General features: G+C 72.8%; 44 protein-coding genes (1 of these 44 running past the window's edge). 13 read left to right on the top strand and 31 right to left on the bottom strand.

The features are described from left to right. Positions 1-2,090: GNAT family N-acetyltransferase (locus E1265_RS00510; RefSeq protein ID WP_132928183.1), on the bottom strand; the 2,090-nt coding region annotated here is incomplete at its 3' end. Positions 2,091-2,177: 87 nt separating this feature from the next. Here E1265_RS00510 and E1265_RS00515 point away from each other — a divergent pair. After that, complete coding sequence (locus tag E1265_RS00515) at positions 2,178-2,477, top strand: HPr family phosphocarrier protein (protein WP_132928184.1); 300 nt, start codon at positions 2,178-2,180, stop codon at positions 2,475-2,477. 106 nt (positions 2,478-2,583) lie between these two features. Here the strand turns inward: E1265_RS00515 and E1265_RS00520 are convergent, their stop codons facing one another. From E1265_RS00520 to E1265_RS00530, 3 genes are all read right to left on the bottom strand, one after another. Next, positions 2,584-3,261, bottom strand: a complete 678-nt coding sequence (locus E1265_RS00520; RefSeq protein ID WP_132928185.1) for a GntR family transcriptional regulator — start codon at positions 3,259-3,261, stop codon at positions 2,584-2,586. 194 nt (positions 3,262-3,455) lie between these two features. Then, the gene (locus E1265_RS00525; RefSeq protein ID WP_243740437.1) at positions 3,456-4,844 is read right to left on the bottom strand and encodes a pitrilysin family protein; all 1,389 of its coding nucleotides are present in this window, start codon (positions 4,842-4,844) and stop codon (positions 3,456-3,458) included. Then, positions 4,841-6,190, bottom strand: coding sequence for a pitrilysin family protein (locus E1265_RS00530; protein ID WP_132928186.1), 1,350 nt, complete (start codon positions 6,188-6,190; stop codon positions 4,841-4,843). Before E1265_RS00530 ends, E1265_RS00525 begins: the two co-directional genes overlap by 4 nt. Before the next feature lie 172 nt (positions 6,191-6,362). Here E1265_RS00530 and E1265_RS00535 point away from each other — a divergent pair, with 172 nt between their 5' ends. After that, positions 6,363-8,810, top strand: coding sequence for a DNA topoisomerase IV subunit A (locus tag E1265_RS00535; protein ID WP_132928187.1), 2,448 nt, complete (start codon positions 6,363-6,365; stop codon positions 8,808-8,810). A 33-nt stretch (positions 8,811-8,843) separates the two neighbouring features. Here the strand turns inward: E1265_RS00535 and E1265_RS00540 are convergent, their stop codons facing one another. Continuing rightward, entirely contained in the window at positions 8,844-9,914 is a 1,071-nt protein-coding gene (locus E1265_RS00540) for a GTP-binding protein (RefSeq protein ID WP_132928188.1), read from the bottom strand. A 141-nt stretch (positions 9,915-10,055) separates the two neighbouring features. On the opposite strand from E1265_RS00540, the gene E1265_RS00545 reads away from it, so the two are divergent. After that, on the top strand, positions 10,056-10,982 hold the full coding sequence (locus E1265_RS00545) for a sucrase ferredoxin (protein ID WP_132928189.1): 927 nt from the start codon (positions 10,056-10,058) through the stop codon (positions 10,980-10,982). 108 nt (positions 10,983-11,090) lie between these two features. On the opposite strand, the gene E1265_RS00550 is transcribed toward E1265_RS00545, so the two are convergent. Then, entirely contained in the window at positions 11,091-13,208 is a 2,118-nt protein-coding gene (locus E1265_RS00550) for a DNA topoisomerase IV subunit B (RefSeq protein ID WP_132928190.1), read from the bottom strand. A 435-nt stretch (positions 13,209-13,643) separates the two neighbouring features. Here E1265_RS00550 and E1265_RS00555 point away from each other — a divergent pair, with 435 nt between their 5' ends. Continuing rightward, entirely contained in the window at positions 13,644-13,874 is a 231-nt protein-coding gene (locus E1265_RS00555) for a hypothetical protein (RefSeq protein WP_132928191.1), read from the top strand. Between the two features lie 321 nt (positions 13,875-14,195). On the opposite strand, the gene E1265_RS00560 is transcribed toward E1265_RS00555, so the two are convergent. From E1265_RS00560 to E1265_RS00580, 5 genes are all read right to left on the bottom strand, one after another. Further along, positions 14,196-15,824, bottom strand: a complete 1,629-nt coding sequence (locus E1265_RS00560) for an RNA polymerase sigma factor (protein WP_132928192.1) — start codon at positions 15,822-15,824, stop codon at positions 14,196-14,198. A gap of 290 nt (positions 15,825-16,114) precedes the next feature. Beyond that, positions 16,115-17,080: a FadR/GntR family transcriptional regulator gene (locus tag E1265_RS00565; RefSeq protein ID WP_132928193.1), complete on the bottom strand. Its 966-nt coding sequence runs from the start codon at positions 17,078-17,080 to the stop codon at positions 16,115-16,117. A 98-nt stretch (positions 17,081-17,178) separates the two neighbouring features. Further along, complete coding sequence (locus E1265_RS00570; protein WP_132928194.1) at positions 17,179-18,954, bottom strand: ABC transporter ATP-binding protein; 1,776 nt, start codon at positions 18,952-18,954, stop codon at positions 17,179-17,181. A gap of 114 nt (positions 18,955-19,068) precedes the next feature. After that, on the bottom strand, positions 19,069-19,809 hold the full coding sequence (locus E1265_RS00575) for an NUDIX domain-containing protein (RefSeq protein WP_132928195.1): 741 nt from the start codon (positions 19,807-19,809) through the stop codon (positions 19,069-19,071). Positions 19,810-19,839: 30 nt separating this feature from the next. After that, entirely contained in the window at positions 19,840-20,991 is a 1,152-nt protein-coding gene (locus E1265_RS00580; RefSeq protein ID WP_132928196.1) for a DUF4192 domain-containing protein, read from the bottom strand. Between the two features lie 141 nt (positions 20,992-21,132). Between E1265_RS00580 and E1265_RS00585 the strand changes: the two genes are divergently transcribed. Further along, positions 21,133-23,364, top strand: a complete 2,232-nt coding sequence (locus tag E1265_RS00585; RefSeq protein WP_132928197.1) for a RecQ family ATP-dependent DNA helicase — start codon at positions 21,133-21,135, stop codon at positions 23,362-23,364. Positions 23,365-23,369: 5 nt separating this feature from the next. On the opposite strand, the gene E1265_RS00590 is transcribed toward E1265_RS00585, so the two are convergent. From E1265_RS00590 to nrdR, 6 genes are all read right to left on the bottom strand, one after another. Then, positions 23,370-24,074, bottom strand: coding sequence for a ribonuclease HII (locus E1265_RS00590; RefSeq protein ID WP_132928198.1), 705 nt, complete (start codon positions 24,072-24,074; stop codon positions 23,370-23,372). A gap of 13 nt (positions 24,075-24,087) precedes the next feature. Then, on the bottom strand, positions 24,088-24,753 hold the full coding sequence (locus E1265_RS00595) for a histidine phosphatase family protein (protein ID WP_132928199.1): 666 nt from the start codon (positions 24,751-24,753) through the stop codon (positions 24,088-24,090). Positions 24,754-24,797: 44 nt separating this feature from the next. Further along, the gene (locus E1265_RS00600; protein ID WP_132928200.1) at positions 24,798-25,406 is read right to left on the bottom strand and encodes a YdbC family protein; all 609 of its coding nucleotides are present in this window, start codon (positions 25,404-25,406) and stop codon (positions 24,798-24,800) included. Between the two features lie 87 nt (positions 25,407-25,493). Continuing rightward, positions 25,494-26,258, bottom strand: a complete 765-nt coding sequence (locus E1265_RS00605) for an NAD(P)H-binding protein (RefSeq protein ID WP_132928201.1) — start codon at positions 26,256-26,258, stop codon at positions 25,494-25,496. Positions 26,259-26,386: 128 nt separating this feature from the next. Continuing rightward, positions 26,387-29,284 carry a vitamin B12-dependent ribonucleotide reductase gene (locus E1265_RS00610; protein WP_132928202.1) on the bottom strand — a complete coding sequence of 966 codons (2,898 nt, stop codon included), beginning with the start codon at positions 29,282-29,284 and terminating at the stop codon, positions 26,387-26,389. Between the two features lie 171 nt (positions 29,285-29,455). Continuing rightward, complete coding sequence (gene nrdR, locus E1265_RS00615) at positions 29,456-29,971, bottom strand: transcriptional regulator NrdR (RefSeq protein WP_132928203.1); 516 nt, start codon at positions 29,969-29,971, stop codon at positions 29,456-29,458. A gap of 496 nt (positions 29,972-30,467) precedes the next feature. Between nrdR and lexA the strand changes: the two genes are divergently transcribed. Beyond that, positions 30,468-31,211, top strand: a complete 744-nt coding sequence (gene lexA / locus E1265_RS00620) for a transcriptional repressor LexA (RefSeq protein WP_132928204.1) — start codon at positions 30,468-30,470, stop codon at positions 31,209-31,211. Positions 31,212-31,255: 44 nt separating this feature from the next. Here lexA and E1265_RS00625 read toward each other — a convergent pair whose 3' ends face one another. The 4 genes from E1265_RS00625 to E1265_RS00640 all read right to left on the bottom strand — a co-directional run bounded on the left by E1265_RS00625 (position 31,256) and on the right by E1265_RS00640 (position 37,737). Continuing rightward, complete coding sequence (locus E1265_RS00625) at positions 31,256-33,262, bottom strand: ATP-dependent DNA helicase (RefSeq protein WP_132928205.1); 2,007 nt, start codon at positions 33,260-33,262, stop codon at positions 31,256-31,258. 43 nt (positions 33,263-33,305) lie between these two features. Then, positions 33,306-35,075, bottom strand: coding sequence for an IucA/IucC family siderophore biosynthesis protein (locus E1265_RS00630; protein WP_243740439.1), 1,770 nt, complete (start codon positions 35,073-35,075; stop codon positions 33,306-33,308). Between the two features lie 75 nt (positions 35,076-35,150). Then, entirely contained in the window at positions 35,151-35,792 is a 642-nt protein-coding gene (locus tag E1265_RS00635; RefSeq protein WP_132928206.1) for a GNAT family N-acetyltransferase, read from the bottom strand. 10 nt (positions 35,793-35,802) lie between these two features. Next, positions 35,803-37,737: an IucA/IucC family protein gene (locus E1265_RS00640; protein WP_132928207.1), complete on the bottom strand. Its 1,935-nt coding sequence runs from the start codon at positions 37,735-37,737 to the stop codon at positions 35,803-35,805. A 276-nt stretch (positions 37,738-38,013) separates the two neighbouring features. On the opposite strand from E1265_RS00640, the gene E1265_RS00645 reads away from it, so the two are divergent. Then, a complete protein-coding gene (locus tag E1265_RS00645) occupies positions 38,014-39,240 on the top strand; it encodes a hypothetical protein (protein WP_132928208.1) in 1,227 nt (408 codons plus the stop codon). A 64-nt stretch (positions 39,241-39,304) separates the two neighbouring features. On the opposite strand, the gene panD is transcribed toward E1265_RS00645, so the two are convergent. The 6 genes from panD to miaA all read right to left on the bottom strand — a co-directional run bounded on the left by panD (position 39,305) and on the right by miaA (position 46,403). After that, complete coding sequence (panD, locus tag E1265_RS00650; RefSeq protein ID WP_132928209.1) at positions 39,305-39,730, bottom strand: aspartate 1-decarboxylase; 426 nt, start codon at positions 39,728-39,730, stop codon at positions 39,305-39,307. Between the two features lie 96 nt (positions 39,731-39,826). Then, positions 39,827-41,320 carry a GTPase HflX gene (hflX, locus tag E1265_RS00655; protein ID WP_207930900.1) on the bottom strand — a complete coding sequence of 498 codons (1,494 nt, stop codon included), beginning with the start codon at positions 41,318-41,320 and terminating at the stop codon, positions 39,827-39,829. A 166-nt stretch (positions 41,321-41,486) separates the two neighbouring features. Continuing rightward, entirely contained in the window at positions 41,487-43,637 is a 2,151-nt protein-coding gene (locus E1265_RS00660; protein WP_132928210.1) for an HD domain-containing protein, read from the bottom strand. A gap of 280 nt (positions 43,638-43,917) precedes the next feature. Then, on the bottom strand, positions 43,918-44,817 hold the full coding sequence (dapF, locus tag E1265_RS00665) for a diaminopimelate epimerase (protein ID WP_132928211.1): 900 nt from the start codon (positions 44,815-44,817) through the stop codon (positions 43,918-43,920). Positions 44,818-44,837: 20 nt separating this feature from the next. After that, positions 44,838-45,338 (bottom strand): hypothetical protein, encoded by a 501-nt coding sequence (locus E1265_RS00670; protein ID WP_132928239.1) that lies wholly within the window; start codon positions 45,336-45,338, stop codon positions 44,838-44,840. Between the two features lie 117 nt (positions 45,339-45,455). After that, positions 45,456-46,403 (bottom strand): tRNA (adenosine(37)-N6)-dimethylallyltransferase MiaA, encoded by a 948-nt coding sequence (miaA, locus tag E1265_RS00675; protein ID WP_132928212.1) that lies wholly within the window; start codon positions 46,401-46,403, stop codon positions 45,456-45,458. Between the two features lie 141 nt (positions 46,404-46,544). Here miaA and E1265_RS00680 point away from each other — a divergent pair, with 141 nt between their 5' ends. Beyond that, positions 46,545-46,715, top strand: a complete 171-nt coding sequence (locus E1265_RS00680) for a gliding motility protein (protein WP_132928213.1) — start codon at positions 46,545-46,547, stop codon at positions 46,713-46,715. A 42-nt stretch (positions 46,716-46,757) separates the two neighbouring features. On the opposite strand, the gene E1265_RS00685 is transcribed toward E1265_RS00680, so the two are convergent. Both E1265_RS00685 and miaB read right to left on the bottom strand, forming a co-directional pair. Next, entirely contained in the window at positions 46,758-47,486 is a 729-nt protein-coding gene (locus E1265_RS00685; RefSeq protein WP_132928214.1) for a hypothetical protein, read from the bottom strand. A gap of 44 nt (positions 47,487-47,530) precedes the next feature. Continuing rightward, positions 47,531-49,027: a tRNA (N6-isopentenyl adenosine(37)-C2)-methylthiotransferase MiaB gene (miaB, locus tag E1265_RS00690; protein WP_132928215.1), complete on the bottom strand. Its 1,497-nt coding sequence runs from the start codon at positions 49,025-49,027 to the stop codon at positions 47,531-47,533. Positions 49,028-49,105: 78 nt separating this feature from the next. Between miaB and E1265_RS00695 the strand changes: the two genes are divergently transcribed. After that, positions 49,106-50,131 carry a TAXI family TRAP transporter solute-binding subunit gene (locus E1265_RS00695; protein WP_243740440.1) on the top strand — a complete coding sequence of 342 codons (1,026 nt, stop codon included), beginning with the start codon at positions 49,106-49,108 and terminating at the stop codon, positions 50,129-50,131. Positions 50,132-50,203: 72 nt separating this feature from the next. After that, complete coding sequence (locus tag E1265_RS00700) at positions 50,204-53,272, top strand: glycoside hydrolase family 38 C-terminal domain-containing protein (protein ID WP_132928216.1); 3,069 nt, start codon at positions 50,204-50,206, stop codon at positions 53,270-53,272. Here the strand turns inward: E1265_RS00700 and E1265_RS00705 are convergent. Together E1265_RS00705 and E1265_RS00710 are read right to left on the bottom strand one after the other, a co-directional pair. Beyond that, on the bottom strand, positions 53,238-54,683 hold the full coding sequence (locus E1265_RS00705; protein ID WP_132928217.1) for a HAMP domain-containing sensor histidine kinase: 1,446 nt from the start codon (positions 54,681-54,683) through the stop codon (positions 53,238-53,240). The genes E1265_RS00700 and E1265_RS00705 overlap by 35 nt on opposite strands. A gap of 17 nt (positions 54,684-54,700) precedes the next feature. Beyond that, complete coding sequence (locus tag E1265_RS00710) at positions 54,701-55,393, bottom strand: response regulator transcription factor (RefSeq protein ID WP_132928218.1); 693 nt, start codon at positions 55,391-55,393, stop codon at positions 54,701-54,703. A 250-nt stretch (positions 55,394-55,643) separates the two neighbouring features. Here E1265_RS00710 and E1265_RS00715 point away from each other — a divergent pair, with 250 nt between their 5' ends. The 3 genes from E1265_RS00715 to E1265_RS00725 form a co-directional block, all read left to right on the top strand. Continuing rightward, complete coding sequence (locus E1265_RS00715) at positions 55,644-56,432, top strand: amino acid ABC transporter ATP-binding protein (protein WP_132928219.1); 789 nt, start codon at positions 55,644-55,646, stop codon at positions 56,430-56,432. Between the two features lie 79 nt (positions 56,433-56,511). Then, entirely contained in the window at positions 56,512-57,357 is an 846-nt protein-coding gene (locus E1265_RS00720) for a glutamate ABC transporter substrate-binding protein (RefSeq protein WP_132928220.1), read from the top strand. A gap of 84 nt (positions 57,358-57,441) precedes the next feature. Beyond that, positions 57,442-57,671, top strand: the start of a protein-coding gene (locus E1265_RS00725; protein ID WP_132928221.1) for an amino acid ABC transporter permease. Its footprint extends 442 nt past the window's final position; 230 of the gene's 672 nt are visible here — the first part of the coding sequence; the start codon lies at positions 57,442-57,444; its stop codon lies off the right edge, out of view.

A 57,671-nucleotide genomic window follows, 5' to 3' on the forward strand; every position in this document is an offset into this window, starting at 1 on the left:
GGCAGCAGCGGGATGCCGTAGGCGGTGAGCACCCGGTGGGTGGCGACGTGGTTGAGGGTGACGGTGCGGCGCGGGTCGAGGGCGGTGACCACGTGCTCGGCCGCGGCGTCCTCGTCGATGTCGGCGAAGGCGGGCTGCTCTCCCGGGTGGGCGGCTGTGGCCCGCCACTCGGCGTGTCGGACGGCTTTGGCGAGGGCGCGGACGGCGCGCTCGGCCGAGGGGTAGACGGGGATGCCGCGGGCGGTGAGCGCGGTGGCGAGGTCGTCCAGGGCGAGTTGCGCGACGACCACGGGCTTGCCGGTGGCGGCGTCGGTGAGCGCGGTGTGCAGCGCGGGCGCGAGGTCGGCGAGCAGCCGGGCGGTGTGGTCGCCGGCCGCGCCCGCGGGATCGCTGACGGTGGGGACGACGGCGACGACGGCCGCGTCCACGCCGGGGTCGGCGAGGGCGGTGGCCAGGGCGGCGCCGAAGTCGGCGGGCCTGGCGTGCGAGCCGAGCCCTGCGGGATCGAGGGGGCGCAGGCGGTGGGCGCGGCAGGCGTCGTGGGTGACGAGGCCGAGGGCCTCGGCGTTGCTGACGACGGCGACGCGGGGGCCCTGGGGCAGCGGTTGGTGGGCCAGCAGCAGCCCGATGTCGAGCAGTTCGGTCGCGGTGTCGGCCTCGATCACGCCGGCCTGGCCGAGCAGCGCCGAGACGGTCGGCTCGGGGGCGTGCCCGGCGGGGACGGCGTGGCCGTGCGGCGGGGCGCCGCCGCTGTGCCGGCCGCCGCGCACCACCACGACGGGGGTGCCGGCGGCCGCGGTGCGCCGGGCGATGCGGGTGAACTTGCGGGGGTTGCCGACCGATTCGAGGTACATCAGGGCGACCCCGGTGGCCGGGTCGTCGTCCCAGTACTGGAGCAGGTCGTTGCCCGAGAGGTCGGCGCGGTTGCCTGCGGAGACGAAGGTGGAGAGGCCGGCGCCGCGGCGGGCGAGCTCGTCGAGGACGGCGATGCCGATGGCCGCCGACTGGGTGAACAGGCCGATCCGTCCCGCGGCCGGCAGCCGGGGCGCGGGGCTGGCGTTGAGCCGGACTTCGGGGTCGGTGTTGATCAGGCCGAAGGCGTTGGGGCCCACGATGCGCATGCCGTGGGAGCGGGCGAGGTGGACGAGCTCGCGCTGCTCGTCCCTGTCGTGGCCGGCGGCGAGCACCACGAGGCCCGCGACGCCGGCGCTGGCGCAGTCGGCGACGGCGGCGGCGACCCGGGGCGCGGGGACGGCGAGCACGGCGAGGTCGACGGGCGCGCCGATGTCGGTGACCCGGCGGTGGGCGGGGGCGCCGCCGAGCTCGGTCGTGCCCTCGGGCAGCTCGGCGTTGACGGCGTACACGGGCCCGGTGAAGCCGCCGGCGAGCAGGCCGGCGAGCACGGCGCGGCCGGCGCCTCCTGGGCGGCGTCCGGCGCCCACGACGGCGACGGCGGCGGGGGCGAGGAGGCGGCGCACGGAGCCGGCCTCCGCGCGCTGCTCGCGGGCGCGCATCACGGCGAGGGAGCGGGCGGTGGGCTCCAGGTCGAGGGTGAGGTGGAGGGAGCCGTCGGCGAAGCTGCGCCGCTGGGAGTAGCCGGCGTCGGTGAAGACCTTGGCCATCCGGGTGTTGGCGGGCAGCAGTTCGGCCTCGAAGCGGCGGATGCCGCGCTCCCTGGCGACTGCGGCCAGGTGTTCGAGCAGCACGGAGGCCAGGCCGCGGCCCTGGTGGGCGTCCTGGACGAGGAAGGCCACCTCGGCGCGGTCGGCGGGAGCGGTGGCGGCGCGGCCGTGCTCGTCGATCCGGTCGTACCGCACGACGGCGATGAACTCGCCGCCCACGGTGGCGGCGAGTCCGACGCGGTCCACGTAGTCGTGGTGGGTGAACCGGTGCACGTCGCGGTCGGACAGCCGTGGGTAGGGGGCGAAGAAGCGGTAGTACTTCGACTCGTCGGAGACCCGCTCGTAGAAGGCGACCAACCGGTCGGCATCGGCCGGGGTGATGGGCCGCAGCCGGGCCGTGCCGCCGTCGCGCAGCACGACGTCGGCCTCCCAGTGGGCGGGGTAGGGCGGCTGGGCGGTCGTCCGCATGGCATCAGCGTACGGTTGGGTCAGCCGGGACGGCGGCCCGGCGTACAGCACAACCGTTCCACCCTGTTCGAACCGAAGGGCACCATCATGGTTGAGCGACGCGTCACCATCGGCTGGGCGGAGGGGCTGCACGCCCGGCCCGCCTCGATCTTCGTCCGGGCCGCGACGGCCACCGGCGTGCCGATGACCATCGCCAGGAAGGGCGGCACTCCGGTGAACGCCGCGTCGATGCTCGCGGTGCTGAGCCTGGGCGCCGAGGGCGGCGAGGAGGTGGTGCTCGCCTCGAGCGGCGCGACCGCCGAGGACGAGGCCGCCGCCGAGGCGGCGGTCGACCGGCTCGCACGGCTGGTTTCCGAGGGGCTCGAGGAGCTGCCGGAAACGGTCTGAGAAATCCGCCGGGCCAGGGGGCCTGAATTTCGGGCAACAGAATTACGGGGGCGCGATTCCGGCGATGGAATTCGCAACCCTTTCGCACATGTGTATACGGCCGCTGTTAAATCTGGCCGCGCACCGTGTTTACAGCAGGTTTCGGGCTTCTCACGGCGCCGGTCCTGGTCTGCTTGCGGGCCGGGGTCGACCGTTCGAGCTGGGCGGCCGACAGGGCCCGCGCCCGCTCCGCGTCGCCCCGGGCGATGGCGTCCACCAGGGCGCCGCGCTCCTGCCACAGCACCACGGCGCGGGAGACGGGCTCGCCCGCGTACAGCCAGGTGATCTTGCGCCGCAACTGCACCAGCATGGTGGTCAGGCCCGGGCTGCAGGTGGCCTGGGCCACCGTCTCGTGGAACCAGTCGCCGAGCGACCGCAGGTCCGATTCCTGCCCCTGGCCTGCGCGCTGGCGCCCAAGGCGCACGAGCCCGCGCAGGACCTTGAGGTGCGCCTCCGTGCGCCGCTGCGCCGCGCGGGCCGCGCCAAGCGGCTCCAACAGCGCCCGCACGTCGAGCAGATCGGCCGCCTCGCGCTCCCCCGGCTGGGCCACGCAGGCCCCGGCGTGGCGCCGCGAGGTGACGAACCCCTCGGACTCCAGGGTGCGCAGCGCCTCGCGGACCGGCACCCGGGACACCCCGTAGCGCTGGGCCAGCTGCTCCTCGGCGAGCCGTGCGCCCGGGGGCAGGACGCCGCTCACAATGTCGTCACGGATCGCCGTGCATACCGCGTGCGCGGAGATACGCATGACAAACCCCCACAGAATAGCCGGCGTCAGCCCTGTTACATTTCTACCGGGTCACTCAACCGAACTGTATGGCAAAAACCCGGGAATGCCGATAGCGCCCCTGGAAAACCCGGTGCCTTTCGGACGTTTACGCGGAACGCCGGCGGCTCCGGGTCCCGAAGGGCCCGGAGCCGCCGGCGGCTGACGGCTCGGTCTCAGCCGTCGATCACCGTCACCTCGCCGATGCCGAGCGCCCGCACCGGCTCCGCGATCTGCTCGGCGTCGCCGACCAGCACGGTCACCAGGCGGTCGGTCGGGAAGGCGCGCGCCACCGCCGCCGAGGCCTCGACGGTGCCGGTCTCCGCCAGTCGGACGTACAACCGCGCCTGGTAGTCGTCCGGCAGTTCCTCCTCGACCTGGTCGGCCAGGGTGCCGGCGACGGCCGCCGCCGTCTCGAAGCTCAACGGCGCCACGCCCACCAGGAACTGGACCGCCGCGTCCCGCTCCTCGTCGGTCAGCCCCTCGGCCGCCAGCGTGCGCAGCACCTGGAAGAGGTCGGCCAGCGCCGGCCCCGTCACGTCGGTGGCCACCGAGCCACGGATGCCGAGCAGCGAGAGCCCGGTGCCGTCGGCCCGGGACCGCAGCACCTGGGCGAAGGCCCGGATGCCGTAGGTGTAGCCCTTCTCCTCGCGCAGCACCCGGTCGAGGCGGGAGGTGATGGTGCCGCCGAGGCAGTAGACGCCGAGCCGCTGCGCGGCCCACACCGGGTCGTGCCGGTCGGGCCCGGTGCGGGCGATCAGCAGCTGGGTCTGGACGGAGCCGGGCCGGTTCACGATGACGACGCGGCCGGTGTCGTCGGGGACGGACGGCTCCCACGCGACGGTGGCCGGCGGCTGGCCGGTCCAGGCGCCCAGGGTGTCCTTGAGCACCGCGTCCAGGTCAATGCCGCTGAGGTCGCCGACGATGACCACGGCGGCGGAGGCCGGCCGCACGTGCGCCTCGTAGAAGGCGCGGACGGCCTTGGCGTCGATCCGCTCGACGCTGGCCGCCGTGCCCTGCCGGGGCTTGGACATGCGGGAGTCGGTCGGGAACAGCGTGTCGTAGAGCGCCATCGCCGCACGCCGGCCCGGGTTGCCGAGCTCGTGCGGGATCTCGTCGAGGCGGTTGCGCACCAGCCGCTCGATCTCGTGCTCGGGGAAGGCCGGGGCCCGCAGCGCGTCCGCCAGGAGCAGCAGCGCCCGGTCGAAGCGGGAGGCCGGGACCTCGAGGGAGACCCGGACACCGGGGTGGTCGGCGTGGGTGTCAAGGGTGGCGCCGCAGCGCTCGAGCTCGGCGGCGAACTCCTCGGCGGTGTGCCGGTCGGTGCCCTCGGACAGCGCCCGGGCCGTGATCGTGGCGACGCCCTCGAGGCCGGCCGGCTCGGCGGCCAGCGGCGCGGTCAGGTTGAGCTCGACGGCGATGACCTGCTGTCCCGGGCGGTGACTGCGCAGCACCGTCAGGCCGTTGGGCAGGGCGGTGCGCTCCGGCGCCGGGAACGCCCAGGGCCTGGGCTCCCCCGCGGTCGGCCGCGGGTGGAGCTGCATGCTCGCGGTGACGTCGCTCACTGGTGGTCGGCCCCTTCGGTCTCGTCGGCTTCGGTCTCGTCCTCCTGGGGACCAGTGGGCTCGTACACCAGCACCGCGCGGTTGTCGGCGCGGAGCCGCGCGGCGGCCACCGCGCGCACCTCGTCCGACGTGATCTCCAGGATGCGGCGCACGGCGGTCAGCGCCAGCTGCGGGTCGCCGAACAGCACCGCGTACCTGCACAGCTCGTCGGCCCGGCCGCCGACCGTGGCGAGCCGGTCGAGCCACTCGCGCTCCAACTGGGCCTGGGCCCGCTCCAACTCCTCGGTGGTCGGCCCCTCCTGGGCGAACCTCTCGAGCTCCTCGTCGACCGCGGCCTCGATGTCCTCGACCCGCGCCTCGCCCGAGGTCTTGACGTCCAACCAGCCCATCGAGGGCGCACCGGCGAGCCGCAGCATCCCGAAGCCGGCGGACACCGCCGTGCGGTCGTGCCTGACGAGACGGTTGTGCAGCCGGGACGACTCGCCGCCGCCGAGCACGGTGAGCGCCAGGTCGGCGGCGTCGGCCGCGCGGGTGCCGTCCTGCGGCAGCCGGTAGGCGGCCATCAGGGCGCGCGAGGGGACGTCCTCCTCGATCAGCTCGCGCAGCTCCTCGCCGATGACCTCGGGCAGGGCGCCGTCGCGCGGCGGGCGCTTGCCGTCGTGCGACGGGATGGAGCCGAAGTACTTCTCGACCCAGGCCAGCGTCTGCTCCGGGTCGATGTCGCCGACGACCGCGAGCACCGCGTTGTTGGGGGCGTAGTAGGTGCGGAAGAACTCCCTGGCGTCCTCCAGGGAGGCGGCGTCCAGGTCGGCCATGGAGCCGATGGGGGTGTGGTGGTACGGGTGGCCCTCGGGGAAGACCATGGCGGTGAGCTTCTCGAAGGCCGTGCCGTAGGGCACGTTGTCGTAACGCTGGCGGCGCTCGTTCTTCACCACGTCGCGCTGGTTCTCCATGGACTCCTCGTCCAGCGCGGCCAGCAGTGTGCCCATCCGGTCGGCCTCGAGCCACAGCGCGAGCTCCAACTGGTGGGCGGGCATGGTCTCGAAGTAATTGGTCCGCTCGAAGCTCGTGGTGCCGTTGAGCGAGCCCCCGGCGGCCTGGACGAGCTCGAAGTGACCGTTGCCCTGGACCTGTCGCGATCCCTGGAACATCAGGTGCTCGAAGAGGTGAGCGAGCCCGGTGCGACCCGCCACCTCGTGCCGGGAGCCCACGTCGTACCAGAGGCAGACGGCGGCCACGGGAGTGAGATGGTCCTGGGACAGCACCACGCGAAGCCCGTTGGGCAGCCTGTGTTCGGTCGCGGTGAGCCCGCCGGCGGTATCCTGCGGGGTGGCCGTGTGGCCCATGGGCGTGAGGTCCCTTCGCTCGGACGGTCCGGTTGTCTGTCGGATGTCCTGTCACCTTATGCAAGGTGAGCCGGGGTGTGCGATGCGATCGACGTTGGTACCCGGCTGTCGGTGGCGCGGTCCACAATGGTCGCCAGCAGACCGTCAAGACGTACGAAGGAGTCCCCGCGCGATGCCCCGCCGCAGTACGCCGACCCCGCCTCCGGAGGATTTCGAGGAGCGCATCCTCGACATCGACGTCGTCGATGAGATGCGGGGCTCCTTCCTCGAGTACGCCTACTCGGTGATCTACTCCCGGGCGTTGCCGGACGCGAGGGACGGGATGAAGCCGGTGCAGCGCCGGATCCTGTACCAGATGCACGACATGGGGCTGCGCCCCGATCGCGGCCACGTCAAGTGCGCCCGCGTGGTGGGCGAGGTGATGGGCAAGCTGCACCCGCACGGCGACTCGGCCATCTACGACGCCCTGGTGCGCATGGCCCAGCCCTTCTCGATGCGGCTGCCCCTGGTGGACGGCCACGGGAACTTCGGCTCCCTGGGCAACGACGACCCGCCGGCCGCCATGCGATACACCGAGTGTCGGTCGTCGGCGGTGGCCGGCCTGATGGTCGCCGGCATCGACGAGGACACCGTCGACTTCGCGCCCAACTACGACGGCAGCGAGCGGGAGCCGGTCGCGCTGCCCGCGGCCTACCCCAACCTCCTGGTGAACGGCTCGAGCGGCATCGCCGTCGGCATGGCCACCAACATGCCGCCGCACAACCTGGGCGAGGTCATCGCCGCGGCCCGCCACCTGATCCGCCACCCCAACGCGGACCTGGCCACCCTGATGCGCCACGTGCCGGGGCCCGACCTGCCGACCGGCGGCCAGATCGTGGGGCTCGACGGCATCAGGGACGCGTACGAGACGGGGCGCGGCACCTTCCGGATCCGGGCCACGGTGGCGGTGGAGAAGGTGACGGCCAGGCGCATGGGCCTGGTGGTCACCGAGCTGCCGTTCATGGTCGGCCCCGAGAAGGTGGTCGGCAAGATCAAGGACCTGGTCAACGCGAAGAAGCTGCAGGGCATCGCGGACGTCAAGGATCTGACGGACCGCGAGCACGGGCTGCGCCTGGTGATCGAGGTGAAGAACGGCTTCAACCCCGAGGCGGTGCTGGCCCAGCTCTACAAGCTGACGCCGATGGAGGAGACCTTCGGCATCAACAACGTGGCCTTGGTGGACGGTCAGCCGCTGACCATGGGCCTGAAGGAGCTGCTCGAGGTCTATGTGGACCACCGGTTCGAGGTGGTCAGGCGGCGCAGCGAGTTCCGGCGCGGCAAGCGGCGGGACCGGTTGCACCTGGTCGAGGGCCTGCTGGTGGCGCTCGTCGACATCGACGAGGTGATCCGGATCATCCGGTCGAGCGAGAACGCGGCGGAGGCCAAGGACGCGCTGATGGCCCGCTTCTCCCTCTCCGAGACGCAGACCCAGTACATCCTCGACACCCCACTGCGCCGGCTGACCAGGTTCGACCGGATCGAGCTGGAGTCGGAGCGCGACCGGCTGACCGCGGAGATCGAGGAGCTGACCCGGATCCTGGACTCGGACGCGGAGCTGCGCAAGCTGGTCTCGGCCGAGCTGGCCGAAGTGGCCAAGAAGTTCGGCACCCCGCGCCGCACCGTGCTCGCCGAGGCGGAGGGCGCGCCGCTCGAGGTGATGCCGCTCGAGGTGGCGGACGATCCGTGCCGAGTGCTGCTGTCCTCCACCGGGCTGCTGGCGCGCACCGCCGACGAGCAGCCGGTGTTCGACACGAACGCGCGCCGGGTGAAGCACGACGTGGTGGTCTCGGCGGTGCCGTCCACCACCCGGGGCGAGATCGGGGTGGTCACCTCCGAGGGCCGCCTGCTGCGACTCAACGTGGTGGACCTGCCGATGCTGCCGCACAGCGCCGCCTCGCCCAACCTGTCGGGCGGCGCGCAGGTGTCGGAGTTCCTCACGCTGCGCCCCGACGAGCGGGTGGTGTGCCTGACCACGCTCGACGAGTCCTCGCCCGGGCTCGCGATCGGCACCGAGCAGGGCGTGGTGAAGCGGGTGGTGCCGGACTATCCGGCGAACAAGGACGAGTTGGAGGTCATCGCGCTCAAGGAGGGCGATGTGGTCGTCGGCGCGGCCGAGTTGCGCACCGGCGACGAGGACCTGGTCTTCATCACGGACGACGCGCAGCTGCTGCGCTACCCGGCCGCCCAGGTGCGGCCGCAGGGCCGGCCGGCGGCCGGCATGGCCGGCGTCAAGCTGGCCACCGGGGCCAGGGTGATCTCGTTCACGGCCGTCGATCCGGCGGGCGAGGCGGCGGTCTTCACGGTGGCGGGCGGCAGCGGCACGCTTGACGACTCGCTCGGCACGGCCAAGCTCACGCCGTTCGACCAGTACCCGCGGAAGGGGCGGGCCACCGGCGGGGTGCGCTGCCAGCGGTTCCTGAAGGGCGAGGAGCGGTTGACGTTCGCCTGGGCCGGCGCCATGCCGGCGCGCGCCGCCACCGCGACGGGCGCGCCCGTCGACCTGCCGGAGGCCGACCCGCGCAGGGACGGCTCGGGCATGCCGCTCGGCCGCCCGGTCGCGGTGGTCGCGGGCCCGGTGTAGGCCCGGTTCGCCGGTTGCCGGCTGGTCAACCGGTCAGGTGACGGGCTGCGGCTCGGGCTCGGTGACGTCCTCCGGGTCGTCGACGTACCGCAGCACCTCCCACATGCCGTTGCGCGCGGGGTCGGCCTCAGCCGACCCCGTTGCCACGCAGCCGGCGAGCTCCGCGCGCAGCGCCTCGGCGTCGATGCCGGCGCCGATCAGCACCAGCTGCGTGGCGGCGGTCTCGTCGTCGGGGGCCGGGTAGAAGCGGAGGAAGCGGCCGACCGCGTGCAGCACGTAGCGCTCGGGGCGCGGCCCCGCGGCGAGGGTGACGAAGCCCTTGGCGCGGTAGAGCCCGGCCGGCCTGGTGTCGAGGAAGCTCATCAGGGCGCGAGGGCTCAGCGGACGCCGGCTGGTGAAGGCCACGCTCTGGTAGCCGGTGTGCGGATGCTCGTGCCCGTCTGCGTGCCCGCCCCCGTGCTCCGCTTCGAGCTCTAGGTCGGCGAAGGACAGTTGTCTGGGCCCTGTGGTCCCGGCGCCGCCGGCGCGCGCGTTCTCCCGGTCGAAGAAGAGACCGGGGTCGATCCGGCCCCTGGCGGCCGGCACCATGGGCGCGCCGCCGCCGAGCTCGCGCAGCGCGGCGAGCTGCGCGCGCCAGTCGGCCTCGGGCACCAGGTCGGTCTTGTTGAGGACCACCAGGTCGGCGGCGCCCGGGTGCCGCGTCCTGCCCGGCTCGGCGGCGTCGACCACCTGCACCAGGCCGCCGTAGACGATGCGCCGGTCGCCGCTGGCCAGGATCATCCGCACCAGGCTGGGCGGCTCGGCGAGCCCGCTGGCCTCGACCACGATCAGGTCGATCCTGGCCGCCGGGTCGGCGAGCCGGTCGAGGGCCGCGTCCAGGTCCTCGCTGTCCACGGCGCAGCACAGGCAGCCGTTGTCGAACGAGGCCATGGCGTCGACCTGCCCCGCGACCAGCATGGCGTCGATCGGGATGCTGCCGAAGTCGTTGACGACGGCGCCGATCCGGACGCCGTCGCGGTTTCTGAGCAGGTGGTTGAGGAGCGTGGTCTTCCCCGCGCCGAGGAAGCCCGCCAGCACGACGACCGGGATTCGGCTGGTGGTCATGGCCGCCACGATAGCCGTGGCGGCCGATCCGTTCGTCACTGGCGGCAGACCTCGCCGGGCAGGTTGCGCACGGGGTTCGCTTCACCCCTGTGGGGGGAGACGGCTGAGCCGCCTGGGTCAGGAGAGGCTAGCCTTACCTGGGTGAGCACGTGCACGACCCTCTCCCGGGCCCTAGCCGAGCCGCTGGCCGGCACCGCGAGCACCGCGAGGACCTGGCTGCTGATCGAGCAGCCGGGCCCCTGGGGCCCGGACGCCCTGGTCGACAGCCACCTCGACCCCGCCGTGGGCCGCGCCCTCGCGACGGCCACCACCGGCACCGGCGTGCGGGTGGCGCTGATCCGCCGCCCCGGCCGGCACGCCGACCGGCCGGGGGCCGCCACGGCCCGCCGCGCCTACCTGGCCCACACCCTGCCGGGGAACTCCTGGGTCCGCACCACCGCGGCGGTGGCCCCCGAGGACCTGCTCGACCTGGACTTCCTCCGGCTCGGCGCCGGGGTCCACGACGAGCTGTGGGAGCCGCACCGCGGCGCCCCGTTGACCCTGGTGTGCACCAACGGCCGGCGAGACCGCTGCTGCGCGCTGCTCGGCCGGCCACTGGCCGCCGAGCTGGTGGCCAGCGGCGGCTCGGAGGTGTGGGAGATCACCCATCTCGGCGGCCACCGCTTCTCCCCCACGCTGCTCGTGCTGCCGCACGGCTACGCATACGGGCGGATCACCGCCGTGGGCGTCAAGGGGGCCCTGGAGGCTCTGCACGACGGCCAGCTGGTCACGGAGAACTGCCGGGGCCGGTCCGCCTGGGACCGGCCAGGACAGGCCGCCGAGCTGGCCGTGCGGGAGGCGACCGGGGAGCGCGGCCTCGACGCCCTCGCCGTCCTCGCCGACCGGGCCGCCGGCGGCACGCGGGAGGTCACCGTGGGTCACGCGGACGGCCGCCGCTGGCGGGTGACGGTGGCGGCACTCACCGACGGCGAGCCGGCGCCCGCGAGCTGCGGGGCACGCCTCGAGACCCAGCGCCGGATGGCCGCCACCGACGTCACCGCCCTGGCCTCCGCCGGGGCACTCGGCTGAGAACGCCGTCGGCGCTTCCCCGCGCCGCGTGGGGCGACGCCAGGGACGAACGCCGAGCGGCGCCCGTCCCCCGACGCCGAGCGGTCGTGGCTCGGGCAGGCGCGGCGCTCACGTGTCGATGCGGGACCGGTCGAGCATGGCCGCCGAGCTGGCGATGAACTCGCGGCGCGGGGCCACCTCGTTCCCCATCAGCAGGCTGAAGGCCTCCTCGGCGGCCTCCAGGTCGTTGATGTTGATCCGCCGCAGGGTGCGCCGGCGCGGGTCCATCGTGGTCTCGGCCAGCTGGTCCGCGTCCATCTCACCCAGGCCCTTGTAGCGCTGGATCGACTCCTTGTAGCGGATCTTGCGGCGGTCCAGGTCGAGCAGCGTCGAACGGAGCTCCGCGTCCGAGTAGGTGTACAGGTACTTGTCCTGGCCCTTCTTCGGGTTGCTCAGCTCGATCCGGTGCAGCGGCGGGACGGCGGAGAAGACCCGGCCCTCCTCGACCATCGGTCTCATGTAGCGCTGGAAGAGGGTCAGCAGCAGACACCGGATGTGCGCGCCGTCCACGTCGGCGTCGGCGAGGAAGATCACCCGGCCGTAGCGCGCCTGGTCGATGTCGAAGGTCCGCCCCGACCCGGCTCCTATCACCTGGATGATGGCGCCGCACTCGGCGTTCTTCAGCATGTCGGAGACCGACGACTTCTGGACGTTGAGGATCTTGCCGCGGATGGGCAGCAGGGCCTGGAACTCGGAGTTGCGCGCCAGCTTGGCGGTGCCGAGCGCGCTGTCGCCCTCGACGATGAACAGCTCGCTGCGGTCCACGTCGTCGCTGCGGCAGTCGGCGAGCTTGGCCGGCAGGGCCGAGGACTCGAGGGCCGTCTTCCGGCGCTGCGCCTCCTTGTGCTGGCGGGCGGCGATCCGGGTGCGGGCGGCCGCGACGACCTTCTCCAGCACGGCGCGGGCCTGCTGCTTGTCGTCGCGCCTGGTCGAGGTGAGGAAGCCCTTGAGCTCCTTGGCGACCACCTGGGCGACGATCCGGGAGGCGGCCGAGGTGCCGAGCACCTCCTTGGTCTGCCCCTCGAACTGGGGCTCGGCGAGCCGGACCGTGACCACCGCGGTCATGCCCTCCAGGGCGTCGTCCTTGACCACGTCGTCCTCGGCGACCCGCAGCAGCTTGGTGGCGCGCAGCACGTCGTTGACCGTGCGGGTGACCGCGCGCTCGAAGCCGGTGACGTGAGTACCGCCCTTGGGGGTGGCGATGATGTTGACGAACGAGCGCACGGTCGTCTCGTAGCCGGTGCCCCAGCGCAGCGCGATGTCCACGTCCAGGTCGCGCTTGACCTCGGTGGGGATCATGTGGCCGCGCTCGTCCAGGACGGGCACGGTCTCCTTGAAGGTGCCCTGGCCGGTGAGCCGCAGCACGTCGCAGACCGGCTTGTCGGCGGCCAGGAACTCGCAGAACTCGCTGATCCCGCCGTCGTAGTGGAAGACCTCCTCGGACGGCTCGGCACCCTCGACGCCCCGCTCGTCACGGACCGTGATGGTCAGCCCGGGGACCAGGAAGGCCGTCTGGCGGGCCCGGGAGTGCAGGGTGTCGAGGGAGAGCTTGGCGTCCTTGAGGAAGATCTGCCGGTCCGCCCAGTAGCGCACCCGGGTGCCGGTGCGGGTCTTGGGGATCTTCTTGGCCTTGCGCAGGCCGCTGGCCGGGTCGAACGGGGCGTCGGGCCCGGACTCGGTGAAGACGCCGGGGGTGCCGCGCCGGAAGCTGATGGCGTGCGTGCTGCCGCCCCTGTCGACCTCCACGTCGAGCCGGGCCGACAGTGCGTTCACCACGGAGGCGCCGACGCCGTGCAGGCCGCCGGAGGCCGCGTAGGAGCCGCCGCCGAACTTGCCTCCGGCGTGCAGCTTGGTCATCACGACCTCGACGCCGGAGAGCCCGGTCTTGGGCTCGATGTCGACGGGGATGCCTCGCCCGTTGTCACGGACCTCGACGGAGCCGTCTGCGCGCAGCAGCACGTCGATGCGGTCACAGTGGCCGCCGAGCGACTCGTCGACGGCGTTGTCGATGATCTCCCAGAGGCAGTGCATCAGGCCGCGACTGTCCGTGGAGCCGATGTACATGCCCGGGCGCTTGCGGACCGCCTCGAGACCTTCCAGGACGAGCAGGTGCCGCGCGGTGTAGTTGCCTGCCGGGTCGGCCCCGGTCAACAGTGCGGTGGACGGCACGGACGTGTCGGCGGTCACGCAGTTCGCTCCTCGCTGAATTCTGATCTGGCGCTGATGTGGTGGCGGTCGCCGCTCAGAGGGTACCGAGGCCCTGTAGAGCGGTTGTGCGGCTCCCCGGGAAGTATCCAGGGTAGCCGAGCATCGCTCACGCGTTCGATAACTCGTCTGGGTGACGTGTACATCACGTTCCCTTCGAGGCATGAACCATTTAGGCTCCGGGCACGTCCTCCTGAACAAGGCAGGGCCCCCGGATACACCGAGGTAGCCGGAACAACACAACTAGACGACGCATTACACCAAGCAACCGCAATACGGCTCATTCGCCGCCACCGGGCAGCGTTCGGCCATCTCGGGAGAAATTTTTCCATCGAGAAAGCCGCGGGCGGGAACGTTCTCGGCCTGGTTGGATGTTGTCCCTGGTACGACAGCTCGTCGAGCTAGAGAAGAGGCGACGTGACTACTGTTCTGACCCCCGCGACCCCGCTGACGGCCGGGGACCGCTGCGACCGCTGTGGTGCCCAGGCGTATCTCCGCGTGGTCCTCATCAGCGGCGGAGAGCTGCTGTTCTGCGCCCACCACGGCCGCAAGTTCGAGCCGGAGCTCAAGAAGATCGCCGCGGAGATACAGGACGAGACGGAGAAGCTCACCGCGACTCCCGCATCCGCGCGCGACGACGAACGCTGATCCGAGCGCAGATCCGATCTGACGTATCGCGTTTCCTGACGACGGGCTCCGTCCGGCCGGCGTCCCGGCCGGACAGCGGGCGGTCAACCGCGTACGCGCGGTGACCGCCCGTTTCCGTACCCGTGTGTCACCTGGGCCATCGGCCCCGCAGTCCGAGGTCTCCGTGCTCCGTGCTCTCCTGAGCACCCCAGGCGCCGCCGTGCGCCCGCTTCGTGCTGCCCGCGTGGACGCGCACACCCAGAACGGCCGGTGGCCCCCTGGTGGGGGCCACCGGCCGTTCTCGTGTGTCTCGGGGCGCCTCGGCCGCTCGGCCGAGGTCGCTCAGTCGAGGTAGTCGCGCAGCACCTGGGAGCGCGACGGGTGCCGCAGCTTGGACATCGTCTTCGACTCGATCTGCCGGATCCGCTCGCGCGTGACCCCGTAGACCTTGCCGATCTCGTCCAGCGTCTTGGGCTGGCCGTCGGTGAGGCCGAAGCGCATCGAGACGACGCCGGCCTCGCGCTCGCTCAGCGTGTCGAGCACGGAGTGCAGCTGCTCCTGCAGCAGCGTGAAGCTCACCGCGTCGGCCGGCACCACGGCCTCGGAGTCCTCGATGAGGTCACCGAACTCGCTGTCGCCGTCCTCGCCGAGCGGGGTGTGCAGGGAGATCGGCTCCCGGCCGTACTTCTGGACCTCGACGACCTTCTCCGGGGTCATGTCGAGCTCCTTGGCCAGCTCCTCCGGGGTGGGCTCCCGGCCCAGGTCCTGGAGCATCTGCCGCTGGACACGGGCGAGCTTGTTGATCACCTCGACCATGTGCACCGGGATCCGAATGGTGCGGGCCTGGTCGGCCATGGCGCGGGTGATGGCCTGACGGATCCACCAGGTCGCGTAGGTGGAGAACTTGTAACCCTTGGTGTAGTCGAACTTCTCCACCGCGCGGATCAGGCCCAGGTTGCCCTCCTGGATCAGGTCCAGGAAGAGCATGCCGCGGCCGGTGTACCGCTTGGCCAGCGAGACCACCAGGCGGAGGTTGGCCTCCAGCAGGTGGTTCTTGGCGCGGCGGCCGTCCTCGGAGATGATCTCCAGCTCGCGCCGCAGCTTGGGGGCGATCTTGTCGGAGCTGGCCAGCTTGTCCTCGGCGAACAGACCCGCCTCGATGCGCTTGGCGAGCTCCACCTCCTGCTCCGCGTTGAGCAGGGGGACCTTGCCGATCTGCTTCAGGTAGTCCTTGACGGGGTCGGCCGTGGCGCCGGCGGCCGCGACCTGCTGGGCCGGGGCGTCGTCCTCGTCCTCGTCGGAGAGCACGAAGCCCTCGTTCTCCGGCTTGCCGTCGGGGCCCTCGCCCGGGGCCGCCGCCCGCACGGCGCGGTCGGTGGGCTCCTCCAAGCCCTCCTCGTCGCCGTCCAGGAACTCGTCGGCAAGCTCCTTCTTGGGCTCGTCCTTCTTGCCCGCGGTCTTCTTGGTGGCCACCGGCCCCTTCTTGGCGGCCGGGGCCTTCTTGGCCGGCGCCTTCTTCGCGGGGGCTTTCTTGGCGACCGCCTTCTTCGCCGCGGCCTTCTTAGCCGCCGGCCTGCTCACGGAGCCGCCCGCCGCCTCGCCGTGCTCGGCCTCACCCGCCGGGTCCTCCGGGCGGGCCATGGCCGTGGCCTGCTTGGCCGGAGCCGCCTTCGCCGCCACGGTCTTGGTCGCGGTGCGCTTGGCCGTCGTCTTCGCGGCGACACTCTTCCGGGTGCGCTTGGGCGCCTCGGCGGCACTCACCATCAGCGTCACGCCCTCCTCGTCGAGGATCTGGTTGAGGCTGCGCAGAACGTTCTTCCACTGGGCTTTCGGGATCTGGTCAGCCTCGATGGCCCGGCGCAGATCATCGCCGGCGATCTGCCCCTCAGCCTTTCCCCGTTCGATCAGCGCCATCACAGAATTGGACTCGGCGATCTCGGCAGGGAGAGTACGGGAAGTGCTGGCCGACACGAACAACCTCTCGGAAACTCTTGGGAACGGCTAGGGCCCGCCCGAAGCAAGCGGAACCGTGACCGACGGCGGGGTGAGCCGACGGCGGTGGTGCGGATGGCTCGGACCACCGGTCCGGCCACTGCGGCCACCTCTTCAATCATCGCGCTGCTTCCCGAAGCGTTACGCGGCTCGCACGTGGCGCGAGTCACATCACGAGTGCACGCGTAACGGGCCGACCCCGAGGCGCCGCCGGAGCCCTGCCGGGCCCGGATCCGACGGCGCCGGGTCCTGTGTCCTTCCGCCGCCGGTCAGTGCTCGCGCGGAGCGGGAACCACATGGTCCGAGCCCGCCGCGGCCGCGGCGCCGTCCGAGGGGATGGTGAGCAGGTGGCGCATCGCGGTCTCGGCGGCGGCCGGCTCGCCCGAGGAGATGGCGTCCACGATGCGCTGGTGCAGGGCGACAGAGCCCTCCGTGGGGTGCTCACAGCCGGAGGCCGCGCCACCGGAGACCTGGAGCGCCGAGGCGACGATGCCGGAGAGGTGCTCCAGCATGCGGTTGCCGGCGGCCTGGAGGAGCAGGGCGTGGAACTCGGCGTCGGCGCGGGAGAAGGTGAGCGCGTCTCCCTGGGCCAGGGCGTGGGTCATGATGTCGACCATGTCACCGAGGCGCTGGCGGACCTCCTCCCGGGTGTCGCCCGCGGCGAGCCTGGCGGCCAGCGGTTCGATAGTCAGGCGCAGCTCGCACAGCTCGCGGCGCTGGTCCTCGCGCTGCGGACCGAAGGCCCGCCACTCGATGATGTCGGGATCGAGCAGGTTCCAGTCGCCGACGGGGCGGACCCGGGTGCCGACGTTGGGGCGGGCGCTCACCAGCCCCTTGGCCTCGAGGACCCGCAGGGACTCGCGGACCACGGTGCGGGAGACCTCGAAACGCTGACCGATCTCCTCGGGAACCAGCGGCCGGTCGGCGCCGAGGTCACCGGAGACGATCATCTGGCCCAGCTGCTGGACGAGTTGGCCGTGGAGCCCGCGGCCCCGGCTGCCGGCGGCCCGACGGCCGACCCGCCCCATGTCGGGGTCGGGGCCGTCCCAGGCGGGGGCGTTGGTGGTGCGGGCCGCTCCCGTCGACTCGGCGTAGGAGTAGCGGTCGAGCTCACCCGGGCCGCTGGGGCCGGAGTCGGCGGAACGGGTGGCGGTCATCATGGAGTGCGCAAGGGTAGTCACGCCTCCTTTGTCGGCGGCCCTCGTTGACACCTTGAGGTCTTTGGTGAAAAGCACACGAAAGGGTGATCGGCGGCTCCCGCATAATTGACGCCTAACCGGAAGGAAAGGGACTCCGCCCACCAGCCGGTGGGCCGGACCGGCCGACTCACCGCTCAGCGTGGGCTGTTGCGCAGGCTGACCAGGGCGTAGCCACACGTCAGGACGGCGAGGGAGAGAGCCAGCGCCCAGCCGATGGGCTGGGTCGCGAGCTCCGCGGGCGCGAACAGCAGGCGGTCCACCCCGGAGGGGAGCGGAAGCGTGGTCAACGCGTGGAGCCTGCCCGGCAGTCCGTCGAGGGAGCGCTCGGCGCCACCGCCGAGCGCCGCGCGCAGAGCGGGGGCGAGCGCGAGCGGCACCGCGCCGACGGCGGCCAGCCCGACCAGAGTGGAGCGGAAGATGCCGGCCGCCAGCAGCCCGGCCCAGGCGCAGCCGACGGCCAGCAGCACGGTGCCGGCGAGCGTGACGTCCCAGGCACCGGAGATCCGCCGGCCGTCGGCGAACAGCGCCGTGAGGACGGCCGAGTTGATCGTGAGCGTGCCGACGCACAGCGTCAGGGCGGCCGCCGCGGACACTGCCAGCTTGCCGGCGAGCAGCGACAGCCGCCTGGGCACCGTGACCCGCGCCGGGGCCAGCGCCGGATACCGGAACTCGTGCCCGAACGAAAGCGCTCCCAGCAGGCCGGCGGCCAACGCGACCGGGGGCAGCGGCAGCGGCTCGGCCCACCCGGCCAGCACGCGCTCGGCGGGCCGCGCTCCGGTGGCGGCGAGGGCGAGCGCGGCCACCAGCCCGGCGAACAGCGCCGCGGCCATCACCCACCAGCCGGTGGGCACCCCGACCCAGCGGCGCACCTCGTAGCGCAGGGGCCAACTCGGGCCAGAGGGCGGCAGGACGGGGAGCGCGGGGCGCACCGCCGAGCCGCGCGGCCGCGGGGCATCGGGCGCCCCGACGCCCGCGGGCGCCCGACCGTCGGCCCGCGCCAGCGGGCCCAGTGCCGAGCGGTCGTTCGACTCCCCGACCTCGTCCGCGAGTTGGTGCACCAGCACCCGGTGCCTGAAGGCGACCTCCCCGACCACGGAACAACTGCTGCCGTACACCGAGAGCCGGTTGCCCGACTCCCTGACGACCTCCACCGACGGCTCGCCTTCGGCGACGACGGACGAGCGGAACTCGCCGGCCAGGGCGGCGGCCAGGCGCTCCGCGTGCGGGGTGCGCACGGCCACCCTCGGCCGCAGCCGTGTGCGGGCGAAGTCCTCGCCGGTCTGGTCGGCCACCAGCCGGCCGGCGCTCAGGCTGACCACCCGGTCGGCCAGGCCCGCCGCCTCCTCGGCGTCCCGCGCGGTCACCAGGACGGTCCCGCCCCGCCCCGCGTAGCCGCGCAACAGTTCGAGCAGCCAGGCGGTCTCGCGCGCCCCGAGGCCGAGGGACGGCTCGTCGAGCACCAGCGTGTGCGGGTCCCCGAGGAGCGCCACGGCCAGCCCGAGCCTGCGCTCCATGCCTCGCGACAGCGTCCCGAGCCGCTGGTCGGCGAGCCCGCTGAGGCCGACCTCCTCCAGCATCTCCTCGGCGCGCTCCACCGGGACCCCGGCGGCGGCCGAGAGCATCCTCAGGTGGCCGAGCGCGGTGCGCCGTGGGTGGCCCGGCACGTCCCCGAGCAGGGTGCCGACCTCCCTCGCCGGATGGGGCACCCTGGCCATCGGCCGCCCGCGGAAGAGGGCGACGCCCTGCCCCGGGGACAGCTGGAGCATCAGCCGCAGCGCGGCCGACTTGCCGGAGCCCGGGGCCCCGAGCAGCACGGTGACGTGGCCAGGGCGCGCCTCGAAGCTGAGGTCGTCGACGGCCGGGGGTCGGCCACGGCGGGACGCGCTGGTGAGTCCGATGGCCTGGATCATCGATATCTCCCGTTGAGCGTGCACTCCTCCGGCACCATAACGGGATATATCTCATTTTCCGGGCGACGCGCGGGGTCGTGTGGCCTGGCCTCGGCGCCGCGCCGGCGGGGTCCGCTACACCTCGGGACGCAGCATCGGGGGGTTGAGGGCGGTGGCCTCACCGGCCCTGAAGAGCTGAGCCGGTCGACCGCCCTGCCGGGTCGTCGTGCCCCCGACCGGCACCAGGAATCCCGGGGTCCCGGTGACCTTGCGGTGGAAGTTGCGCGGATCGAGGGCGACTCCCCAGACCGCCTCGTACACCCGGCGCAGCTCGCCCACGGTGAACTCGGCCGGACAGAAGGCGGCGGCGAGCGACGAGTACTCGATCTTGGATCGGGCCCGCTCGACCCCGTCGGCGAGGATTCGCGCGTGGTCGAAGGCGAGCCGCTCGGCCGGGGCGCCGCCCTCGCCCGCGAGCAACCCAGCCACCGGCGTCCACTGGGCGCCGCCGGCGTCGCCGCCCGGGGTCGGCGCCGGGAGGTCGGGGGCGAGCACCAGGTGAGCCACGCTGACCACCCGCATCCGGGGGTCGCGCCCCGGGTCGCCGTAGGTGGCGAGCTGTTCCAGGTGGGCCGCCGCGTGTCGGCTGCCCGAGTCCTGGGTACGCAGCCCCGTCTCCTCGGCGAGCTCGCGAGCCGCCGCGGAGGCCAGATCCTCGTCCACCCGAACGAAGCCACCGGGGAGCGCCCACCGCCCCTGGAAGGGCTCCTCACCCCGACGGACCGTGAGCGCGCACAGCGCGTGGCGCCGGACGGTGAGCACGACCAGATCGACGGTGACGGCGAACGGCGGGAAGTCCGACGGGTCGTAGGGCATGCCGTGATCATAGGGGCCTCCGACACCCCCTCAGTGCTCGCGTGCGGCCCGCTGCTGACGCATGCAGCGGCGCAACGGTTCGGGATCGAGGCCCTCGTTGCACGCCTGGTGGAGCAGCCTGGCGAAGACGTACTCGGGCTCGATCTCCAGCGCCTTGCCCAACGCCACCCGGGCACCGAGCTCGTCGCCCGTGGACCAGGAGACCCAGCCGGCCAGGGTGAGCGGCGCGGCCGCGTGGGCCTCGTAGGCCGCCACGCAGCGCCGGGCGAGAGCGCGCCAGAGGCGGAGGGCCACCTCGGCCTCGGCCCCCTCCATCCACTCGGCCGCCCGGTCACGGGTCAGCCGGTCCTGGAGGCCCAGCACGAGGCGGGCGGCCTCCTCGCAGGTGAGCAGGGCGTCGTCGGAGGTGTCGGTCGAGGCGTCGTCCCGTCCGCCGGAGAGGGCCGCGCGGCGGAAGCGGGTCAGCAGCCGCTCGGCGAGCTCCATGGTCTCACCACGCACGGTCAGGGCGTCCGTGCCACCGAGCATCCTCGGCACCAGCGCGACGGCGGCCGCGTCAAAGGCACGCGCCTGACGGGCGGCCTCCGGCTGACCGAGCGGCGCGAACCTGCGCTCCAACTCCCGGAGGGAGCCCCGCACCCGGATGCCGGCATAGGTGGCGGCGGCCGCCATCGCGGAGGTGCCGGCCCTGGGCAGCTCGTCGCCTTCGCCCGAGCAACAGCCGGTGCCGGGGCAGCAGTAGGACCAGTAGCGGTCCTTGGACAGGAAGAGCGCCTCGTACACCGGGACGTCGAGCGCCCCGCAGGCCGTGCGAAGGCGCTGGGCCAGCGGGCGCAGGCGCTCCATGGCCTCCTTGTCGGACTCGCCCTCGGCCGCCCCCTGGCAGAGGTAGACGACGGCCGCGTCCGGCTTGACGCCAGCTCTGCCCCCGCTCTCCGCGAGGCAGGCGGCCAACTGCCTCGCGGTCTCCTCCCAGCTCTCGGGGTCGCCTGGGATGCCGGTGCGGATGCGGCCGCCCACCCGGCCACGCGGCCCGTGCAGGGCGACCAGCACGATGGAGTCGTCCGGTTCGAAGCCGAGCAGATAGGGCAGGGCGTCGGCGAGGTCGGCCGGGCCGCGGAGCGTGACCCGGGTGTCGGAGGCGAGGGCGACTTCACGAACGGAATCGGTGTGGTGAGTCATGCCAGGAGAGTGCCTGGCCCCCGGCGGTGGACGCGGAGAGTTATCCACAGGACGACGCCGCGGTCAAAGTAGTCGTAAGAATGACCGGTTTATCCACAGGCTCGTTGGCGGAGCGTCCCCGGTATCCGCTTGCATGGGGGCATGCAGCACACATCCACGGAAGCACTCCCGCACTCCGACCCCGGCGGATCCGCCCAGACCGGGCCGGATCCCTCGGCCGGGTCGGCGCTGCGCGCGGCCGCCGACGCCGTGCTGGCCCGCCTGGTCGGGGACGCCACGGGCCGGGCCTCGCTCCGCCCCGACCAGTGGCGGGCCATCGAGGCGCTGGTCGCCGAGCGTCGCCGAGCGCTCGTCGTCCAGCGCACGGGATGGGGCAAGTCCGCGGTGTACTTCGTGGCCACCGCACTGCTGCGCGAGCGCGGCAGCGGTCCGACCGTCATCATCTCACCGCTGCTCGCCCTCATGCGCAACCAGATCGAGGCGGCCGCCAGGGCGGGCATCCGCGCCCGCACCATCAACTCGTCCAACAGCGAGGAGTGGGAGACCGTGCGCGCCGAGGTGACCGCCGGCCAGGTGGACGTGCTGCTGGTGAGCCCGGAGCGGCTCAACAATCCCGGGTTCCGCGACACGGTGCTGCCCGAGCTCGCGGCGAGCACCGGGCTGCTTGTGGTGGACGAGGCCCACTGCATCTCCGACTGGGGGCACGACTTCCGTCCCGACTACCGTCGGCTGCGCACCATGCTCGCCGAGCTCCCCGCCGGGGTGCCCGTGCTCGCCACCACGGCCACGGCCAACTCCCGCGTCACCGCGGACGTCGCGGAGCAGCTCGGCACGGCCGGCGACAGCGCGGAGGCCCTGGTCCTCAGGGGCCCGCTCGACCGGGAGAGCCTGCGGCTCTCGGTGCTGAGGCTGCACGACGCGGCGCACCGACTGGCCTGGCTCGACGGGAACCTGGAGCGGCTCCCCGGCTCGGGCATCATCTACACGCTCACCGTGGCGGCGGCCGAGGAGGTGACGGCCTATCTCACGGCGTGCGGGCACCGCGTCGCCGCCTACACCGGCCGCACGGAGAACGCGGACCGGATCGCCGCCGAGGACGACCTGCTGGCCAACCGTGTCAAGGCGCTGGTCGCCACCTCCGCGCTGGGCATGGGATTCGACAAGCCCGACCTGGGATTCGTCATCCACCTGGGCTCGCCCTCCTCCCCCATCGCCTACTACCAGCAGGTCGGCCGCGCCGGACGCGGTGTGGAGCAGGCCGAGGTGCTACTGCTGCCAGGACCTGAGGACGAGGCGATCTGGCGGTACTTCGCCTCGCTCGCCTTCCCCCCGGAGTCGCAGGTGCGGCACACCCTCCAGGTGCTCGAGGCCGCCGGCCGGCCGATGTCGCTGCCGGCCCTGGAGCCCCAGGTGGAGCTGCGCAGGTCGCGCCTGGAGATGATGCTCAAGGTCCTCGACGTGGACGGCGCCGTCCGCAGGGAGCCCGGCGGCTGGTCGGCCACCGGCAAGCCCTGGGAGTACGACGCCGAGCGGTACGCGTGGGTGGCGCGCCAGCGGTCCGCCGAGCAGCAGGCCATGCGCGAGTACGCCACGACCACGGAATGCCGGATGGAGTTCCTGAGGCGCCAGCTCGACGACCCGGAGGCCGCGCCCTGCGGCCGGTGCGACAACTGCGCGGGGGGCAGGTTCGGAACCGGCGTGACCCAGGCAGCGGTCGAGGCCGCGCGCGGCGAGCTGACCAGGCCGGGGATAACGCTCGAGCCGCGGCGGATGTGGCCCACGGGGCTGCCCGCGATCGGGCTCGAGCTCAAGGGCCGCATCCCGCCGGGCGAGCAAGCCGAGCCGGGTCGGGCCCTCGGGCGGCTCTCGGACATCGGCTGGGGGAACCGGCTGCGCCCGCTCCTCGCTCACGGAGCGGAGGACGGCCCGGTGCCCAAGGACGTGTTGGACGCGGTGGTGGCGGTGCTCGCCGACTGGGCCCGAGGGCCGGGCGGCTGGGTGGTCGGTGGCCCCGACGCCCTGGAGCGGCCGGTGGGCGTGGTCCGCGTCGCCTCCCGCGCCCGGCCGAGGCTGGTCACGTCGCTGGCCGAGGGCATCGCCGCCGCCGGTCGGATGCCACTCCTCGGCACGGTCCGGCACGCCGAGTCCGCGCCCTGGGCCCAGCGCAGCAACAGCGGCCGCAGGGTGCTGGAGCTGCACGGCTCTCTGGAGCTGGCCCAGGGCACGGCGGAGGCGATCAGGCAGACCCTGGGGCCGCTGCTGCTGGTCGACGACTTCGCCGAGTCGGGCTGGACACTGGCGCTCGCCGCACGGCTGCTGCGCGCCGAGGGCGCGGGCCAGGTGCTGCCCCTCGTCCTGGCGGTGCAGGGATGACCGACTCAGAAGATGCCGAGCTGGCCGGCCTCCTCCAGGGTCTGGTCAGCCGCCGCCTCCCCGTGGGAGGGAAGCTTGAGGTGGCGCCAGCGCGGCAGCGCGTCCATGTAGGCCCAGGAGAGCCGGTGGTGGGGCGTGGGGCCCAGCTCCTCCAGGGCCGCGCGGTGCACAGGCGAGGGGTAGCCGGCATTGCTGTCGAAGCCGAACTCCGGGTGTTCGGCCCCCAGTTCGACCAGCAACGCGTCCCGCCGCACTTTGGCGATCACCGAGGCCGCGGCCACCGCCACGCAGGACTGGTCGCCCTTGATGACCGTGCGCACCTGCCAGGGGGCGCCGAGATAGTCGTGCTTGCCGTCCAGGATCACGGCGTCGGGACGCTCGGGCAGGCCCTCGAGCGCCCGCACGGCGGCCAGTCGCAGGGCGGCCGTCATGCCCAGCGCGTCGATCTCCCGCGGCGAGGCGTGCCCGAGGGCGTAGGAGGTCACCCAGTCCGTCAGCACCTCGGCGAGCGCGGTGCGGCGCAGCGGGGTGAGCAGCTTGGAGTCCGTCAGCCCCTCGGGCGGGCGCCGCAGTCCGGTGACGGCCGCGCACACCGTGACCGGGCCGGCCCAGGCGCCGCGGCCCACCTCGTCGACGCCGGCGACCAGCCGGGCGCCGGTGAGGGCCCGGATGGACCGCTCAACACGATGGGTGGGAGGTTCGTACGGCATGTCGCGCCCCACCCTACGCACACCAGCCCTGGAAGGGCCGCTCGGGTGTGTGCCAGTGCTCGAAGGGCCGGTCGAGGTGGTAGCGGCGGTCCCGCCCGAGCAGCAGCTCGCGCGTCTCACCGTTCCCTGGGTTGGACAGCGACTCGAACTCGGCGACCGTCCAGTGCAGCCAGCGCATGCAGAACAGCCGCATGGTCAGACCATGCGTGACCAGCAGCACGTTCGGCGGATGGTCGGGCTCCTCGAAGCTGCGCCACAGGCTTTCGAGGAAGGCCCCCACCCGGTCGTAGACGTCGGCCCCCGACTCCCCCTGGGCGAAGCGGTAGAAGAAGTGTCCGTAGGCGTCCCTGGCCCGCTTCTGGCGCAGCACGTCCTGCCGGTCCTGCCAGTTGCCCCAGTCCTGTTCGCGCAGCCGCGGTTCCTCGCGCACCCGCACCCTGGTCGGGTCGAGGCCGAGCAGTTGGAACGTCTGGTGGGTGCGGCGGTAGGGCGACACATAGGCCGAGACCCGCTCCGCGCCGAAGATCTCCCGCAGGTGCTCGCCGGCGGTCTTCGCCTGCAGCCGGCCCTTGGCCGTCAGCTCCAGAGCGTGATCGGGGATGTGCTCGTACACGGAATCGTCATAGTTCCCCTGTGACTCTCCGTGCCGGAGGAGCACGATACGCCGCGGCTGTGCCATGGTGCCACCCTATGCGACGGTCCTCGGCCGCCCGGTCGGCAGCATCAGACCGTCCAGGCCGGCTCCATGTCGATGACGTCCCCGGCGATCGCGGCGACATCCGCCCCGATCTGGGCCCGCAGCGCCAGCCGCTCCACCCGCTCCGTGCGGTACTTGGCGCGCTCGGCCGCCGAGTTCCACATCGAGAGCACCAGGAACTCGCTCTCCGGCTCGGCCTCCGCGAAGACGCCCCGCAGCATCCCGGGCGACCCGGCCATCGCCGGGTTCCACACCTTCTCCTGCATCAGGGCGAAGTGCTCGGCCCGCTCCTGGTGCACCCGGCAGTGCGCGACCCGCAACAGGTCGGCGTCCCCGAACATCGGCTCGAAGCCGGTCTTGACATCGAATCGGTACTCGAAGAGCCGCACCCGCATGTCCTGGTAGGTGCCCGCCTGGCTGGCCGCGAGCCGGTCGTGGGACCTGGCCATGAAGGAGTCGTAGAACGCCCGGCTCTCCCAAAAGCCGAAGAGATGCACCACGCCCTGGCGGCCACGGCTCCACCCGCCGCCCTGCGCCCGAAACCCCGGCTCACCAAGCAGCCCCGCCCACTTCCGCTGCCCCCGTTCGAAGCCCACCTTGTCGACCACGGTGCATCGCATCCACCTGACCAGCACCGCGCCATCGTACGGCCAATCGGGGCGACCCCCCGAACACCGGCCAAGTCGTCGAGCGTTCACGCGCCGTTCGTCACGACCGGTCCATCAGTGACGAGCCAGGAACTCCTCGAACGACACCCGCCCGTCCGCGTGTTCCGGTGCCAGCAGCGCCCCCTCCCGCACGGCGCGGAACGACTTGGCCGGCAGCCGCAGCGGCAGCACGGGGCGGTGCAGGCCCTCGGCCCTGACCGCCTCCCTGGTGAGCTCCTCGGCCGAGCGGATCTCGGGGCCCGCCATGTCCGCCACCCGCCCCGCCGGCTCGCTCGTCGCCAGCTCGGCGAGCCGCCGGCCCACCTCGGCGGCCTCCACCGGCTGCAGCCGCGCGCCGCCACCCAGCGTGAACACCGCGGGCAGCAGGCGCTGTGCGTGCACGAGACGGGTGATCAGGTTGTGGAACTGGGTGGCCCGCAGGATCGTCCACGGCAGCCCCGACTCCTCGACGAGCCGCTCGCACTCCAGCTTGGCCCGGTAGTAGGGGAAGGTGGGCACCCGGTCGATCCCGACGATCGAGATGTAGACCAGGTGCGGGGTCCCGGCCTCCCGTGCCGCCCCGATCACGCGCCGGGTGGCCGTGATGTCGGACCGGCCGGCGGTCGTGGCGCAGTGCACGACCACGTCGACGCCGGCCATCGAGGGACCGAGCCCACGGCCGGACTTGAGGTCGCCGGTGAACCACCGCACCGGCAGCCGCTCGCCCTCGTCGCGGCTCCGGCGGCTGAGGACCCGCACCTCGTGCTCGTCCTCCAGCAGCCGCGCCACCACCTCACGCCCCAGCGTCCCCGTGCCGCCGGTCACCAGGATTACGCTCATGAGCACCACCTTCCACCACCCTCATTGTGGTGGGATCACCCGAAGCGCGCACACCGGGAGCCCGGGCACCCCCCCGAACACGCCCGAGGGGGAGCCGACCGGGGCCGGCTCCCCCTCGGGCGTGTGGATCAGCTGCAGCCGCTGGTGGAGCCGCAGCCCTCGCAGAGATAGCAGCTGCCGGCACGGCGCATCTTGGTGCCGCAGGCCAGGCAGAGCGGCGCGTCCGCGTTCAGCCCGAGGCGCATCTCCGCCAGCTCCGTCGAGCTGTGCGCCTCGCGCGGAGCCGGGCTCTCCTGCGCCGGGACCTCGGGGGCCGGCGGCGTCGGCGAGCTGGACGGCCGGGGCGCCTCGGCCTGGCGGGGCGCCGACTGTGACAGGCCCTCGACGTCGAGCTCGTCGTCCGCCGGCTCGTAGGAGCCGGTCTCCAGGTGGCGCTGCCGCTCGGTCGCGGTGTGGATGCCGAGCGCCGAGCGGGTCTCGAAGGGTAGGAAGTCCAGCGCCAGGCGGCGGAAGATGTAGTCCACGATGGACTGCGCCATCCGCACGTCCGGGTCGTCCGTCATGCCCGCCGGCTCGAACCGCATGTTGGTGAACTTGGAGACGTACGTCTCGAGCGGCACACCGTACTGGAGGCCCACGGAGACCGCGATGGAGAAGGCGTCCATCATGCCGGCCAGGGTCGAGCCCTGCTTGGACATCTTCAGGAAGACCTCGCCGAGGCCGTCGTCCGGGTAGGAGTTGGCGGTCATGTAGCCCTCGGCGCCGCCCACCGTGAAGGAGGTGGTGATACCGGGGCGCCCCTTCGGCAGCCGCTTGCGCACCGGGCGGTACTCGACGACCTTCTCCGGCTCGGCAGCCACCGCCGCCGGCGCCTCCGCCTTCTCCGACTCCTTCTTCTTCGCGGAGAGCGGCTGGCCGACCTTGCTGTTCTCCACGTAGACGGCCAGCGCCTTGACGCCGAGCTTCCAGCCCTCCAGGTAGATCTCGGCGACGTCGTCCACCGTGCTGGTGCTCGGCATGTTGACCGTCTTGGAGATGGCGCCGCTCAGGAACGGCTGGGCCGCCGCCATCATCCGCACGTGGCCCATCGGCGCGATGGAGCGCTCGCCCATCGCGCAGTCGAACACCTCGTAGTGCTCGTGCCTGAGCCCGGGCGCGTCCACCACGTTGCCGTGCTCCGCGATGTGGGCGACGATCGCCTCGATCTGCTCCGGCTGGTAGCCGAGTCGCTTGAGCGCCTTGGGCACCGTGTTGTTGACGATCTGCATGGAGCCGCCGCCGACGAGCTTCTTGAACTTGACCAGCGCCAGGTCGGGCTCCACACCCGTGGTGTCGCAGTCCATCATCAGGCCGATGGTGCCCGTCGGGGCCAGCACGGAGGCCTGCGCGTTGCGGAAACCGTTCTTCTTGCCGAGCCGCAGCACGTCCTGCCAGGCCTCGGTGGCCGCCGCCCAGACCGGGGTGTCCAGGTCGTCCATCCGCTTGGCCGCCGCGTTGGCGTCCGCGTGCTGCCGCATCACCCGGTTGTGCGCGTCCGCGTTGCGCGCGTAGCCGTCGTAGGCCCCCACCACGGCGGCCAGTTCGGCGGACCTGCGGTAGGAGGTGCCGGTCATCAGCGAGGTGATGGCGCCGGCCAGCGCCCGGCCGCCGTCCGAGTCGTAGGCGTGGCCCGTCGCCATGAGCAGGGCGCCGAGGTTGGCGTACCCGATGCCCAACTGGCGAAACGCCCTGGTGGTCTCGCCGATCTTCTGGGTCGGGAAGTCCGCGAAGCAGATGGAGATGTCCATCGCCGTGATGACGAGCTCCACGACCCGGACGAACCGCTCCACGTCGAACGACTGGTTGCCCTTGTCGTCGTCGTTCAGGAACTTCATCAGGTTCAGCGAGGCCAGGTTGCACGAGGAGTTGTCCAGGTGCATGTACTCGCTGCACGGGTTGGAGGCGCTGATCCGCCCCGACTCCGGCGAGGTGTGCCAGTGGTTGATGGTGTCGTCGTACTGGATGCCCGGGTCGGCGCAGGCGTGGGCCGCCTCGGCCATCTTGCGGAACAGCGCCTTGGCGTCCACCTCCTCGATGATCTCGCCCGTCGTCCGCGCCCGGAGACCGAAGTTCGAGCCCGACTCGACGGCGCGCATGAACTCGTCATTCACCCGCACCGAGTTGTTGGCGTTCTGGTACTGGACGGAGGTGATGTCGTCGCCGCCCAGGTCCATGTCGAAGCCCGCGTCCCGCAGGGCGCGGATCTTCTCCTCCTCCTTCACCTTGGTCTCGATGAAGGCCTCGATGTCCGGGTGGTCCACGTCGAGCACGACCATCTTGGCCGCGCGGCGGGTGGCGCCCCCCGACTTGATGGTGCCGGCCGACGCGTCCGCGCCACGCATGAAGGAGACCGGCCCCGACGCGTTGCCGCCCGAGGACAACAGCTCCTTGGAGGAGCGGATCCGGGACAGGTTGAGCCCCGCACCCGAGCCGCCCTTGAAGATCATCCCCTCTTCCTTGTACCAGTCGAGGATCGACTCCATGGAGTCGTCGACGGAGAGGATGAAACAGGCGCTCACCTGCTGCGGCTGCTTGGTGCCGACGTTGAACCACACCGGCGAGTTGAAGCTGAAGACCTGGTGCAGCAGGGCGTACGCCAGCTCGTGCTCGAAGATCTCTGCGTCCGCCGGCGAGGCGAAGTACTCGTGCTCCTCGCCCGCCGCGCGATAGGTCTTGACCACCCGGTCGATCAACTGCCTGAGGCTCGTCTCCCGCTGCGGGGTGCCGACGGCGCCGCGGAAGTACTTGCTCGTGACGATGTTGACCGCGTTCACCGACCAGAAGTCGGGAAACTCGACGCCCCGCTGTTCGAAGTTGACCGAGCCGTCGCGCCAGTTGGTCATGACGACGTCACGGCGTTCCCACGCCACCTCGTCGTAAGGGTGGACCCCGGGGGTGGTGTGGATGCGCTCGATCCGCAGGCCCTTGGCTCCCCTGCCGCCCCTGGCGCGGGACCCTCGTGCCGGGCCGCTCGTCGTCTCAGTCATTCCGCCTCCCTGTACGGGCATGCGCCCTGGTGCCATCCGGTTCGCACCGGATCGCGCGTTCTGTTCTGATGACCGGAGCGCGCCCATGCGCTTCGGCCAAGCTCTGTGTGTGTCGTCCGCCCGGACGACGGCCGGCGCGGGTCCCGCCTCGCCGCCGGCGGTGTCGAGACGCTAGCCGGCGGCGGCCGGCCGGCCCTCGGGGAGGGGGGCCGGACCCGTGCTGGTGGGTGGTCGCTCGGGCGCGAAGCCCTCGCGCAGCTCGGCGATGGCGGCCTCGAAGTCCTCGAGGGAGTCGAAGGCCCGGTAGACCGAGGCGAAGCGCAGGTACGCGACCAGGTCGAGCTCGCGGAGCGGGCCGAGTATCGCCAGACCCACGTCATGGGTGGAGAGCTCGGCGCTGCCGGTGGCGCGCACGGCCTCCTCCACCCGCTGGCCGAGCTGGGCCAGCGCGTCCTCCGTGACGGGACGCCCCTGGCACGCCTTACGGACGCCGGCGATCACCTTGTCCCGGCTGAAGGGCTCCGTCACGCCGCTGCGCTTGATCACCATCAGCGAGGCCGTCTCCACGGTGGTGAACCGCCGCGAGCAGCTCGGGCACTGCCGACGCCGGCGGATCATGGTCCCGTCGTCCGCGGTGCGGCTGTCGACGACGCGACTGTCGGGGTGCCGGCAGAAGGGGCAGTGCATCGCTTTCTCCCTTCCTCACGGCGCTGACGACTCACGCGGGCCTCGGTCACGGAGCGTGGCCGCCACGGACATGACGGCACAACTCCGACACCCCGGAGTCGCGCCGTCAGCGCTCCCCGAGGGACGCTCCCAAGCATAGGCGATTTCGTTCGCCGAGGATGACGCGGGACCACAATTTCTGGGATCGATCCGACAGCGGACCACTAGATCTAGGGGTGACTGCGGGTAAGCTGTCAACATCATCGCCGCGCGTGTCGCGGCGGAAGGGACGGGACCGAGCGGCGGGCCGGGCGCGAGCGGCCGGCGAACGCATGGGAGGCTATCGCATGGCTCGGTTACCGTTCGCGGCCGACCCTGGCCAACGCACGCTCTCTACACCCGCGCCCTTGATCGCGTCAGCTGATCAGCGATTTTTCACTCGAACGTGTGTTTGGCGCAACCTTTCGATAGCAACTACCGTTGTCTGACTAGGGAGTACCACCGAGAAGGGGCCGACATGACCACCGCAGCAGACGACGCCATCACCGCAGCTGAGCGCCGCCATGACCGCATCGCGGCGCCCGGGGCCCCACGCTCGATGCCCGGCCGACCTCCCGGCATCAGGGCCGACAGCTCCGGCCTCACCGACCGGCAGCGCCGGGTCATCGAGGTCATCCGCGACTCCGTGCAGCGCCGCGGCTACCCGCCGTCCATGCGGGAGATCGGCCAGGCGGTCGGCCTGTCGAGCACCTCGTCCGTCGCCCACCAGCTGATGGCCCTGGAGCGCAAGGGCTTCCTGCGGCGCGACCCGCATCGGCCCCGGGCCTACGAGGTGCGTGGTGCCGAGACCCCCGCCCCGCAGGTCGCCGACACGGCGGGCAAGCCGGCGGCCTCCTACGTGCCGCTGGTCGGCCGGATCGCGGCCGGAGGCCCGATCCTGGCCGAGGAGTCCGTCGAGGACGTGTTCCCGCTGCCCCGGCAGCTGGTCGGCGACGGCGAGCTGTTCGTGCTCAAGGTGGTCGGGGACTCGATGATCGAGGCCGCGATCTGCGACGGCGACTGGGTCACCGTGCGCCGCCAGCCGGTAGCGGAGAACGGCGACATCGTCGCCGCGATGCTGGACGGCGAGGCCACCGTCAAGCGGTTCAAGCGCGAGGACGGCCAGGTCTGGCTGCTCCCGCACAACGCTGCCTACCAGCCGATCCCCGGCGACGACGCCACCATCCTGGGCAAGGTCGTCGCCGTGATGCGCCGCATCTGACCGGCCCCCGCTCGCACCTTCCGGCCCTCGGGCTGCGACGCCCGCTATGAGGCGCCCTCGGCCGCCGCGTCCCGCGCGGCCGCGTCGATCGCGGCAAGTGAGCGCCGCACCTGATTCCGGTCGGTGGTGTACCAGAAGTCCGGCATCGAGCTCCGTAGGAATCCGCCGTAGCGCGCCTTGGCCAGCCTGGGATCGAGCACCGCGACCACGCCGCGGTCCCCGGTGGCCCGCACCAGCCGGCCGGCCCCCTGCGCCATCAGCAGCGCGGCATGGGTGGCGGCCACGGCCATGAAGCCGTTGCCGCCGGCCTCCTCCACGGCCTTCTGCCGGGCGCTCACCAGCGGATCGTCCGGGCGCGGGAAGGGAATCCGGTCCATCACGACGAGCTGGCAGCTCGGCCCCGGCACGTCCACCCCCTGCCAGAGCGAGAGCGTGCCGAAGAGACAGGTCCGCGCGTCCTCCGCGAAGGAGCGGATCAGCTCGCCCAACGTCTCCTCGCCCTGCAGCAGGATCGGCACGTCCAGGCGCCCCCGCAGCTCCTCCGCCGCCGTCTGCGCGCCGCGCATCGAGGAGAAGAGCCCCAGCGTGCGCCCGCCGGCCGCCTCCACGAGCTCGGCCAGCTCGTCGATCATGTCCGCGCGGCTGCTGTCCCGCCCGGGCAGCGAGAGGTGCTGCGCAACGTAGAGGATCCCCTGCTTCCGGTAGTCGAACGGGGACCCCACGTCGAGGCCCTTCCACTGCGGAAACTCCTCGTCGCGCTGCCCCTCGGGGGCCAGGCCGAGCGAGGCGCCCACCCCGTTGAAGTCCCCACCGAGCTTGAGCGTCGCCGAGGTGAGCACCACTGAGCGGTCCTCGAACAGCTTCTCCCGCAGCAGCCCGGAGACCGAAAGCGGCGCCACCCGCAGCGACGCCCCGTACCGGTCGTGCCGCTCGTACCAGACGACGTCGAACTCGGAGCCCTGCACGATGCGCTCGGACACCTCCTGCACCGTCTCGATCGAGGCCAGCGCCTGCTTGCGCACCGCGTCCTCGTCGGCCACGGAGGCGTCCCGCGTGTTCCCCAGGGCGGTGATCGCGGCGCGGGCCGCGTCCCGCAGGGCCGTCAGCGCGTAGCCGAGGTCCTCGGGGACCTCCTCGAGCCGGCCGGGCAGGGCCAGCTCCATCAGCCGCTCGAAGCCCTCGGCCGCCGTGGCAAGCCGGTCGGCCGTCTTCTCGTCGATCAGCTTGGCGGCCCGCCGCACCGCCCGCCCGACACCGCCCGGCGTCAGCTCGCCGGTCGCCACCCCGGTGACCCGGGACACCAGCTCGTGCGCCTCGTCCACGATCAGCACGTCGTGTCCCGGCAGCACGGGCGCGCCCTCGATGGCGTCGATCGCGAGCAGCGCGTGGTTGGTGACGATCACCTCGGCCAGCTTGGCCCGCTCCCGCGCCGCCTCGGCGAAGCACTCGGCGCCGTACGCGCACCTGCTGGCGCCCAGGCACTCCCGGGAGGACACCGACACCTGGGCCCAGGCCCGGTCCGAGACGCCGGGGGTGAGGTCGTCCCTGTCCCCCGTCTCCGTCTCGTCCGACCAGTCCCGCAGCCGCAACAGGTCCTTGCCCAGCCTGCTGGTGGGCCCGCCGGCCGACTCGGCCACCTCGAACTGGTTGAACAGCCCCTCCTCGTCGTCCTGTGGCACGCCCTCGTGGAGCCGGTGCAGGCAGAGGTAGTTGGACCGGCCCTTGAGGGTGGCGAACTCGGGGCGACGACGCAGCAGCGGATGCAGCGCCTCCACCGTGCGCGGCAGGTCGCGCTCGATGAGCTGCCGCTGAAGCGCGAGGGTGGCCGTGGCCACCACCACCCGGTCCCCCGTGGCGATGGCGGGCACCAGGTAACCGAGCGATTTGCCGGTGCCGGTGCCGGCCTGGACCAGCAGATGCGTGCCGTCCTGAAACGCCTCGGCGACCGCCTGCGCCATCGCGACCTGCCCGGGCCGCTCGGCTCCTCCCACGGCGGCGACGGCGGCGTGCAGCAGATCGGTGAGGGTGGGCTTCCCTGATGTGGCAGTCATAGGGGTGACACCCTACGCGGCCCCACCGACACTCCCGTCCCGCTCAGCGGGTGTGCAACGGATTCGCGACAGTCCCGTGCACGACGGCGTGCGGGCGCTGCGCCCGGTCCCGGTAGCCGTCGAGGTGCAGCCGGTTGCGGTTGAGGCAGAGCCGCTCGATGCACGGGGTGAGCAGGTCGAACGTCTCGAAGCGGTGCTTGAGCTCGGGGAAGCGGTGCTGGTAGTGGAGGATCTCCGCCCGGACGAGTGACCAGAAGTCGACCTCGGCGACCCCCAGTTCCCGCTCGCACAGTGGGGCGAGGTAGCGGAACACCCCGACGAAGAGCCCGGAGTGGATGAACTGGGTCAGGAATCCCGGCGGCTCGGTCAGCAGCACCTCGCGCACCTGCCGCGGTATGGCGTCGAACTCGGGCAGCGGCTCGGCGCTCAGGTTGACGTCGTCCACGAAGTCCTTGACGGCGAGCCTGACCGGGATGTCCCGCTCGTCGAAGACCACCAGCGTGTTCTCGCCGTGCGGCGAGAAGACCGTGCCGTAGCGGTAGAGGAAGTGCAGCAGCGGCGGCAGCAGCGCCGCGAACAGGCTGCGCAGCCAGCTGCGGGTTGAGAGCCCTGACCGCTCGACCAACTCGGCGGTCAGGGAGCGGCCGGTGGTGTCGGTCCAGAGCAGCGCGGCGAGGGTGCGGGCCCGCTCCCCGGCGCCGAGGCCGGGCCCGATCGGCTCCCGCCAGATGCAGCCGAGCAACTCCCGGTACTGGTAGGGGACAGTGGGGAGCCGGTCGTAGAGCGGGTGCTCGACGGTGACGGAGGCGATCTCGCCGAGCAGCACGGGCCTGGTCTCCTCGGCCAGGAACGGGTCGCCGTCGCGCACCGCGTGCACCCAGCCGGTGACGGCGGGGGCGGCAAGCGTGCGCTCGGTCGGTAGGCCGCGCCACACCAGGGTGTTGAGGATGGACAGCGGCAGCTTGACGGTGCGGGCGTGCGGACGGCTGACGTTGAGGAAGGTGCGGATGGACTGCTGCGGCAGCCGCAGGTCGCCGTCGGTGGGCAGGGATATCAGCGCGCCGGCGGCGATCTGGGGGGCGAAGAGGGGGGCGATCTTCTCGTCCCACTGCCAGGGGTGGACGGGCAGCCAGAGGTAGTGCGCGGGGTCACGCCCCTGCTCGGCGACGGTGCGGGCGAACGCCTCCCGGGTGGCGGCGGCCAACTCGTCGGCGTAGAGCGCCTCGGGCGAGGCCAACGTGGATATGCCGCGGTAGCGGGCGAACTCACGGTGCGCCGCCAGCCAGGGCAGCGGGCGCGCGGTGCGCGCCTCTGGGGCCCAACGGGCGGCGTCGGCGGCGGAGAAGCCGAGCCGGCCCTTGTTCGCCACCAGCCACGGGTGGCCGGTCTGCCTGCCCTCGAGCGCGGCGTGGTCCAGCTCGGCGAGCTCGGCGGCGCTTATCGGATCGGCCGCCAGGGCCACGTCGGCGCTGAGGGTGGCGGTGAGCTCGCGGATCAGGTGGCCCGTGGTGTCGCCGGCGAGGCCGAGCAGCGTGTCGTGGGCGCGGACCACGAACTCGAGCGGGTCGGCGGCGGGCGTCAGGCTCGCCGGGTCCACGCTCCAGTGGCCGTAGGCGCCGCGCCTGGCCCGGAACCGGTAGCCGAGGTCGGAGGCGACACGCAGTTGATAGGCGTCGGCCGGCGGGCCGTCCGGGCGGGGGCTGACGATGCCCTCGTAGGCGAACTCACCGATCATCTTGGCGAGCAGTCTGCGGGCCGCCAGTTCCCAGGCGGTCTGGCCGGCGGTGGCCGGCCTGGCGGGAAACGGGGTCACGGGCTCTCCTCCTCGGTCGCGGGATCGGTCGCGCGATCGGTCGCGGGACAGGGGCTCGGGCCGGCCGCCGGGCGCTCAGCGCTCCCTGAGCATCAAGGCGGCACGTTTCTCCGGGAGCAGGACCTCGCCGACCCGCCGGAAGCCGGCCGCGCGGAACGCGGCGATCGAGGCCGCGTTGCGCACGTCGGGCTCGGCGACCACGCGCCCACAGCGCGGCCGGTGGCGCAGCACGAGATCGGCGACGGCGCGCAGCAGGGCGGCGCCGACGCCGCGGCCGCGGTCCTCAGGGTCGCCGATCAGCAGGTGCAGCCCGGTGTCGTGCGGGCGGGACGGGTAGTGGTGGGCGAGCGGGTCGAGGTCGGCCCGGTAGATCTCCCAGTAGCTCATCGGCCGTCCGTCGAGCTCGCCGAGGCAGGGCACGCTCCGGCCGTCCCCGACGAGCTGGGCCCGAACATGCGCCGCGGTGCGCTCGGGAGGCCCGGCGAGCGACCAGAAGGCGTCGACCACCGGATCGTTCATCCAGGTGGCGAGGAGCTCGAGGTCACGGGCCGGCAGCGCGGGGACGAGGCGCAACGCCCCGGCCGGCGTGTCGATCGGCCCCCAGTCGGCGATCCGGCCGAGCGGGTGGGCCGGGTCGGCACAGTCCCCCTCAGCGTCCTGGTCCCCTTCGGGCTCCGCGGTGGCGGCGCCGCGGGGCCGGGTGTCGGCGTCGGACATGGCGGCTCCTTCAGGCGGCGGCCAGCGGGTTGGGGACCGTCACATAGACGGACTGGCCGTCCACCGGGCCGACGAGCTCGTCGAGGCCCTGCAGGCGGGTGAGCATGTTGGCCTTGCAGCGGAGGGTGGCCGACTCCAACAGGTGGACCACCAGCGACGAGACGGGAGTGCCGCCCGCCCCACGGGTCTCCTCGGTCAGGAAGCGGCGGAAGGCGGCCAGCAACAGGCCCTCGTCGGCCAGCTGTTGGGCCCCGAAGGCGCCGATCAGGCCGAGGACGTTGTTGATGCCGAGGTAGTAGGCGAAGCGCTCGTCCGCCACCTCGTCGGCCACGAAGGTGTCGGAGCGCTCACCGATTCCGGGCAACCGGCGCTCCAGAGCCGCGCGGTGCGAGGCGCGGAAGTAGTACCCCTGGTTGTCGCGGTAACGGCCGCCGGCCGGCCAGCCCTCGGCGTCGAGCAGGACCAGCGTGTTCTGCTGGTGGGCCTCGAGCGCCACGCCCGCCCGGGCGTCGAGCCAGAGCAACGGCCGCACCACCGTACGCAGATAGCGCAGCAGCCACTCGGCGGCCACGGCCGGGGTGCCGCGCCCGGTCCGGTCGGCGATGGCACACACCACGTCGGCCAGGCGGGAGCGCAGCTCGGCCTCGGGGCGGCCCGGCCAGGGCCGGGGGCCGGTGAGCGCCGCCAGGCACAGGGCGTCGTCCCGCGGGCCGAACGGGTTGTGCCGCAGGACGGTATCGAGTCCTGGCACGGGCCGGCCCTGGGCGTCGTCGACGGCGAGCCAGGCCGGGTCGCGCACGATGTCGAAGCCCGGTCCCGTCGGGAAGGCGGCGCGCCACTGCTCGCCGAGCCCACTGGAGAGCAGCCGGTGCACCTCGACGCCCCGGTGCAGTTCCTTGCGCAGGTTCTCCCGGCGGGAGTTGGTGATGCGCAGGGCGAGCGAGAGCTTGAGCATCGCTGCCGCGCCCGGCCGGTGCACGGTGCGGACCGAGGACGTGGGGTACCACGGTTCGCCGTGCTCGCCGAGGTCGTACAGCAGCCCGGCGCCCAACAGCGCGGCCACGGACGGGCGGTGCACCACGTCACGGGCCTGCCAGGGGTGCAGCGGGAGCGGCACCGTGCCGGGCGGGACGGCGAGCCCGGGGCCGGCGAGACGGGCGGCGAGCACCTCGGCCGGCACCGTCTCGCCGCGCTCCGTCCAGGCGGAGTCGGCGGCGAGCACCGAGCGGTCGACGGCCATCCAGTGCAGCGGGAACGAGCCGCGCAACTCGGGCGACGCGCGCCGGGCCTCGTGGCCGGCCAGGCCCTCGCGGCTCTTGGGGGTGGGGTGCAGCGGGTGGCCGAGCAGCAGGGACTGCTCGGCGTCGAGGAAGGCGTGGCCGTGCGCGGAGGGCCCCGGGGCGCGGCGATGCTCGGCCAGGAAGCCGGCGGTCCGCCGCACCGAGTCGGCGACCCGGCCGACCATCGCGGTGGCCTCGGCGCCGCCCTGTCTCGCGCCGCCCCGGTGCGCCGCCTCGCGGCCGAGCAGCGCGGCCAACGTGACCGCATCCACCGGGGCGGCGGCCGGCGGCGCGCCCTCGATGCGCACGGCGCCGAAGCGGTGCCAGCCGGTGGCCGACCAGTACCGCAGGCCGACGCGGAGCACGACGCCCGAGGCGGCGAGCGGGACGAACAGGGTGCGCCCGGCCGGCCTGACCGTGCCGGTCTCCCTGATCCAGCAGCGCAACAGGCTCTCCACGGTGGCCGCGTCGGCCGCCGCCTCGACGAGCGGATGCTCGAGCGGATCGGCGGCGTCCGCCGCCACCGCGCCCTCCTGCTCGGCCGGCTGAGACCGCTCGCCCCTCGGCTGCCGGGGAATGGCCGACTCCATGAGCCGGGCCGACCGGCGGCGGAAGGGCTGGCGCTCGCGGCCCGGGCTGCGGTCGGGACGAGGGCGTCCGTTCATCTCTCACCTGTCTGTGCTGGTGCTTCGTTGCTCCATCCGTAGTAACGACCGCGTGCACCCGGGAACACGGCCTGTGGCAAGATCCTTTGGGCGATCAGCGAAGCGCGCGCCGTTTGCCGAGCCTTCGCGCCCCGGTCGGGAACCGGGGACCCGCGTGCCACCGTCCACTTGGTCACCGGCATAGTGGAGGTCGCCTCCGTGCCGGCGGGATGGCGGACAAGCACTCCGAGCATCCCCGAGCAATACCCAGTGAGACCATCCAGGGGGAGTTCACCCATGTCATCGATACGCAGGCGGCCTTCGCGTCGCCGCGCCGCGCTCGCCGCCACCGCCATGGCGGCCTGTCTCGCGCTCACCGCAACCGCCTGCAACGGCGACGACGAGTCGAGCGACGACGCGCAGGCACCGACCGACAGCTCCTCGGAAGGAGCCGAGGGGGGTCGTGAACTCCAGGACGTGATCGACAGCCTGCCCTTCGACTTCGACGTCGACGCCTGGCTCGACGGCGGTTGGGAGAACTGGGACCAGGACACCTGGCTCCGCGAGGTCGGCGACTTCGTCAACCCGATCATCGAGGGCCTGTGGGACGCCGACCGCATGGGTCAGGCCGAGGACCCGGAGCAGTCGATCGACGACGACCAGATCGAGGAGGACCCGGACGCGCCGCAGGCCGACGACCCGATGGCCGACCGGGGCATCACCGACCCCGAGCCGCTGCCCGTCGAGGCCGTTCCGGTGCAGACGCCGTACACGGAGAACGGCGCGCCGATCGGCAAGGTGTTCTTCGACAGCCCGGAGGGACCGATGGTCTGCTCGGGCACCGTGATCGCGGACCCGAACAACCCGGGCCGCTCCAACCTGGTGGCCACCGCGGGCCACTGCGTGCACGCGGGCGTCGGCGGCGGTTGGTACCGCAACATCAGCTTCGTGCCGGCGTACAACAACAACGGCCTGAGCGCCGCCGAGGCCAACGACCCGGCCAACGCCGCCGAGGTCGCCCCGTACGGCGTCTTCTGGGCCAACTACGTGTCGACCACGCAGTACTGGATCGACAACGGCACCACCACGGGCGGCGAGGGTGCCCACGGTGACTTCGCGGTGCTGTCCGTGGAGCCGGAGGACGGCAGCGGCCGCTCGCTCGAGGAGACGGTCGGCGCGGCCGTCGAGGTCAACTTCGACGCCCCGGCGGTCTCCGGTCTCGGCTCCGTCTCGCTCTACGGCTTCCCGGCGGCCGAGCCCTACGACGGCGCCCTCATGTACAACTGCAACGGCGACCCGGGCCGGCTGTCCATCGACGCCACCATGCCGGTGCTCTACTGGGTCGGCTGCACCATGACCGGCGGTTCGTCCGGCGGCCCCTGGCTGCGGACCGGTGACGACGGGAACCCGGAGCTGATCTCGGTCAACTCTATCGGCCCGCTGGAGAGCACGTGGCTCGCCGGGCCGCGGCTCGACGTGGAGGCGCGCGACGTCCTCGAGTACGTGAGCCAGCAGGCCGGCTGATTACACCCACGCACGACGCAGGGGCCGGTGTCCGCTCGCGGACACCGGCCCCTGCGTGTGCTGGTCAGCCGCCGGTGGCGACGGCGCTCGGGCTCCGCTCGGTGCGGCTGCCGGGCACCGGCTCCGACGGGTCATTCCCCAGCCGGACGACGCGGTTGGCGCCGTCCACGTGGACGACGGTCGGCCGCAGCCGGCGGGCCTCGGCGTCGTCCACCTGGGCATAGCTGATGAGGATGACGAGATCGCCGGGCTTGACGAGGTGGGCCGCCGCGCCGTTGATCCCGATGACGCCGCTGCCCCTGGTGCCCTCGATCACATAGGTCTCGAGGCGGTTCCCGTTGTCGATGTCGACAATGTGGACCAGCTCGCCGGGCAGCAGGTCGGCCGCGTCCATCAGGTCGGCGTCGATGGTGACCGAACCGACGTAGTGCAGGTCCGCCTCGGTGACGGTGGCACGGTGGATCTTCGACTTGAACATGGTGCGCAACACGATGCACGTTCTCCCTGGTCGGAGGGGTCGCGCTCCCGGGAGGGATACACGCCGCCACCAGCATACGCGGGCGGCCACGCGCCCCTCCCGAGCCGGTCAGCCCCTGGCCGCCGGGACGTACGGCGCGAGCAGCGCCGCCAGCTCCTCGTGGACCTGGGCCTTGAGCAGCGTGCCATCGCCGGTGTGCTCCTCGGCGAGCACCTCGCCCTCCGCGTGCACCCGGGACACCAACGCGCCCTGGGTGTAGGGCACCAACGCCTCGAGCTCGACGGCCGGCCGCGGCAGCTCCGCGTCGATCGTGGCCAGCAGCTCGGCCATGCCCTGGCCGGTCTGCGCCGAGACGGCGATCGCCCGCCGCTCCGCGCGCAACAGCCGCTGGAGGACCAACTCGTCGGCCACGTCCGCCTTGTTGACGACCACGATCTCGGGGATGTCGCGCGCCCCGACCTCGCCGATCACCTCGCGGACGGCGGCCAGCTGCTCCTCGGGCACGGGGTGCGACCCGTCCACCACGTGGAGGATCAGGTCGGCCTCGCCGACCTCCTCCATGGTGGAGCGGAACGCCTCGACCAGGTCGTGCGGGAGGTGGCGCACGAAGCCGACGGTGTCGGCCAGCGTGTAGGCACGCCCGCTCGGGGTCTCGGCGCGGCGCACCGTCGGGTCCAGGGTGGCGAACAGCGCGTTCTCCACCAGGACGCCGGCGCCTGTGAGCCGGTTGAGCAGCGAGGACTTGCCGGCGTTGGTGTAGCCGGCGATGGCGACCGAGGGCACCTTGTTGCGGCGGCGCTCCTGGCGCTTGACCTCGCGGCCGGTCTTCATCTCCGCGATCTCCCGGCGCATCTTGGCCATCTTCTCGCGGATCCGCCGCCGGTCGGTCTCGATCTTGGTCTCACCGGGACCGCGGGTGGCCATGCCGCCGCCACCGCTTGAACCGCCGCCGCCCATCTGCCGGGAGAGCGACTGACCCCAGCCGCGCAGTCTCGGCAGCATGTACTGCATCTGGGCCAGCGAGACCTGGGCCTTGCCCTCGCGGGACTTGGCGTGCTGGGCGAAGATGTCCAGGATCAGGGCGGTGCGGTCGACCACCTTGACCTTGACGACGTCCTCCAGGTGGATGAGCTGACCGGGGCTCAGCTCACCGTCGCACACCACGGTGTCGGCGCCGCTCTCGAGCACCAGGTCGCGAAGCTCCTGGGCCTTGCCCGAGCCGATGTAGGTGGCCGGGTCCGGCTTGTCGCGGCGCTGGATCACGCCGTCGAGCACGAGCGCGCCCGCGGTCTCCGCGAGGGCGGCCAGCTCCGCGAGCGAGTTCTCCGCGTCCCTGGCCGTGCCTGAGGTCCAGACGCCGATCAGCACGACGCGCTCGAGGCGCAGCTGCCGGTACTCGACCTCGGTGACGTCCTCGAGCTCGGTGGAGAGGCCGACGACGCGGCGCAACGCAGCGCGGTCTTCGCGGTCGAACTGCTCACCGTCCCGCTCCTCGTCGATACCGCTCCAGGCGACGTCCTCGTCCATCAGGGCGTCGGCCCGGCGGCCGGCGGTGCGGTGCTGGTGGTCCTGAGGAATGTGAGGAAGAGAGGAGAAGGTCAATTCGATCCTTAGGGTCGACTGCGATGACTGTCCGGGGAACGCCTGGGCGAACCGGAGAATTCCCGCGGCGCGCACCATAGTGGCACGCCGGCACCGCCCCGTCATCCGGGTTTGGCGGCGGTTTCCGGCCCGGCCCGCGGCCGCGCGGATCTGCGGGGTCCCGGCGTCAGGGCCTGGTGTGCACGGCGCGGCTCACGTCGTAGACGCCGGGGACGCGGCGCATGGCCCGCATCAGCCCCGGGAGCCTGGAGGCGTCGGGCAGTCGCAGGGTGTAGGTGTGCCGGACGCGCTGCTGGCGCGGCGGCTCGACCTCGGCGTGCACCACGGCGACGCCCTGCGCCGCGATGGCCTCGGTGAGGTCGGCGAGCAGCTCGGCGCGGCCCAGGGCCTCGGCGCGCAGCGTGACGCGGCCCTCCACGGCCCCCGAGCGCCAGCTGACGGCCAGCGGCTGCCGCCCGGCGCCGACCATGCGGACCGCGGAGGGACAGCTCTCCCGGTGCACGGTGACGGCCCCGCCACGCACCGTGAAGCCGAGGGCGCGGTCCGGCGGCACCGGGGTACAGCAGCGGGCGAGCCTGACGGGGGCGCCGGGCGCGTCGGGCACCTCGGCGCCCTGGGCCTCGGCCGCGACCTCGCCGGGCGGCCGGGGCGCGCCGGCGGTGCCCGGCTGCGTGCCGGGCGCCGGCACCCGGGTGCGGGCGCGCGGCTCGGCGACGGGCGCGGCACGCTCCGGCTCGCCCTCCGCCTCGGGGGTCCGCGCGTCGAGCCAGCGGCGGATGGCGATCCTGGCGGCCGGCGTGACGGCGTAGTCAAGCCACTCGGGTGACGGGCCCGAGCCACCGTCGGGGGCGAGCAGCAGCCGCACCGTGTCCCCGTCGCGCAGCACGGTGCGCAGGCTGGCGAGCCGGCCGTTGACCCGGGCGCCGAGGCAGGCGTGCGCGGCCTTGCCGTGCCGGGCGTAGGCCGCGTCCACGCAGGTGGCGCCGGCCGGCAGCTGGAGCGGGCCCTCGTCGGCCCGCTCGGCGAACACGGTGATCTCCCGGTCGCTGGCGAGTTCGTCGCGCAGCGAGCTCCAGAAGGTGTCGGGGTCCGGCTCCTGCCGCTGCCATTCGAGCAGCCGGGAGAGCCAGCCGGGCCGGGTGGGGTCGGCGCGCTCGGTGTCGTCCCCCGCGGCCTCACCGTCGGCCGACCGGTGCGGGTCACCGAGGGCCACGACGCCGGTCTCGGCGACGCGGTGCATCCGGTGGGTGCGCACCAGCACCTCGGCGAGGCGTCCCTCGTCGTCGAGGAAGGCGGTGTGCAGCGACTGGTACAGGTTGAACTTGGGCGCCGCGATGAAGTCCTTGAACTCCGAGACGACGGGGGTGAAGCAGGTGTGCAGCTCGCCGAGCACCGCGTAGCAGTCGGCGTCCTCGCCGACGAGGATCAGCAGCCGGCCGTAGTCGCAGGGGCCGAGCTCGCCGCGTTTGCGGCGGGCCCGGTGCACCGAGAGGACGTGTCGCGGCCTGATGTGCACCTCGGCGGCGACGCCGGCCGCGCGCAGCACCTCGCGGACGGCCTCGGCGACGGCGGCGAGCGGGTCGGGGCGCCTGGCGTGCTCGCGGATCAACGCCTTGGCCTGCGTGTGCTCCTCTGGGTGCAGGACGGCGAAGACCAGGTCCTCGAGCTCGGTCTTGAGGGTCTGCACGCCGAGCCGCTCGGCCAGCGGGACCAGCACGTCGCGGGTGACCCGGGCGATGCGGGCCTGCTTCTCGGGACGCATCACGCCCAGGGTCCGCATGTTGTGCAGCCGGTCGGCGAGCTTGATGGACATGACCCGGACGTCGCTGCCGGTGGCGACCAGCATCTTGCGGAAGGTCTCGGGCTCGGCGGCGGCGCCGTAGTCCACCTTCTCCAGCTTGGTGACGCCGTCCACGAGGTGGCGGACCTCGTCGCCGAAGGCGGTGCCGACCTGATCGAGGGTCACCTCGGTGTCCTCGACGGTGTCGTGGAGCAGCGAGGCGGTCAACGTGGTGGTCTCGGCGCCGAGTTCGGCCAGGATCAGCGTCACGGCCAGCGGGTGGGTGATGTACGGCTCGCCGCTCTTGCGGGTCTGACCGCGGTGCGCGGACTCGGCCAGCAGGTAGGCGCGGCGCAGCGCGTCCAGGTCGGCGCCCGGATGGTGGCGGCGATGAACCTGGGCGACGTGTTCGATGGCGTCGGGCAGCCGGTTGTTGACGGCCGTTCCGAAGATGGCAGCGCGGCCGAGCTGACGCAGCCTCAGCACGTCCCGGCGATGCCCCCGCCGGCCTCTCGGTGCTGTCGCCTCTGCGCTCATGGGGTGGCACCTCCCGCGGTCTCCAGACCGGACCGCGGCTCATCTCAGTGATCCCCGTGACCTGTGATCCCGCAGCGGCGCCGGTGCTTGATGCTACCGAGCCCAGCGCGCCGCCCTGACCACCGGCCGCCCCTAACGTGGTGGATCACCCAGGCGAGTCACTTATGTCCGGGGAAAGCTGGCTGAAAGCGATGGTCCGACAGGCCAGGAAACGTCCGGCGCACGACGGGCGCACATCAGCGCACGTCAGCGCCGTTCCCGGTGGGCGTGGGGGGCGGCGTCAGTCGAGCAGGGCCGGGTGGAGGGTGCCCTCGGCCACCAGGACGGCGGGGCCGGCGAGGGTGACGGTGCCCTCGGGGGCCTCGGTGACGACCAGTCGGCCGCCGGGCACGTCCACGGTGTAGACGGCCGTCTCGCCGTCCAGCGCGGGGTCGAGCCCGTCGCGGCGGGCCGCGGCGACGGCCACGGCGCAGGCGCCGGTGCCGCAGGAGCGGGTCTCGCCCGAGCCGCGCTCGTGGACCCGGAGCGCCACGTGGCGCGGGCCGCAGTCCACGACGAACTCGACGTTGACCCCGGTGGGGAAGGCGGTGGCCGGCGCGACGGCCGGTGGGTCGAACAGCCGCCCCGCGTGGCCCAGGTCCTCGACGAAGGCCACCGCGTGCGGGTTGCCCATGTCCACCTGGAGTGCGGGCCAGCGGCGCTCCCCCACGGCGACGGTGGCGGCCGGCTCCGGGCCGGCCGGCAGCCGGGCGGCGCCCATGTCGACGACCACGTCGCCGTCCTCCGCGAAGCGGACGCGGCGCACGCCGGCCCGGGTGGCGATCGGCAGCCACTCCCCCGCCCCGCCGGCGGCGGCGCCGTCCTTGACGAGGGTGGCGTGGCGCAGGTAGTGCGCGAAGACGCGGACGCCGTTGCCGCACATCTCGGCCAGGCTGCCGTCCGCGTTGCGGTAGTCCATGAACCACTCGGCCTCGCCCGCCAGGGCGCGGGCCGCCGGGTCCGCGGCTGAGCGCACCACGCGCAGCACGCCGTCCCCGCCGACGCCGGCGCGCCGGTCGCAGATCCGGGCCACGGCGGCGGCCGTGAGGTCGAGCCGCCCCTCGGGGTCGGGGATGATGACGAAGTCGTTCTCGGTGCCGTGTCCCTTGAGGAACGGCACGGGCTGCGCGGTGGTGCTCACCCGCCCGATGGTAGTCGGGGTCAGCGCAGGCCGGCGACGCGCCAGACGGCGAGCAGGGCGAAGAGGACGAGGCCGAGGCCGTAGAGCGCGAGCACCCGCCAGTCGGGGCGGCGTCCCGAGCCGCGCGGCGGCAGCCCTGGCCAGGTGAAGCCGGCCCGGCCGGCGGCCATCATGCCCCAGCCGGCGGCGCTGCAGCCGATCAGCAGGCCGAGCATGGCGACCACGGCGCCCGCGCCGTCGAAGGCGAAGGCCAGGGGGAAGGCGAACATCAGGGCGCCGAGCAGGCTCAGCACGACGATGGGGGCGAAGAGGACGAGCTTCAGCCGCCGGGGCGGACGCAGCTCCTCGTAGGACTCGCCGCCGGCCGCGGGGTCGGGCGCCGCCACGGTCTCCGCGTAGCCGTCGCCGGCGACCGGTCCCGTGTCGACGTGGAGTTCGGCACCGGTCTCCGTGTCGAGGCGGGACGGGGGCGCGGGGACGTCCTCCGCCGTGCCGTTGCTTTCGCGAGGGCTGGCCTCCATCGCCACGCGCCCTCCCTACCTGGTTCCAACGGTTCACGGCCATTGCGACATTGCTCGATGATGGCACGCGCGATGGCCGCTCCCGCCCGCTTGGAGCGTCCCGATGCCATCACGTGATCAGGATGTGACCGTCCGTTCGAGCAGTTTCCACGCCCGTTCCACGAGCCCCTCGCGCCCCTGCCGTGACCCGTCGAGCCAGTGCACGCGCGCGTCGCGGCGGAACCAGCTCTCCTGCCTGCGGGCGAAGCGCCGGGTGGCGCGAACCGTCTCCTCCCGCGCCTCGTGCTCTTCGCACTCGCCAGCCAGGGCGGCCAGCACCTGGTGGTAGCCGAGGGCGCGCGACGCGGTGCGCCCGGAGCGCAGCCCGACGCGCTCCAGGGCGCGCACCTCGTCGACGAGTCCGGCCCGCCACATCCGGTCCACCCGGTCGGCGATCCTGGCGTCCAGCTCGGCGCGGTCCACGGCGACGCCGAGCTGCAGCGTCGGATAGACGGTGGGGTCGGCGCCCGGGCCCGGCAGCTGCGCCGTGAAGGGGCGGCCGGTGATCTCGATGACCTCCAGGGCGCGGACGATCCGGCGTCCGTTGCTCGGCAGGATGGCCTCGGCGGCCCTGGGGTCGGCGGCGGCCAGCCGGGCGTGCAGGGCGCCGCTACCGACCGTGGCGAGCTCCTCCTCGAGGCGCGCGCGGACGGCGGGCTCGGTGCCGGGGAACTCCAGGGCGTCGATGGCGCCGCGCACGTAGAGGCCGGAGCCGCCGACGAGCACGGGGGTGCGGCCGGCCGCGAGCAGCCGGTCGATGGTGGACCTGGCCAGCCGCTGGTACTCGGCCACGCTCGCGGTCACGGTGACGTCCCACACGTCGAGCAGGTGGTGCGGCACGCCCCGGCGCTCCTCCTCGGTGAGCTTGGCGGTGCCGATGTCCATGCCGCGGTACAGCTGCATCGAGTCGGCGTTGACCACCTCGCCGCCGAGGCGCTCGGCCAGGGCGACACCGAGGTCGGACTTGCCGGCCGCGGTCGCCCCGACGACGGCGATGACCTGCGGTGCTGAGGCTGGCGTGTTCACCCGGGCAGTCTCGCAGACAGGCGGCCGGTCCTCGAACGAGCGACGTGACGCCGGGGGGATTCGGGTCGTTGAGGTTCCGAGGGCGAACCGCCGGTCTTCCGGCCGGGCCTCGCCCGCGAGTCGTCAGGTCAGGAGAGGTTCATGGGAGTGTTCAGCTGGTTGCGTCGCCGTGCCGCCGAGGGGGAGCCGCCCGCCGGCGAGGGCGCTGAGGCGGCCGACACCGGCGCCGCGGCGGAGTCGGTCGGCATCCCGAAGCAGACGGCGGCCGCCGAGGCGGCCGACAGCGAGGCCGGGGAGGGCGCCCGCACGTAGTGCCGGCCGGGGCCGCCGGCTGGCTCGGCCCGCTCCGGGTCCTCAGGACCAGGAGGCGACGAAGTAGCCGACCCCGTAGGGCGCCTCGTCGTAGAGCAGCCGGCCGGCGAGGCCCGCGCCGTCGGCCGCCGCGGCGAGCAGCTGCCAGCCGGACCGGCCGGCGGCCCCGAGCTCGGCCGCGAGCCCGGCGTCCACGCCGCGCAGGGCGGTCAGGTCGGCCGCGCCGAGGGCGCGCGCCGCGGCGGCGTCGAAGTCGGCCGCGCGCTCGTCGAAGTAGCCGGGCGCCTTGGGTGAGCGGCAGGTGCTGCCGTCGCCCAGGACGAGCAGCGCGAGCCGCTCCGCGCCGCTCACGAGGTCACGGCCGGCGGCGGCGCACCGCTCCGGGTTGAGCTCCTCGCCGACGGCCAGCGCGGACACGGGGGACGAGCGCCAGCCGACGCGCTCGAGCAGCCAGGAGCCCACGGTCAGCGAAGGGGGCAGCGAAGGGGGAAGCGCGGGCTCACCCGGGGTCTCGGGCTCCGAGCCCCCGAGCACTGTCTCGACGCCGACCCCGAAGCCGCGCAGCGAGCCCCGGCTGCCGGCGGCGAAGTGGACGAGGCCGTCGCCGGTCGCCGGGCCCGCGACCACGAGCCGCTCCGGCCGGGCCGCGGACAGCACGGCGAGCGCGTCGTAACAGGCGGCGCGCGCCGCGTCGAGCTCGTGGGCGGCGCCCCCTGCGACCTCGGGGACGAGCAGCGGTGGACAGGGACAGACGGCGGCGGCGACGAGCATGCCCGGAGCCTAACCCCGGGGCCCGGTCCGACGTCTTCCGCCGGTCAGGACACCGCGCAGCCGCCGGCCGGTTCCGGCAGCGAGGCGGGGACGCCGACGCCCGGCAGTCCCAGCATCACGCCGGCCGGCTTGGCGTCCGCGGCCGGGGCGGCGGTGCGCCGCTCCCAGGCGTCCCCCGAGCGGGTGCGCCGGACGGCCCTGACCTCGCCCTCGGCCAGCAGGTGGTGCGGGGCGGCGTAGGTGATCTCGACGGTGGCCAGGTCGCCCGGCCTGACCGGTTCCGTCGGGCGGCTGAAGTGCACGAGACGGTTGTCGGGGGCCCGGCCGGAGAGCCGCCGGGTGGCGTCGTCCTTGCGGCCCTCGCCCTCGGCGACCAGCACCTCGACGGTGCGGCCGACCTGCTTCTTGTTCTCCGCCCAGGAGATCTCCTCCTGGAGGGCGACGAGGCGCTCGTACCGGGCCTGGACGACCTCCTTGGGGACCTGCCCCGCCATCTCGGCCGCCGGGGTGCCGGGCCGCTTGGAGTACTGGAAGGTGAAGGCCTGCGCGAAGCGGGACTCGCGCACCACGTGCAGGGTCTCCTCGAAGTCCTCCTCGGTCTCGCCGGGGAAGCCCACGATGATGTCGGTGGTGATGGCCGCGTCCGGGATGGCCGCCCTGACCTTCTCGATGATGCCCAGGTAGCGCTCCTGGCGGTAGGAGCGGCGCATGGCGCGCAGCACCCGGGAGGAACCGGACTGCAGGGGCATGTGCAGCTGGGGCATCACGTTGGGCGTCTCGGCCATGGCCTCGATGACGTCGTCGGTGAAGTCACGCGGGTGCGGCGAGGTGAAGCGGACCCGCTCCAGACCCTCGACGCGGCCGCAGGCGCGCAACAGCTTGGAGAACGCCTGGCGGTCGCCGATGTCCGAGCCGTAGGCGTTGACGTTCTGGCCGAGCAGGGTGATCTCGCTGACGCCCTCCGCGACCAGCGTCTCGATCTCGGCGAGGATGTCGCCTGGCCTGCGGTCCTTCTCCTTGCCGCGCAGCGCGGGCACGATGCAGAAGGTGCAGGTGTTGTTGCAGCCGACGGAGATGGCGACCCAGGCGGCGTAGGCGCTCTCGCGGCGGGTCGGCAGGGTGGAGGGGAACGCCTCGAGCGACTCGGCGATCTCGACCTGGGCCTCGCGCTGGATCCTGGCGCGCTCAAGCAGCACCGGCAGGCTGCCCACGTTGTGCGTGCCGAAGACGACGTCGACCCAGGGGGCGCGGCGCACGATGGTGTCCCGGTCCTTCTGGGCCAGGCAGCCGCCGACGGCGATCTGCATGCCGGGGCGCGCGCTCTTCTTCGGCGCGAGCTGGCCCAGGTTGCCGTAGAGCCGGTTGTCCGCGTTCTCCCGGACCGCGCAGGTGTTGAAGACCACGATGTCGGCCGCGTCGGCTCCGGGCTCGGCGGGAACGTAGCCGGCGGACTCGAGCAGCCCGGCCATTCGCTCCGAGTCGTGGACGTTCATCTGGCAGCCAAACGTCCTGACTTGGTACGTGCGCGCGACTTCCGGCATGCGAGAACTCAATCCAAATCGATCCGGGACCAGCTGGAGGCAGTCCCCAAGTCTACGTTCCGCTGGTAGCTTGCTCGGGTGGCTCCCAGTGCGCAGGACCGCCGCCTGCTCTCCATGCGTTCGCTGCGCCGCCAGCCGGTGCCCGTGCTGCTCGGTGTGGCGGTCTCGCTCGTCGTGCTTGCCGGTCTGCTGTGGCGGCCGCTCTTCGGCGCCGACGCGCGGCCTTCCGGCTCGGTGACCATGAGCACCGGGGTCGCGAGCGGCGTCTACTCCCGGTACGGGGAGCTGTTGCGCGGCCAGCTCGCGCGGGACGCCCCGGGCCTGGAGATAACGCTCGAGCCGAGCGAGGGCTCGGTGCAGAACATCGAGCGGCTGGTGGCCGGGGAGGCGGACTTCGCCATCGCCACCGCCGACGCGATAGCCGCCTACCAGGCGTCCGGGGGCGAGGGCATCGACCGGCTGCGGGCGTGCGCGCGGCTCTACGACGACTACATACAGCTGGTGGTGCCGGCCGACTCCCCGGTGCAGGACACCGCTGATCTGGCCGGGCTGCGGGTGGGCGTGGGCCAGGACCAGTCGGGGGTGCAGCCGGCGGCCAGGCAGCTGCTCGAGGCGGCCGGCCTCGACATGGAAGAGGACATCGAGGCGATCCGCTCGGGCATCAACGCGATGCCGAGGATGCTGGAGGCGGGCCGGCTCGACGCCTTCTTCTGGTCCGGTGGGCTGCCCACCTCGGCGGTGGAGCGGCTGGCGGCCAACACCGAGATCCGCCTGGTGCCGCTCGAGGACCTGCTGCCCGCGCTGACGGCGCTCGGCCCGCAGAACGCGTACTACCGGGCGGCGGGGCTGCCGCCCGACGCCTACCCCGACATCATCGGCTCGCAGGTCGTGGACACCCTGGCGGTGGCGAACCTGCTGCTCACGACGGACGCCGTGGACGACGCGCTGACCGAGCAGGTGACCAGGTCCGTGATCAACGGCCGGGACCGCATCGGGCAGGAGGTACACGCGGCGCAGCGCGTGGACCGGCGCACGGCCATCTACACCCAGCCGCTCGAACTGCACCCGGGCGCCCGCGACTACTACCGCTCCGTCAAGCCCTGAGCCCCCGGCCCCAACGCCCTCCAGCCTCTCCGTCGTCCATCGCGCCACGACCGACAAGGGAGTCAGCCGAGCATGCACGATGACCGCAATCTCGTCGAACAGCGACTGCACCGGGTGCTGACCGAGCGGATCAGGCCAGCCGTCCACGGTCCCGCCGTGCCGCTGGCCCTGGAGCGCTGGGACGCGCCGGGCGAACCGGTACCGGTGGCGGACGGGCTCGCCGCCTCCTACCGCCCGTCCGCCGTCGGCGACGCGTGGGGGCCGGCCTGGGGCACCACGTGGTTCCGGGTGACGGGCCTGGTGCCGGCCGAGTGGGCGGGGCGCACCGTGGAGGCCGTGCTCGACCTGGGCTTCGACCGGCGGATGCCGGGGTTCCAGTGCGAGGGCCTGGTCTACCGGCCGGACGGCGAGGCCGTGAAGGGGCTGCACCCGCACAACGACTGGGTGCGGATCGCCGAGGCCGCGGCCGGCGGGGAGCGCGTCGAGCTGCTGGTGGAGGCGGCCGCCAACCCGATCCTCAACGAGCAGGGTCCTGGGCCGCTCGGTGACCGGCTGACGGCGGGCGACGACCCGCTGTACCGGGTGACGCGGATGGACCTCGCGGTCTTCGAGCCCGAGGTGTGGGAGCTGGTGCAGGACCTGGAGGTGCTCGGCGGTCTCATGACCCGGCTGGCCCTCGAGGACGCCAGGCGGTGGACGATCCTGCGGGCCGTGGAGGGCGCGCTCGACGCACTCGACCTGGACGACGTCGTCCGCAGCGCGCCCGCGGCGCGGGCCGCGCTGGCCGGGGTGCTGGCCGATCCGGCGCACGCCTCGGCGCACCGGGTGAGCGCGGTGGGGCACGCGCACATCGACTCGGCGTGGCTGTGGCCGCTGCGCGAGACGGTGCGGAAGGTGGCGCGCACCTCGGCGAACGTGGTGGCGCTGATGGACGACCACCCGGAGTTCGTCTTCGCGATGTCGCAGGCACAGCAGCTCGCCTGGCTCAAGGAGCACCGGCCCGAGGTGTACGCGCGGGTCAAGAAGCGGGTGGCGGACGGCTCTTTCGTGCCGGTGGGCGGCATGTGGGTGGAGTCGGACACCAACATGGTCGGCGGCGAGGCCATGGCCAGGCAGTTCGTGTACGGCAAGCGGTTCTTCCTCGAGGAGTTCGGGATCGAGACCGAGGAGGTGTGGCTGCCGGACTCGTTCGGCTACACGGCGGCCCTGCCGCAGCTGGTGCGGCTCTCCGGCTCGACGTGGTTCCTGACGCAGAAGATCTCCTGGAGCCAGACCAACGCCTTCCCACACCACACGTTCTGGTGGGAGGGGATCGACGGCACCCGGGTCTTCACGCACTTCCCGCCGGTGGACACCTACAACTCCGACCTCGGCGGCGAGCAGCTTGCCCACGCGGCCGCCAACTACCGTGAGAAGGGCCGGGGTTCGCGTTCGTTGGTACCGTTCGGCTTCGGCGACGGCGGGGGCGGCCCCACCCGCGAGATGCTGGCGCGCGCCCGCCGGCTGCGGGACCTGGAGGGCTCACCACGGGTGGAGATCGAGCGGCCGGCGGCGTTCTTCGCCAAGGCGGCGGCCGAGTACGAGGACGCCCCGGTGTGGGTGGGCGAGCTGTACCTGGAGCTGCACCGGGGCACCTACACCTCACAGGCCAAGACCAAGCAGGGCAACCGGCGCAGCGAGTCGCTGCTGCGGGAGGCCGAGCTGTGGGCGGCGACGGCGGCGGTGCGGGTGCCGGGGTACGGGTATCCGCACGAGCGGCTCGACGCGATCTGGAAGACGGTCCTGCTGCACCAGTTCCACGACATCCTGCCCGGCTCGTCGATCGCCTGGGTGCACCGGGAGGCGCGCGCCACCTACGCGCGGCTGCGGGAGGAGCTGTTGGCGCTGGTCGACGAGGCACAGCGGGCGCTGGCGGGCGGCGGCGCGGGCACCGTGGTGTTCAACGCGGCGCCGCACGAGCGGGGCGGGGTGCCGGCCGGCGGGGCCCGGCCGCGCGCGGAGCTGGCGCCGGCGGCCGAACCGGTCACCGTGGAGCAGGTCACGGTGGAGCAGGGCGGTACCGGTGGCTTCACGCTGGCCAACGGGCTGCTGCGGGTGGTGGTCGACGGGCGTGGCCTGGTGGTCTCGGTCGTCGAGCTGGCGTCGGGCCGGGAGGCGATCGCGCCGGGCGGCGCGGGCAACCTGCTCCAGCTCCACCCCGACCTGCCCAACCTGTGGGACGCCTGGGACGTCGACTCCTTCTACCGACACCGGGTCACCGACCTGGTCGCGGTGGACGAGCTGACGCTCGAGTCCGCCTCGCCCGAGGCGGCGACGGTCGCGGTGACCCGCTCGTTCGGGGCGGGTTCGCGGGTGACGCAGCGGCTGACGCTGCGGGCCGGCGCCCGGGTGCTCGACGCGGAGGCCGACGTCGACTGGCACGAGCGGGAGAAGATCCTCAAGGCCGCGTTCCCGCTGGACGTGAAGGCCGACCAGTCGGCGGCGGAGACCCAGTTCGGGCACGTCCACCGGCCCACCCACACCAACACCTCGTGGGAGGCCGCCAAGTTCGAGATCTGCGCGCACCGGTGGCTGCGGGTGGCCGAGCCCGGCTGGGGCGCGGCCGTCGTCAACGACTCGACATACGGGCACGACGTCACCCGCGAGGTCCGTCCGGACGGCGGGCAGACGACGACGGTGCGGCTGTCGCTGCTGCGCGCCCCGCGCTACCCGGACCCGGAGACCGACCAGGGTGGGCACCTGCTGCGGTACGCGCTCGCGCCGGGTGCCTCCGTGGTCGACGCGGTCTCGGAGGGGCACCGGATCAACCTGCCGGAGCGTGCGGTGCCGGGCTCAGCCGCGGTGGAGCCGCTGGTGACGGTGGCCGGCGACGGCCTGGTGGTGGCGGCCGTGAAGCTGGCGGACGACCGGAGCGGCGATGTGGTGGTCCGGCTCTACGAGGCGACGGGCGGCCGGTCGACCGGGCGCCTGGTGGCCGGCTTCCCGCTGGCGGCGGTGGCCACGACCGATCTGCTGGAGCGCCCGCTGGCCGCCGGCCCGCTGGCACCGGAGTGCGCGATCGACGCGGAGGGCGGTGTGCCGCTCACGCTGCGCCCGTTCCAGATCGTCACTCTGCGGCTGACGCCTGCCGCTCGGGACTGACCGGCCGCGGCCGGGTCGCGCCCGGCCGCTCCGGGCCGTAGCGGGGCAGGGTGATCGTCACCCGCAGGCCGTGGGGCCGGTTGTGGTCGTAGGCGACGGCGGCGCCGGCGGCGCCGAGCAGGGCGCCGACGATGGACAGGCCGAGCCCGGAGCCGTTGATGTTCTGGTGCCGGCCGCTGCGCCAGAAGCGGTCACCGATCCGCTCCAGCTCGGCCTCATCGAGGCCGGGGCCGGTGTCGGCGGTGACGATGGTGACCTGGTCCCCGCCGGCTGCGACGGTCAGCGCGACCTCGCCGCCGCTCGGGGTGAACTTGAGCGCGTTGTCGACGATCGCGTCCAGCGCGCTGGAGAGGCCGACCGGGTCGGCCCAGCCGGTGGCGGCCGCCGGCCCGGAGAAGTGGAGGTCGACGCCGCGACGCTCGGCGACGGGCTGCCAGGCGGCAAGCCGCTCGGCGACCAGCGCGGCGACGTCGGTGGTGGCCAGGTCGGCCGGGCTGTGCTCGGCCAGGGCCAGGTCCAGCAGGCCATCGAGGACGGTGGCGAGACGCTTGCCCTCGGCCCGCACGGAGGCGATCTCCGCGTTGTCGTCCGGCAGCTCGAGGCCCAGCAGGTCGATCCGCAGCAGCAGCGCGGCCAGCGGGTTGCGCAGCTGGTGGGAGGCGTCGGCGACGAAGGCGCGCTGCTGTTCGAGCACCTGCTCGACGTTGTCGGCCATCTCGTTGAAGGAGTGCGCGAGCCGGCGCAGCTCCGGTGGCCCGCCGGAGGGGGCGACGCGGGCGGTCAGCCGCCCGGTGGCTATTTCGTGGGTGGCCCGGTCGAGCACCCGCACCGGGCGCAGCACCCAGCTGGTGAGCTGGAAGGCGGCGGCCACGGCGAGCAGGGTGGCGGCGGCGAGGCCGGCCACGATGGGCATCCAGCCGCTGAGGATGCGGGCCCGGAGCGGACCGGTGGGCGATTCGGTGACCACCACGGCGATCACGTCGCCGTCCCTGATCACCGGCGAGGCCACCACCAGCATCCGGTCGGTGTTCCACGGCCACACCTGGCTCGGGCCCTCGCTACGCCGGCCGGCGAGCGCCTCGGCGAACTCCTGCGCGTGCTTGCCGCCGGGCACCTGCCAGTCGCGGGGCGCCGCGGCCATCGACTCGCCGTCGCGCTGGAAGACGCCGGCGCGGATGCCGTAGACCTCGTAGTAGGTGTCGAGCTCCAGCTGGAGGGCGGCGAGCTGGTCGCCGCCGGAGTCGCCGGCGGCGAACTGGGCCAGCGAGGCGAAGCGCGCGGTGTCGTCGATCCGGTCGACGATGACGCGCTGCTGCTCGCTGCGCGCCTGGCTGGCGGCGAGCGGGACGCCGAGGGCGAGCAGCACACCGGCGAGCAGGACGATGAGCAGCGGGAGCAGACGTGAGCGCATGAGTAGTGGGGTGGGTGTCAGGCGGTGGGAAGCGCCAGCCGGTAGCCGACGCCGCGGACGGTTTCGACGAGCCCGGGCCGGCGCAGCTTGGCCCGGAGCGAGGCGACGTGCACCTCGAGCGTGCGGCCCGTCCCCTCCCAGCTGGTCTGCCAGACGTCGCTGATGATCTGCTCCCGGCGGAAGACGACGCCGGGGCGCTGGGCCAGCAGGGCGAGCAGGTCGAACTCCTTGCGGGTCAGGGAGATCTGCCGGCCGTCCACCGAGACCTGGCGGGTGGCGAGCTCGACGGTGATGGGGCCGAGGCTGAGCACGCCGGTGGGGCTGGTCTCCGGGGCCGCCGCCTCCTCCTCGTGGGCCTTGCGGCGGCTGACCGCGTGTATCCGGGCCAGCAGCTCGCCGGTGTCGTAGGGCTTGACGACGTAGTCGTCGGCGCCCAGATTGAGGCCATGGATACGGGAGCGGACGTCGCTCCGCGCGGTCACCATGATGATGGGCACCGAGGCGACCCGCCTGATCCGGCCGCAGACCTCGAAGCCGTCCACGTCGGGCAGCCCGAGGTCGAGCAGCACGACGTTGAAGGAGCGGTCGCGGACCAGCGTGACGGCCTCCTCGCCGCCGCGCGCGCGGACCACGTCGAAGCCGTGCCTGGTCAGGACGGCGACCAAGGCGGCGGCGACATGCTCGTCGTCCTCGACCAGGAGCAGTCTCACCCGCGCATTCCTCCCACGGCAGTTGAAGCGTATCCCCGCATCCACGCCGATGGACGCTGCCGGCGTCAAGGGGGTCCGAAGGAGCTGAACGGTTCCGTTACCCGGTTCTCACCGAAAGCGCTCACCGGAGCACCGAGCGCAACGAGACCGCGATCACATCGTGACCCTCAATTTCCGCTCAGATCTGCTGACGGTACTTGTAAGCGCTGGCTAAGGTCCCGTCAACCGACGAGGACGGAGCAAAGCCACGATGAGCAATGTGCCGCTGACCAAGGATGCCGCTGAGGAGGCCGCGCCCCTGGCGGAAGACCTTGTCGTCCTGGACAGCGTGAACAAGCACTTCGGTGCGCTGCACGTGCTCCAGGACATCAACCTCACGATCAAGCGCGGTGAAGTGGTCGTCGTGATCGGGCCTTCCGGCTCCGGCAAGTCGACGCTCTGCCGGACGATCAACCGCCTGGAGACCATTGACGCGGGATCGATCACGATCGACGGTGACCCCCTGCCCGACGAGGGGCGGGGCCTCGCCCGGCTCCGCGCCGACGTGGGCATGGTCTTCCAGTCCTTCAACCTCTTCGCGCACAAGACCGTGCTCGAGAACGTGATGCTGGGTCCGATCAAGGTCCGGCGTCAGAACAAGGAAGAGGTCGAGGCCCGGGCACGTGAGCTGCTCGACCGGGTCGGCGTCGGCACCCAGGCCGACAAGTACCCGGCGCAGCTCTCGGGTGGTCAGCAGCAGCGGGTGGCGATCGCCCGGGCCCTGGCCATGCAGCCCAAGGTGATGCTCTTCGACGAGCCCACCTCGGCGCTCGACCCGGAGATGATCAACGAGGTCCTCGAGGTCATGCAGCAGCTGGCCAGGGAGGGCATGACGATGGTCGTCGTCACCCACGAGATGGGCTTCGCCCGTTCCGCCGCCGATCGCGTGGTCTTCATGGCGGACGGCCGGATCGTCGAGGAGGCGGCCCCTCACCAGTTCTTCGACAACCCCCGCAGCGACCGGGCCAAGGACTTCCTCTCGAAGATCCTCAAGCACTGACGCTCGCGACTCGCGACCGCGACCGAGCCCGGTCGCCCACGGACCCGCACCACTTTTTACGACAACAAGGGATCACGTAATGAGACTCCGCAAGGCAAGCGCGCTGGCCGCCTCCGTTCTCGCTCTCTCGCTCGCCGCCACGGCGTGCGGCTCCGGTGACGACGAGGGTGACGGCGGAAGCGAGGGCGGAAGCGGCGGCGACAGCATCACGATCGGCATCAAGTTCGACCAGCCGGGCCTTGGCCTGCAGACCCCGGACGGCGACTACGCCGGCTTCGACGTGGACGTCGCCACCTACATCGCGGGCGAGCTGGGCTACGAGCCCGACCAGATCGAGTTCGTCGAGTCGCCAAGTGGCGACCGGGAGAGCATGCTCCAGCGCGGCGACGTGGACTTCATCGTGGCCACCTACTCGATCACCGAGGAGCGCGAGCAGCAGGTCAGCTTCGCGGGCCCGTACTTCCTCGCGCACCAGGACCTGCTGATGCGGGCGGGCGAGACGGTCTCCTCGCCGGACGAGATCAACGACCTGACGCTCTGTTCGGTCGCCGGTTCCACCTCCGCGCAGAACGTCCAGAACGACTTCGCCCCGGACGCCCAGCTCCACGAGATGGGCACCTACTCGGAGTGCCTGACCGGCCTGGAGAACGGCGCGGTGGACGCCCTGACCACGGACGACTCGATCCTCGCCGGCTACGCCTCGCAGGAGGTCAACCAGGGCAAGTTCGAGCTGGCCGGTCTCGAGCTGAGCGACGAGTACTACGGCGTCGGCATCCCCAAGGACGACACCGAGCTCCAGCAGCAGATCAACGACGCGATCACGAGCATGGTCGAGTCCGGTGCCTGGCAGGAGGCCGTCGACGCCAACCTCGGCCCGGCCCAGTACGAGAACGAGCCCGCCCCCGAGATCGAGGCAGCCAGCTGACCCACCGGGTCCCCGTGGCGCGCCGCCTCGACCGGCGGCGCGCCGCACCCATTCCGCACCCTCTAGTCGAGACTGAGAGACTCCGTGTTCGACTTCCTAGACCTCGAACAGTACGACCTGTTCGGCGCGTTCTGGACGACGGTGCAGCTCACCGTCCTCTCCGCGATCGGCTCGCTGATCTGGGGCACGATCCTGGCGGGCATGCGGGTCAGCCCGGTCCCGATCATGCGCGCCTTCGGCACCGCCTACGTCCACCTCTTCCGCAACACCCCGCTGACCCTGATCATCGTCTTCTGCTCGCTGGGCCTGGGCCA

Origin of the sequence: Streptomyces sp. 8K308, assembly GCF_004348315.1 — a bacterium.
Lineage (GTDB): Bacteria > Actinomycetota > Actinomycetes > Streptomycetales > Streptomycetaceae > Streptomyces.

Bases quoted from the DNA above. Each gene is read 5' to 3' on its own strand.
- E1265_RS00515 (WP_132928184.1), top strand. From the start codon at position 2,178: ATGGTTGAGCGACGCGTCACCATCGGCTGGGCGGAGGGGCTGCACGCC.
- E1265_RS00520 (WP_132928185.1), bottom strand. From the start codon at position 3,261: ATGCGTATCTCCGCGCACGCGGTATGCACGGCGATCCGTGACGACATT.
- E1265_RS00530 (WP_132928186.1), bottom strand. From the start codon at position 6,190: ATGGGCCACACGGCCACCCCGCAGGATACCGCCGGCGGGCTCACCGCG.
- E1265_RS00535 (WP_132928187.1), top strand. From the start codon at position 6,363: ATGCCCCGCCGCAGTACGCCGACCCCGCCTCCGGAGGATTTCGAGGAG.
- E1265_RS00540 (WP_132928188.1), bottom strand. From the start codon at position 9,914: ATGACCACCAGCCGAATCCCGGTCGTCGTGCTGGCGGGCTTCCTCGGC.
- E1265_RS00570 (WP_132928194.1), bottom strand. From the start codon at position 18,954: ATGATCCAGGCCATCGGACTCACCAGCGCGTCCCGCCGTGGCCGACCC.
- E1265_RS00575 (WP_132928195.1), bottom strand. From the start codon at position 19,809: ATGCCCTACGACCCGTCGGACTTCCCGCCGTTCGCCGTCACCGTCGAT.
- E1265_RS00580 (WP_132928196.1), bottom strand. From the start codon at position 20,991: ATGACTCACCACACCGATTCCGTTCGTGAAGTCGCCCTCGCCTCCGAC.
- E1265_RS00585 (WP_132928197.1), top strand. From the start codon at position 21,133: ATGCAGCACACATCCACGGAAGCACTCCCGCACTCCGACCCCGGCGGA.
- E1265_RS00590 (WP_132928198.1), bottom strand. From the start codon at position 24,074: ATGCCGTACGAACCTCCCACCCATCGTGTTGAGCGGTCCATCCGGGCC.
- E1265_RS00595 (WP_132928199.1), bottom strand. From the start codon at position 24,753: ATGGCACAGCCGCGGCGTATCGTGCTCCTCCGGCACGGAGAGTCACAG.
- E1265_RS00605 (WP_132928201.1), bottom strand. From the start codon at position 26,258: ATGAGCGTAATCCTGGTGACCGGCGGCACGGGGACGCTGGGGCGTGAG.
- E1265_RS00610 (WP_132928202.1), bottom strand. From the start codon at position 29,284: ATGACTGAGACGACGAGCGGCCCGGCACGAGGGTCCCGCGCCAGGGGC.
- nrdR (WP_132928203.1), bottom strand. From the start codon at position 29,971: ATGCACTGCCCCTTCTGCCGGCACCCCGACAGTCGCGTCGTCGACAGC.
- lexA (WP_132928204.1), top strand. From the start codon at position 30,468: ATGACCACCGCAGCAGACGACGCCATCACCGCAGCTGAGCGCCGCCAT.
- E1265_RS00625 (WP_132928205.1), bottom strand. From the start codon at position 33,262: ATGACTGCCACATCAGGGAAGCCCACCCTCACCGATCTGCTGCACGCC.
- E1265_RS00635 (WP_132928206.1), bottom strand. From the start codon at position 35,792: ATGTCCGACGCCGACACCCGGCCCCGCGGCGCCGCCACCGCGGAGCCC.
- E1265_RS00640 (WP_132928207.1), bottom strand. From the start codon at position 37,737: ATGAACGGACGCCCTCGTCCCGACCGCAGCCCGGGCCGCGAGCGCCAG.
- E1265_RS00645 (WP_132928208.1), top strand. From the start codon at position 38,014: ATGTCATCGATACGCAGGCGGCCTTCGCGTCGCCGCGCCGCGCTCGCC.
- E1265_RS00660 (WP_132928210.1), bottom strand. From the start codon at position 43,637: ATGAGCGCAGAGGCGACAGCACCGAGAGGCCGGCGGGGGCATCGCCGG.
- E1265_RS00670 (WP_132928239.1), bottom strand. From the start codon at position 45,338: ATGGAGGCCAGCCCTCGCGAAAGCAACGGCACGGCGGAGGACGTCCCC.
- E1265_RS00680 (WP_132928213.1), top strand. From the start codon at position 46,545: ATGGGAGTGTTCAGCTGGTTGCGTCGCCGTGCCGCCGAGGGGGAGCCG.
- E1265_RS00685 (WP_132928214.1), bottom strand. From the start codon at position 47,486: ATGCTCGTCGCCGCCGCCGTCTGTCCCTGTCCACCGCTGCTCGTCCCC.
- miaB (WP_132928215.1), bottom strand. From the start codon at position 49,027: ATGCCGGAAGTCGCGCGCACGTACCAAGTCAGGACGTTTGGCTGCCAG.
- E1265_RS00700 (WP_132928216.1), top strand. From the start codon at position 50,204: ATGCACGATGACCGCAATCTCGTCGAACAGCGACTGCACCGGGTGCTG.
- E1265_RS00705 (WP_132928217.1), bottom strand. From the start codon at position 54,683: ATGCGCTCACGTCTGCTCCCGCTGCTCATCGTCCTGCTCGCCGGTGTG.
- E1265_RS00715 (WP_132928219.1), top strand. From the start codon at position 55,644: ATGAGCAATGTGCCGCTGACCAAGGATGCCGCTGAGGAGGCCGCGCCC.
- E1265_RS00720 (WP_132928220.1), top strand. From the start codon at position 56,512: ATGAGACTCCGCAAGGCAAGCGCGCTGGCCGCCTCCGTTCTCGCTCTC.